Origin of the sequence: Streptodolium elevatio (assembly GCF_040649515.1) — a bacterium.
Lineage (GTDB): Bacteria > Actinomycetota > Actinomycetes > Streptomycetales > Streptomycetaceae > Yinghuangia > Yinghuangia elevatio.
In genome coordinates, this window is sequence record NZ_JBEZFP010000010.1 from 57,672 (window position 1) to 115,342 (window position 57,671).

General features: G+C 71.1%; 43 protein-coding genes and 1 pseudogene (1 of these 44 only partly in view). 27 read left to right on the forward strand and 17 right to left on the reverse strand.

All coding sequences use genetic code 11. From position 1 onward, the window contains the following. The 3 genes from AB0C36_RS06015 to AB0C36_RS06025 form a co-directional block, all read right to left on the reverse strand. Window positions 1-600: the 5' portion of an enoyl-CoA hydratase/isomerase family protein gene (locus AB0C36_RS06015; RefSeq protein WP_358349985.1), read on the reverse strand. Its footprint begins 168 nt before the window's first position; only the first 600 of its 768 coding nucleotides appear in the window; it begins with the start codon at window positions 598-600; its stop codon lies beyond the left edge, outside the window. A 323-nt stretch (window positions 601-923) separates the two neighbouring features. After that, window positions 924-2,198 carry a L,D-transpeptidase gene (locus tag AB0C36_RS06020; protein ID WP_358349875.1) on the reverse strand — a complete coding sequence of 425 codons (1,275 nt, stop codon included), beginning with the start codon at window positions 2,196-2,198 and terminating at the stop codon, window positions 924-926. Window positions 2,199-2,341: 143 nt separating this feature from the next. Continuing rightward, window positions 2,342-2,800 carry an NAD(P)H-binding protein gene (locus tag AB0C36_RS06025; RefSeq protein WP_358349878.1) on the reverse strand — a complete coding sequence of 153 codons (459 nt, stop codon included), beginning with the start codon at window positions 2,798-2,800 and terminating at the stop codon, window positions 2,342-2,344. Between the two features lie 435 nt (window positions 2,801-3,235). Between AB0C36_RS06025 and AB0C36_RS06030 the strand changes: the two genes are divergently transcribed. From AB0C36_RS06030 to AB0C36_RS06040, 3 genes are all read left to right on the forward strand, one after another. Beyond that, entirely contained in the window at window positions 3,236-3,598 is a 363-nt protein-coding gene (locus AB0C36_RS06030) for a hypothetical protein (RefSeq protein WP_358349881.1), read from the forward strand. A 394-nt stretch (window positions 3,599-3,992) separates the two neighbouring features. Further along, a complete protein-coding gene (gene glgX, locus AB0C36_RS06035; RefSeq protein WP_435838993.1) occupies window positions 3,993-6,143 on the forward strand; it encodes a glycogen debranching protein GlgX in 2,151 nt (716 codons plus the stop codon). Between the two features lie 209 nt (window positions 6,144-6,352). Beyond that, complete coding sequence (locus tag AB0C36_RS06040; protein WP_358349886.1) at window positions 6,353-7,132, forward strand: tyrosine-protein phosphatase; 780 nt, start codon at window positions 6,353-6,355, stop codon at window positions 7,130-7,132. 63 nt (window positions 7,133-7,195) lie between these two features. Here AB0C36_RS06040 and AB0C36_RS06045 read toward each other — a convergent pair whose 3' ends face one another. Together AB0C36_RS06045 and AB0C36_RS06050 are read right to left on the reverse strand one after the other, a co-directional pair. After that, window positions 7,196-8,197 carry a hypothetical protein gene (locus AB0C36_RS06045; protein ID WP_358349889.1) on the reverse strand — a complete coding sequence of 334 codons (1,002 nt, stop codon included), beginning with the start codon at window positions 8,195-8,197 and terminating at the stop codon, window positions 7,196-7,198. A gap of 52 nt (window positions 8,198-8,249) precedes the next feature. Further along, window positions 8,250-8,663, reverse strand: coding sequence for an ATP-binding protein (locus AB0C36_RS06050; RefSeq protein WP_358349891.1), 414 nt, complete (start codon window positions 8,661-8,663; stop codon window positions 8,250-8,252). Window positions 8,664-8,717: 54 nt separating this feature from the next. Here AB0C36_RS06050 and AB0C36_RS06055 point away from each other — a divergent pair, with 54 nt between their 5' ends. The 5 genes from AB0C36_RS06055 (at window position 8,718) to AB0C36_RS06075 (ending at window position 13,551) form a co-directional block, all read left to right on the forward strand. Then, complete coding sequence (locus AB0C36_RS06055; RefSeq protein WP_358349894.1) at window positions 8,718-9,641, forward strand: helix-turn-helix domain-containing protein; 924 nt, start codon at window positions 8,718-8,720, stop codon at window positions 9,639-9,641. Continuing rightward, window positions 9,641-9,865: a DUF397 domain-containing protein gene (locus tag AB0C36_RS06060; protein WP_358349895.1), complete on the forward strand. Its 225-nt coding sequence runs from the start codon at window positions 9,641-9,643 to the stop codon at window positions 9,863-9,865. The genes AB0C36_RS06055 and AB0C36_RS06060 overlap by 1 nt, the downstream gene beginning before the upstream one ends. 33 nt (window positions 9,866-9,898) lie before the next feature. Continuing rightward, window positions 9,899-10,360 (forward strand): hypothetical protein, encoded by a 462-nt coding sequence (locus AB0C36_RS06065; protein WP_358349898.1) that lies wholly within the window; start codon window positions 9,899-9,901, stop codon window positions 10,358-10,360. Between the two features lie 146 nt (window positions 10,361-10,506). Continuing rightward, window positions 10,507-12,126 (forward strand): hypothetical protein, encoded by a 1,620-nt coding sequence (locus tag AB0C36_RS06070; protein ID WP_358349901.1) that lies wholly within the window; start codon window positions 10,507-10,509, stop codon window positions 12,124-12,126. A 144-nt stretch (window positions 12,127-12,270) separates the two neighbouring features. Further along, a complete protein-coding gene (locus tag AB0C36_RS06075) occupies window positions 12,271-13,551 on the forward strand; it encodes a S8 family serine peptidase (protein WP_358349904.1) in 1,281 nt (426 codons plus the stop codon). Between the two features lie 433 nt (window positions 13,552-13,984). On the opposite strand, the gene AB0C36_RS06080 is transcribed toward AB0C36_RS06075, so the two are convergent. After that, on the reverse strand, window positions 13,985-14,971 hold the full coding sequence (locus tag AB0C36_RS06080) for an alpha/beta hydrolase family protein (RefSeq protein WP_358349907.1): 987 nt from the start codon (window positions 14,969-14,971) through the stop codon (window positions 13,985-13,987). Between the two features lie 60 nt (window positions 14,972-15,031). On the opposite strand from AB0C36_RS06080, the gene AB0C36_RS06085 reads away from it, so the two are divergent. Together AB0C36_RS06085 and AB0C36_RS06090 are read left to right on the forward strand one after the other, a co-directional pair. After that, a complete protein-coding gene (locus AB0C36_RS06085) occupies window positions 15,032-15,619 on the forward strand; it encodes a helix-turn-helix domain-containing protein (protein WP_358349910.1) in 588 nt (195 codons plus the stop codon). 206 nt (window positions 15,620-15,825) lie between these two features. After that, complete coding sequence (locus AB0C36_RS06090) at window positions 15,826-16,716, forward strand: LysR family transcriptional regulator (protein ID WP_358349912.1); 891 nt, start codon at window positions 15,826-15,828, stop codon at window positions 16,714-16,716. Between the two features lie 168 nt (window positions 16,717-16,884). Here AB0C36_RS06090 and AB0C36_RS06095 read toward each other — a convergent pair whose 3' ends face one another. Further along, entirely contained in the window at window positions 16,885-17,010 is a 126-nt protein-coding gene (locus tag AB0C36_RS06095) for a hypothetical protein (RefSeq protein WP_358349914.1), read from the reverse strand. Between the two features lie 178 nt (window positions 17,011-17,188). Here AB0C36_RS06095 and AB0C36_RS06100 point away from each other — a divergent pair, with 178 nt between their 5' ends. The 8 genes from AB0C36_RS06100 to AB0C36_RS06135 all read left to right on the forward strand — a co-directional run bounded on the left by AB0C36_RS06100 (window position 17,189) and on the right by AB0C36_RS06135 (window position 31,499). After that, window positions 17,189-20,344 (forward strand): ABC transporter substrate-binding protein, encoded by a 3,156-nt coding sequence (locus AB0C36_RS06100; protein WP_358349916.1) that lies wholly within the window; start codon window positions 17,189-17,191, stop codon window positions 20,342-20,344. A 628-nt stretch (window positions 20,345-20,972) separates the two neighbouring features. Then, on the forward strand, window positions 20,973-22,520 hold the full coding sequence (locus AB0C36_RS06105) for a M28 family metallopeptidase (RefSeq protein WP_358349919.1): 1,548 nt from the start codon (window positions 20,973-20,975) through the stop codon (window positions 22,518-22,520). Window positions 22,521-22,822: 302 nt separating this feature from the next. Further along, on the forward strand, window positions 22,823-23,302 hold the full coding sequence (locus AB0C36_RS06110; RefSeq protein WP_358349922.1) for a hypothetical protein: 480 nt from the start codon (window positions 22,823-22,825) through the stop codon (window positions 23,300-23,302). Between the two features lie 138 nt (window positions 23,303-23,440). Further along, entirely contained in the window at window positions 23,441-25,024 is a 1,584-nt protein-coding gene (locus tag AB0C36_RS06115) for an alpha/beta hydrolase (RefSeq protein ID WP_358349925.1), read from the forward strand. After that, entirely contained in the window at window positions 25,025-25,786 is a 762-nt protein-coding gene (locus AB0C36_RS06120) for a hypothetical protein (protein WP_358349927.1), read from the forward strand. 102 nt (window positions 25,787-25,888) lie between these two features. After that, entirely contained in the window at window positions 25,889-27,853 is a 1,965-nt protein-coding gene (locus tag AB0C36_RS06125; RefSeq protein ID WP_358349930.1) for a VWA domain-containing protein, read from the forward strand. 202 nt (window positions 27,854-28,055) lie between these two features. Further along, window positions 28,056-29,456 carry a hypothetical protein gene (locus tag AB0C36_RS06130; RefSeq protein WP_358349933.1) on the forward strand — a complete coding sequence of 467 codons (1,401 nt, stop codon included), beginning with the start codon at window positions 28,056-28,058 and terminating at the stop codon, window positions 29,454-29,456. Window positions 29,457-29,573: 117 nt separating this feature from the next. Beyond that, window positions 29,574-31,499, forward strand: coding sequence for a VWA domain-containing protein (locus AB0C36_RS06135; protein ID WP_358349936.1), 1,926 nt, complete (start codon window positions 29,574-29,576; stop codon window positions 31,497-31,499). 1,583 nt (window positions 31,500-33,082) lie between these two features. Here the strand turns inward: AB0C36_RS06135 and glgP are convergent. Further along, window positions 33,083-35,707, reverse strand: coding sequence for an alpha-glucan family phosphorylase (glgP, locus tag AB0C36_RS06140; RefSeq protein ID WP_358349939.1), 2,625 nt, complete (start codon window positions 35,705-35,707; stop codon window positions 33,083-33,085). Window positions 35,708-36,125: 418 nt separating this feature from the next. On the opposite strand from glgP, the gene AB0C36_RS06145 reads away from it, so the two are divergent. The 5 genes from AB0C36_RS06145 (at window position 36,126) to AB0C36_RS06165 (ending at window position 44,859) form a co-directional block, all read left to right on the forward strand. Then, on the forward strand, window positions 36,126-38,111 hold the full coding sequence (locus tag AB0C36_RS06145; RefSeq protein WP_358349942.1) for an alpha-1,4-glucan--maltose-1-phosphate maltosyltransferase: 1,986 nt from the start codon (window positions 36,126-36,128) through the stop codon (window positions 38,109-38,111). Beyond that, complete coding sequence (treS, locus tag AB0C36_RS06150) at window positions 38,108-39,802, forward strand: maltose alpha-D-glucosyltransferase (protein ID WP_358349943.1); 1,695 nt, start codon at window positions 38,108-38,110, stop codon at window positions 39,800-39,802. Before AB0C36_RS06145 ends, treS begins: the two co-directional genes overlap by 4 nt. Then, the gene (locus tag AB0C36_RS06155; RefSeq protein WP_358349946.1) at window positions 39,799-41,304 is read left to right on the forward strand and encodes a maltokinase N-terminal cap-like domain-containing protein; all 1,506 of its coding nucleotides are present in this window, start codon (window positions 39,799-39,801) and stop codon (window positions 41,302-41,304) included. The genes treS and AB0C36_RS06155 overlap by 4 nt, the downstream gene beginning before the upstream one ends. A gap of 41 nt (window positions 41,305-41,345) precedes the next feature. After that, window positions 41,346-43,562, forward strand: a complete 2,217-nt coding sequence (glgB, locus tag AB0C36_RS06160; protein ID WP_435838990.1) for a 1,4-alpha-glucan branching protein GlgB — start codon at window positions 41,346-41,348, stop codon at window positions 43,560-43,562. A gap of 127 nt (window positions 43,563-43,689) precedes the next feature. Continuing rightward, window positions 43,690-44,859 (forward strand): alpha/beta hydrolase, encoded by a 1,170-nt coding sequence (locus tag AB0C36_RS06165; protein ID WP_358349948.1) that lies wholly within the window; start codon window positions 43,690-43,692, stop codon window positions 44,857-44,859. Between the two features lie 138 nt (window positions 44,860-44,997). Here AB0C36_RS06165 and AB0C36_RS06170 read toward each other — a convergent pair whose 3' ends face one another. Beyond that, entirely contained in the window at window positions 44,998-46,662 is a 1,665-nt protein-coding gene (locus AB0C36_RS06170; protein ID WP_358349951.1) for an SDR family oxidoreductase, read from the reverse strand. A 172-nt stretch (window positions 46,663-46,834) separates the two neighbouring features. After that, window positions 46,835-47,485 carry a DUF4383 domain-containing protein gene (locus AB0C36_RS06175; RefSeq protein ID WP_358349953.1) on the reverse strand — a complete coding sequence of 217 codons (651 nt, stop codon included), beginning with the start codon at window positions 47,483-47,485 and terminating at the stop codon, window positions 46,835-46,837. Between the two features lie 151 nt (window positions 47,486-47,636). Here AB0C36_RS06175 and AB0C36_RS06180 point away from each other — a divergent pair, with 151 nt between their 5' ends. Continuing rightward, window positions 47,637-48,647, forward strand: a complete 1,011-nt coding sequence (locus tag AB0C36_RS06180) for a MerR family transcriptional regulator (RefSeq protein WP_358349956.1) — start codon at window positions 47,637-47,639, stop codon at window positions 48,645-48,647. Between the two features lie 99 nt (window positions 48,648-48,746). On the opposite strand, the gene AB0C36_RS06185 is transcribed toward AB0C36_RS06180, so the two are convergent. From AB0C36_RS06185 to AB0C36_RS06195, 3 genes are all read right to left on the reverse strand, one after another. Next, complete coding sequence (locus AB0C36_RS06185; protein WP_358349958.1) at window positions 48,747-50,729, reverse strand: DUF6114 domain-containing protein; 1,983 nt, start codon at window positions 50,727-50,729, stop codon at window positions 48,747-48,749. A gap of 108 nt (window positions 50,730-50,837) precedes the next feature. Further along, window positions 50,838-51,464 (reverse strand): DUF6230 family protein, encoded by a 627-nt coding sequence (locus tag AB0C36_RS06190; RefSeq protein ID WP_358349962.1) that lies wholly within the window; start codon window positions 51,462-51,464, stop codon window positions 50,838-50,840. 784 nt (window positions 51,465-52,248) lie between these two features. Continuing rightward, window positions 52,249-53,235 (reverse strand): tetratricopeptide repeat protein, encoded by a 987-nt coding sequence (locus AB0C36_RS06195; RefSeq protein WP_358349965.1) that lies wholly within the window; start codon window positions 53,233-53,235, stop codon window positions 52,249-52,251. 430 nt (window positions 53,236-53,665) lie between these two features. Between AB0C36_RS06195 and AB0C36_RS43195 the strand changes: the two are divergent. Both AB0C36_RS43195 and AB0C36_RS06200 read left to right on the forward strand, forming a co-directional pair. Further along, window positions 53,666-53,722, forward strand: a pseudogene (locus AB0C36_RS43195) (hypothetical protein); the annotation flags it as partial. Between the two features lie 3 nt (window positions 53,723-53,725). After that, a complete protein-coding gene (locus tag AB0C36_RS06200; RefSeq protein WP_435838991.1) occupies window positions 53,726-54,193 on the forward strand; it encodes a TetR-like C-terminal domain-containing protein in 468 nt (155 codons plus the stop codon). A gap of 70 nt (window positions 54,194-54,263) precedes the next feature. Here AB0C36_RS06200 and AB0C36_RS06205 read toward each other — a convergent pair whose 3' ends face one another. From AB0C36_RS06205 to AB0C36_RS06215, 3 genes are all read right to left on the reverse strand, one after another. Further along, window positions 54,264-54,581 (reverse strand): DUF3817 domain-containing protein, encoded by a 318-nt coding sequence (locus AB0C36_RS06205; protein WP_358349968.1) that lies wholly within the window; start codon window positions 54,579-54,581, stop codon window positions 54,264-54,266. Window positions 54,582-54,635: 54 nt separating this feature from the next. Beyond that, window positions 54,636-54,965 (reverse strand): DUF3817 domain-containing protein, encoded by a 330-nt coding sequence (locus tag AB0C36_RS06210; RefSeq protein ID WP_358349970.1) that lies wholly within the window; start codon window positions 54,963-54,965, stop codon window positions 54,636-54,638. A 74-nt stretch (window positions 54,966-55,039) separates the two neighbouring features. Further along, complete coding sequence (locus AB0C36_RS06215) at window positions 55,040-55,666, reverse strand: MarR family transcriptional regulator (RefSeq protein ID WP_358349973.1); 627 nt, start codon at window positions 55,664-55,666, stop codon at window positions 55,040-55,042. Between the two features lie 141 nt (window positions 55,667-55,807). On the opposite strand from AB0C36_RS06215, the gene AB0C36_RS06220 reads away from it, so the two are divergent. Next, complete coding sequence (locus AB0C36_RS06220; RefSeq protein ID WP_358349976.1) at window positions 55,808-56,362, forward strand: MarR family winged helix-turn-helix transcriptional regulator; 555 nt, start codon at window positions 55,808-55,810, stop codon at window positions 56,360-56,362. A gap of 259 nt (window positions 56,363-56,621) precedes the next feature. Here AB0C36_RS06220 and meaB read toward each other — a convergent pair whose 3' ends face one another. Beyond that, complete coding sequence (gene meaB, locus AB0C36_RS06225; RefSeq protein WP_358349993.1) at window positions 56,622-57,608, reverse strand: methylmalonyl Co-A mutase-associated GTPase MeaB; 987 nt, start codon at window positions 57,606-57,608, stop codon at window positions 56,622-56,624. Between the last annotated feature and the right edge of the window lie 63 nt (window positions 57,609-57,671).

The window sequence follows — 57,671 nt, forward strand, 5'->3', positions numbered from 1 at the left end:
GAGCGCGTACGCCGGGCCGTTGGCGAACTGCGCCGCCCACGCGAGCGCCGCCTCGTAGACCTCGGCTGGCGCCACGACGCGGTCGACGAGGCCGATCTCCAGGGCCTCCTGCGCGTCGACGAAACGGCCGGAGTAGATCAGGTCCTTGGCCTTCGCGGGCCCGACCAGGCGGGGCAGGCGCTGCGAGCCGCCGGCGCCGGGGATGATGCCGAGCAGGATCTCCGGCTGGCCGAGCTTCGCGTTGTCCGCGCACACGCGGAAGTCCGCGCAGAGCGCGAGTTCGCAGCCGCCGCCGAGGGCGTACCCGGTGATCGCGGCGATGACCGGCTTGGGGATCCGCGCGACGGCGGTGAAGGCGGACTGGAGGGCGGCGCCGCGGTCGACCATGTCGGTGTACGTCATGGCCTCCATCTCCTTGATGTCCGCCCCCGCGGCGAAGACCTTCTCGCCGCCGTACACGACGACAACGCGTACGTCGGCCCGTTCGGAGGCCTCCTGGGCGACCGCCCGGAGTTCCTCCTGGAGCTGTACGTTCAGCGCGTTCATCGGCGGCCTGGCCAGCCGGATCGTTCCGATTCCGTCGGCCACTTCAAGGTTCACGAACTCGCCCACGTTTACTCCTTCTCTGCGCGGCTCAGCACGGCTCAGCACGGTTGCGGCCAGCGTTTGTTGCCTGCCCGCAGCCGACAATACGGCCACGCGCGCGGAAGGGTGGGGCGGGGCCGTGCCGCCACGGCGTGCCAGCTGTGCCTGCCGTGGCCGGCGTGCCTGACAGACGTGCCGGTCGCGCCGGGGCCGGCGTCGCGCCCGAAAAGCCGCCGGGATCCGCGGATCCTCCCGAGCGGGGTGGATCTGCGGATCCCGGCGTTGCCTTGCATCAGCCCGTCGGCCTGTCGATCCGTGGGCCCGTCAGGCCGTGCCCGTCAGAGCGCGGAGCCCTGGGTCCAGGCCTCCCAGGTGAGGTTCCAGGCGCCGTAGCCGTTGTCCGGGGACACGACACGTTCCTTCGCGTTCACGACGTCGACGATGTCGCCCGGCATGGCCGCGTTGTCGTAGAACCACTTGGCGTTGTCGGGGGTCATGCTGATGCACCCGTGGCTGACGTTCTGCGAGCCGAACGTCGACGGCGGCGACCAGTAGTTGCCGTGTACGAAGGTGCCGGACGTGGTGATCCGGACCGCCGACGGCACGTCGTCGATGTCGTACTCGGAGCCGAGGCCGACCGTCTGGGAGTTCATCCGGGTCTTGACGTACTTCTCCATCACGACCATCTTGCCGCCCCACGTGGCGTACGCGGGGATCTCACCGGTGGTGACCGGGATGGTCTTGACCAGCGCGTCGTTCTTGTAGACCTTCATCGTCTTGGTGTTGACGTCGACGACGCTGACGGTCTTGGTGTCGCTGATCTTGAAGCCGAAGCTCTTGAACTGCTCGAACATGGCGCCGTTCCCGGCGTCTATTCCGCGCAGGTTCAGGTCGACCTTCACCGACGTGCCGGTCGCCCAGTAGTCCTTCGGGCGGTAGTCGACGCGCTGGTTGCCGAACCAGTGCCACGAGCCCTCGACGGCCGGGGACGCGGTGACCTTCAGCGCCGCCTCGACCTTCGCGCGGTCCTTGACCGGCTTGTTGAACTTGATCGATATCGGCTGCCCGACGCCGACGGTGGTGCCGTCGTCCGGGAAGAAGCTCGCGGTGATCTTGTTGTCGTTGCTCAGCGTGGTGAACGTCGTCGTCGACGTCGTCGGCTGGTCTTCCTTGTTCTTGGCGACCGCGGTGACGGTGTACTTCGACCCGAACGTGAACGGGACCTTGGGCTTCCACGTCTTGCCGTCGGCGTCCAGGGCGCCGTCGACCTGCTCGTTGCGGGCGTTGATCACCTTGACGCTGTCGAGCTTGTCCTCGGGGCCGACCTCGACCACGACCATGCTGCCGACCTCGACGCCCGTGGCCAGGTCGGCGGGGGTGACCGTGACACGGGCGGGGTCGGCCTTGGCCGGGGCGTTGGTGCCGCCGGTCGTACCGCCGTTGCCGGACGAACCGCCCGAGGCGGCTGAGCCGCCGGACGAACCTCCGCTTCCGTCCGACTTCTTGCCGCCGCCTCCGCTGCACGCGGTCAGAACCAGCATGGCACCGAGGAGCAGCGCCACGAGGTGGCGCCAGTTTGGTCGACCTGGGGGCGGCTTCGGTGCTCGGGACATGTACTGGCTTCCCTTCACGTACGGGTGGATCCGGGGGGAGAAACGGCCCGTCGCGCTTGCACGCGTTGAGCCATTCGTCGTTTAGACGTCATGCACACACCTTCGGTTGCCTCCCGGGGGTATACGTAACCGAATCGGAACGATCACCGACGGCGGTCCGCTTCGATCAACGCGCTGACCAGCGCGGGGTCGACGGCATCGGTGGCGCCGCCACAACTTCGGGTGATCCGGCCCGGCAGAAGGACCACGTCATAGCCTCCCCTGTCAGGCGATATCCGCTCATCCTCAACAACCGTGACAATCCTGGTCAGCCCGGTGTCTTCCGCCGCCTCCAGCAGCCAGTCCCAGGTGTCGAGCGGACCGCCGGATCCCTCCGGGCCCGTGTCGAGGTGCACGACCGTGTGGGCGCCTTCGAGCACCGCGCCCAGGCGCAACGGGTCCGACAGGTCGCCCACCGAGACGCGCACCCCCGCCGCCCGCAGCGCCGGCGCGTACGCCCGGTCGCGTACGACCGCCCGCAGGTCGGGCACGCCGAGCTCCACGAGCGCGAGGACGAGCGCCCCGCCCAACGGGCGGTCGGCTCCGATCACGACGACGGGCATGCGGCAACGGTACCTGCCGGGGCAATCGTGAAGGTTTGGTGCGTATTGCAGCGCAGGCTCGCCGCGCACGCCCTGCGCGCCTGTTGTGCGCCGTACAAATCGAGTTGAAGCACGATTGCGCGCTCCGCCAAACGTGACAGACGCTCATGACTTGTCTACAAAGTCACTGGATGCCGCAGAACGGGTTAATTTGCCACGGGAATCGGGCGCGGGGCGTATCCCCGGGCGGGGGCTCTCGTTGGGGGATGGGGCTTCCAGATCACTCGCACGAGCGAACACCGCCTCAGCGGTTGGATTTTCGGTCACCTGTTGCGACAAGTTGGTCACACGACGTCGCCATGCCGGGACGGGGCCGGCCGGCCTCTCCGGCGACACGAACCCAACTCCCGGGCCCCGCCCACCAAGCGGGACCCCGCTGTCTCACGGAGGACTCTCATGAAGCGCATCCTCGGCACCCTCGCCGTCGCCCCGCTCGCGGCCGGCCTGCTCATCCTCGGTGCCGGTGCCGCCGTGGCCGACAACGGCGCGGACGCCGACAACGGGTCCACCTCGACCGCATCCACCACGACCACCTCGACGTCGACCACGTCCAACTCCGGCAGCGGCAACGTCAGCGGCGGCGTGGACGGCAACTACAACGCCACGCAGCAGAGCGCCAACGGCTCCGGCGCCACCAACCAGAACAACACGGCCGGAGTGAAGGACAACGGCGGCGTCGTCGTCATCGAGCAGGGCAACAACAGCAACGGCCAGTCGCAGCAGGGCACCTGGGGCGGGTTCTTCCCGTTCTGGTTCTAGGCCCGGACCCGAGACGGGCCTGATCGCCTAAGGAGTCCCACCGCGCAGTCGCTGCGCTTTGCTCACGTCGGCCCGGTGGTGTCCACGACGCCACCGGGCCACCCCTTGGTGCCGTACGAGACCGTCCGGACCGGGTGTTCGCTCGCTTTCCCGGCATCAATCTCGCAATCCGCCTTTAGTCCCATCCGTCACCGAGCCTTTGGCCTGTGCTCCGAAGGGGAACACCCTGCGTAGCGACCACGGGCGGCACGACGGCGGGGAGGGCGAAGCCATGGCACGCAAGGGGGAGGCCACGACACGTCGGCTCGGGCTGTTCCGGCCCAAGCCCGCGTACCCCGCCGCCGGCCCGCCGGCCGAAAGTACCGCGGGTGCGCGGGCGTATCCGAACGGCCGGATGGACCCGCCGTGGCCCGGCCGCAGACTCCCGCTCGGCGCCCGGCACGACGGCGCGGGCACCAACTTCGCCCTGTGGGCGGGCGGCGCCGAGGCCGTCGACCTGTGCCTGTTCGACGAGGCGGCGGACGGCACCCTGCGCGAGACCCGCCTGCCGCTCACCGACCAGACCTTCCACGTCTGGCACGGCTACCTCCCCGGCATCGGCCCCGGCCAGCGGTACGGCTTCCGCGTGCACGGCCCCTGGGAGCCCTGGCGCGGCGCCCGCTGGAACCCCGCCAAGCTGCTGCTCGACCCGTACGCCCGGGCGATCGACGGCCTGTTCGTCCTCGACGACGCCGTCTTCGGGCACGTGCGCGGCGGCGCCGACGACGTGCTGGACAGCCGGGACTCCGCCCCTTTCGTGCCCAAGTCCGTGGTCGTCCACGACGACTTCGACTGGTCCGACGACCGCCGCCCCAAGATCCCCTGGGCCGAGACGGTCATCTACGAACTGCACGTCAAAGGCTTCACCGCGCGGCACCCGGGCATCCCCGACGAGCTCCGGGGCACGTACGCCGGCCTCGCCCACCCCGCCGCGATCGACCACCTCGTACGCCTCGGCGTCACCGCCGTCGAACTGCTGCCCGTGCACCACTTCGTCTCCGAGGAACACCTGCTGCGCGCCCGCGGCGGCAACTACTGGGGCTACAACTCGATCGGCTACTTCGCCCCGCACGCCGGCTACTCGTCGGCGGGTGGGCGCGGCGGCCAGGTCCACGAGTTCCGTCGCATGGTGCACGCGCTGCACGAGGCGGGCATCGAGGTGATCCTCGACGTCGTCTACAACCACACCGGGGAGGGCGGGCCGGGCGGGCCGACCCTGTGCTTCCGCGGCATCGACAACGCGGGGTACTACCGCCTGCGCGACGGCGGCCGCGGCTACACCGACTACACGGGCTGCGGGAACACGCTCAACGTGCAGCAGCCGCACGTCCTCCAGCTCATCACGGACTCGCTGCGCTACTGGGTGACGGAGATGGGCGTCGACGGGTTCCGCTTCGACCTCGCCGCCGCACTGGCCCGCTCGATGCACGACGTGGACAAACTCTCGTCGTTCCTGACGGTCATCGGCCAGGACCCGGTCCTGTCGCGCGTGAAGCTCATCGCCGAGCCCTGGGACGTGGGGGAAGGCGGGTACCAGGTCGGCGAGTTCCCTCCGCTGTGGACGGAGTGGAACGACAAGTACCGGGACACCGTGCGCGACTTCTGGCGGGGTGCGCGGCCCGACGTGCGGGATCTCGCGTACCGGCTGTCCGGGTCGTCCGACCTCTACCAGGACGACGGGAGGCACCCGTACGCGTCGATCAACTACGTCACCGCCCACGACGGCTTCACGCTGCGCGACCTGGTGTCGTACGAACGCAAGCACAACGAGGCCAACGGCGAGGACAACCGCGACGGCACCAACGACAACCGTTCGTGGAACTGCGGCTACGAGGGAGAAACGCCCGACACCGCGGTCAACTTGCTGCGGCGTCGGCAACTGCGCAACATGATGACCACGCTGCTGCTGTCGACCGGCGTCCCGATGCTCGTCGCGGGCGACGAGTTCGGGCGCACGCAGCGCGGCAACAACAACGCCTACTGCCAGGACAACGAGCTGAGTTGGCTGGACTGGTCGGCACTGGACGACCCGCAGTGGCGCCCGCTGCTGGACCTCACGTCGCGCCTGATCAGACTGCGCCGCGCGCACCCGGTGCTGTGCCGCCGGGCGTTCTTCTCCGGCCGCCCGTCCTTTCCCGACGGCCTGCGCGACCTCGCCTGGTTCACCCCGACCGGCCGCGAGATGACCGAACGCGACTGGTTCTCGCCGACCGCGACTCTCGGGATGTACCTGTCCGGGCTCGACATCCGCCAGCGCGGCCCGCGCGGCGAGCGCATCGTCGACGACAGTTTCCTGGTCATCCTGCACGCCTCGTCGCAGCCCATGCGCTTCATGCTGCCGGGCGAGCCGTGGGCGCACTCGTACGAGATCGTCCTCGACACCGCGCTCGACACCGACCCCATGGCCCGCTTCAACGAGCCGGTGCCCGGCGACACCGCCATCACCCTCACCGGCCGCTCGGCCATGCTGCTGCGCGTCGAGCACGCGGTATGGGCCCCGACCTGACGCGCTACGCGCCGGGGCAGCGGGTGCGCGGGCGGACCATCCGCTTCCCTGCTCGGCCGCGGCCCGTCGGGCGGAACACGGGCGTGCGTACGCCGCCGTAGGGCCCGTGAGGCATGCCCCGAAGAGGGATGTCACCCTGGTAGGGCAACGCGCCCCGCACACGTGCCCGAACCACGTGCGCGCCCCCGCACGAACGGAGCCCGACGCCGATGACCGCGCCCACGCCGATCCTGACCACCGCCCCGAACTTCCGGGACGCGGGAGGCCACGCGACCGCCGACGGGCGCAAGGTGCGTACCGGGCTCGTGTTCCGCTCCGACGGGCTGGCCGCGTTGGACGCCGCCGACACGGAGGCGTTCCTACGCCTGGGCATCGGGCTGGTGTGCGACCTGCGCTCCGAGCACGAGCGCGACCGCGAGCCGGACCTGCTGCCGGCGGGCGTCGAGCTGCTGATCGCCGACGTCATGGGGCACGGCAACAACGAGCTGTTCGGCGACGTCTTCGCGGACCCGAAGCGGGCCGGCGAGATCATGGGCGGCAACGCCGGGGTCGAGCTGATGAGCGAGGTCTACCGGCGGTTCGTGACCACGGACCTCGCGCGGGCCGCGTACCGCAAGGTGTTCACCCGGATGGCGGAGACCGACAACGCCGTCGTCTACCACTGCTCGCAGGGCAAGGACCGCACCGGCTGGACCTCGGCCGTGCTGCTGACCCTGCTGGGCGTGCCGCGCGAGACCATCTACGAGGACTACCTCGACAGCGCGAACCACCTGCGCGCCAAGAACGCCGAGATCCTGCGGGGCATCGCCGAGCGCGGCTTCGACCCGGAGCACCTGCGCTCGATGTTCGCGGTGCGGCGCGAGTACCTCGACACCGCCTTCGACACCGCCGAGCGCGAGTACGGCTCGGTCGAGGCGTACGTCCGCGAAGGCATGGGCATCCCCGTCACCCACATCGAGGCCCTGCGCACCCGCCTCCTGGAAGCCTGACCCGACGCCCTACATGTCGGGCGGACACGCTCCCGGCGTGCGTCCCGGTGCATCTTCGTACGCCTACTCGGTTCCGCGTACCCACAGACCCAAGTGCGCGGGCGGACGTTGCCGGGCCGCGCGCAGGGTGTCCCGCACCAACAGCACCACGCCCGGCCCGTCGTCGCGGATCTGCCGGGGCAACACCGACACCACCGTCAGACCGGCCGCGCGCATGGCACGTGCGCGCTCGGCTGTGTTGGCCTGCTGGGCGTCGCAACCGTGGTACGCGACGGAGTCCACCTCCACCACGACGCCTTCGTCCTCCCAGAGCGCGTCCGGCGAGCACAGGAACCGCCCGTCGGCGCGGTACACCCGCGGGTTCCACAGCGGCTCGGGCAATCCGGCCGCACGGACCAGCACGCGCAGTTCCGCCTCCGGCAACGACCCCACGCCCGAAGCGACTTCGTCGACGATCGCGCGCATCCGAACCGCCGCCGGGCCCCTCCCGTACGCCGCCTCACGCCGCAACTCCCCGACCCCGCAAAGCCGGTGCTGCACGGCGGCCAGCACCGTGGCCCGCGCCCGCGCATCGTCCGCGAGCCGCCGGCACGCGTCCGCCACCGCCCGCGCGTACGGCGCCGTCGGCGGGAGCCGAACGGGCAACGGCTCGGGCAGGCGCTTCGTCCGCTCGTACACCAGCCGCCCCGACGACCGCACCCCACACTCGCGCGACACCAGTACGTGCACCTGCGCCGCGTACCGGATGTTCGACACTCCCGCCAACTCCAGTGCCGTCAACCCCGTCACCACGGCCCGCCCGCCCGCGTGCAACACCGCCGCCATGGCCACCTGCCACCGACTCGGCGCCCCCTCCCCCAGCAGCACGACCGCGGGCGTCACCCGCACCCACTCCCCCGCGCGCACCTTGCGCAACCGCTCCGCGTCCCGTACGCCACCCCGCCGCAACTGCCGCACAGTTGCCACCCCGCCCTGCCGCCGCACCACCTCCTCCAACCACAACGGCCCGTCCCCAGGCAGCGCCAACCCCAACGGCAACGCCAGCCCGAACGGATCACTCCCCATCCCCAAAACCTAGACACCCCCGCGCCCCGGACCCCTCCGACACCACGGGCGATCACCCGTGAGGTGGGGAGTTCAGTTCGGCCCAGGCGCATTTGCCGTGGGCGGTGGGGGTGTGGCCGTGGTGGGTGGCGAGGGCGGCTACGAGGGCCAGGCCGCGGCCGGATTCGGCGAGGGGGTGGGGGGCGGCCGCGTGATGCCCGGGGAGGCGGGGGTCGGGGTCGAAGACCTCGATGCGGAGGCCGTGTTCGGTGGGGTGGACGCGGACGGTCACCCAGGAGTCGTGCGGGCAGTGCCGCAGGACGTTGCCGAGGAGTTCGGTGAGGCACAGCGCCGCGGCGTCGGACAGGTCTTCGAGGGACCAGAGTTCGAGGTGGCTGCGGAGGATCCGGCGGAGTGCGGGTACGGCGGCGGGGGTGAGTTCGGCGCGATGGAGGAACGTGCGGCGCCGCGTCAGGGTGCGGGACATGTGATCCTCTGTCAGTTACGGAAGGTGGTTGACGCGGCACGGAGAGTGCGGTCAGTGTTGCTGTTGACGGTGCTCGGCAATGACGCAGCACGCAACGACCGTCGGGATGTTGCTGGAGGATTCGTGCGCACGACGAAGACAGCTCGTTTCAGGCTCAAGCGTCTCGGCTCGGAGTTGCAGCGCCACCGCAAGGACGCGGGGCTCACCTTGCGCGACGTGGCGGACCGGATCGGCTATGCGAGTTCCAAGGTGAGCCGCCAGGAGACGGGTCAGGCGGGGATCAAGCCCGGGGAGCTCGAGAAGCTGCTGGGCTTGTACGGTGTCGCGCCGGAGTCGCGCGAGGATCTGCGTGCGCTGCTGGGCGAGGACCAGATCCGCGAGTGGTGGGTGCGCTACGAAGACGTTCTGACACCCAGCCAGTTCGCCTTCCTGGCCATGGAGAATGCGGCGAGCTCGATTCTGAACTACGAGCTCACAGCCGTTCCCGGACTGCTTCAGACCCGGGACTACGCACGGGCGATCAACGCCGCAAGCGTGCGGCCCCTGAGCGCCGAGCAGATGGAGGCAACGGTCGAGGTACGCCTGCGACGGCAACGTCGTCTCATCGATGCCCCCAAACTCAATCTGCACGTGCTCCTGTGGGAGGGGGCGCTCTGCGTCGAGACGGGTGGGCGAGACGTGATGCGCGACCAGTTGCAACACCTTGCGAGCATGTGCGCCGCCCCGAACGTCACGCTGCAAATCGTGCCCTTCGCGGCAGGACGTAGCGGTGCGCTCGTCTCGACATTCCAGATCATGCGCTTCCCGAACGAGCGCGATCACGATCAACTGTTCATCGAGTCCATCAAGGGCACGCTTGCGACAGGATTCGACCGGGAAGTTACCCAGTGCGCCGATCTGTTCAGCCATGCGAGCAGAGCGGCGCTCGATCCCGGCGCATCGCTGGGACTGCTGACCGATCGCGCGAAGGGTCTTTGATGGTGTGGATCAAGTCCAGTCACTCAAGCAACGCCGACAACGCGTGTGTCGAGGTGGCTCGTGCGGACGGCCATGGCGTCCTCACTCGTGACTCGAAGCGACCGGACGGGCCGCGGTTGTGCTTCAACTCCCGGGTCTGGGCGGACTTTCTCGGCGGTCAGGCCAATCGAGAGGGTTTCGTTCCGCACACCGAACCGGCGTTTGGCTACACTCCTCACATCTGAATCAGATGGCGCTTCCACGGGGGAGGGCTCCGGATGATCAATGACGACCTGGGCGGACCAGGGTTCAACGGCTGGGCGGGGTTGAGTTCCGGCCAGATGCAGGTCAGCCTCGAACAGCTCGACGCGTTCGAGAAGCGCGTCCGCGGCGTACTCGACCAGTTGATGCAGGGGCCTGTCGGCGGCAAGCCGGCCGGTGATCCGCCGACGCCCGGCGGGTTCGGCACCGGGTTCGCGGAGTCCGACTTCGTGCAGCACACCATGAGCAGGGTCGTCCTCCAACTGGAGGGCCTTGCCGGTCAGTTGCGTGCACAGATCGAGGTCATGGCGCTGTCGCTGAAGATGGCGGGCAGCAAGACCGCCGAAGCCGACAGCTCCAATCGGGCGGAAATGGCCCGTGCGCTGGCCCTGAGCCGACAGCCGCAGATTCCGCCGACCGTTGGCAATTCGGCCGCGGTCGTTGTGAACGGCGCACGGGAAATCCGCGGAATCGACTGAAAGCACGTGCGCTGTAAGCGCAGTTGCCTGAGGCACGGCAGGACATACGGTTCTGCGGTGCGTCAGGGCATCAGTACGTGCAGTACATGCAACGCATGCAGCACGATGCGACACGGCAGTACAAACCGGGGGCAGGTGAGGCCGGCATGGGCATTGTGACCGACGCTCCGAGCGGCCAGACGAACTTCATGGGATACACGCACGAACAGCTGTTGCAGATGTTCGGCACGGCGTCGCCGACGCATGCCTTCGAGGCGAGCGTGAGACTCGGCACGGCCAGTCAGATGCTGACCCAGGCCGCGGAGGAGCTCGCGTCCGGCATCCACAACCTCGACTGGGACGGCGAGTCCGCCCGGCGATTCCGCGAATGGGCGGACCAACTCGTGGTGACGACACACCACTTGGCCAACTACTCGGGGGATGTCGGCAGCACACTTCTGGACGTCGCGGTGGGCATCGGCTCCACAAAGCTCCCGCCGGTCCCCACCTCCGACGTCGAACTCGTCGACAGCATCACGGCCAACCCGGCGGCTCTGTCCGTGGTCGCCACCGTCAGCCCCACAGAAGCGGGCAAGCTGGCCGTCGACGTGGACCGCGCGAAGGCGAACATCGAGAACCAGCGCATCGAGGCGGCCGCGCAGATGCGGAAGCTGGCGATGGGGTACGAGTCGGCCGCCGCCCGCATGACGGCCCTGGCCCCGCCGACTTTCCCCGATGCGCCGAACCTGTACGGCGTCGAGAACGTCGCGTGGAACCAGATCGACGGCCCCGGCAACGGCCCTTCGCGCCCCAATGGCGGCGCTCCGCCGCCCACTGCCCACGGGACGGACGGAACCGGCTCCGGCGGTTCGACCGGGCCGGGGAGCACAGTCACCGTCCCCCGGACGGAAGTCCCCACGCAGGTCCCGCCGATCGCCGGTACGCAGGATCCGGGCACCGTCCCCGGCAGCCCCCTGCCTCCCGCGGACGTCGACCTCGCGGGTACGGCGACTCTGACGCCTCCCGCCACCACGACCCCGACCGCGCCTTCTCCTCCGGTGCCGGGCGGCGGCACAGGCGGCACCGGCAGCACCGCGTTCACACCGCCGATCGTCGGCTCGCCGGGCCTCGTGTCCGGCCGCCCGGGCAAGGCGCCCGGCGGGCCCACCGGACCCGGCTCCGGCCCGCTCTCCACCCCCCGGCCCGGCACCGGAACCGCCGGTCGCACCCCGGGGCTGCCCGGCGGGACCCCGAACCGGCCGCTGTCCACCGGCCCCACGGGGACGTTCGGGGGTAAGCCGGTGCCGAGCGGGGCCCCGGGAACCCGAATTCCCGGGACACCAACCGCAGTTGCGAACGGCGGGACCTCCGGTGCCCGGCCGTACGGCCGCCCGGGCACTCCCGCGATCACCGGCGGTCAGAGCGTTCCAGGCTCAACAAGCGCCGCCTCCCCGCGCGGTGGCCCGCGCAGCGGACCGGTGCACGGCGGCGTGCCCGCACACCCGACGGCAGGGCAGCGGGGGCCGGCCGGCGGGACCGGCACGGGCGCAATCGGCAACAGGCCCTTCTCGCCCGGTGGTTCCGGACTGCGCAACCCGGCCGGCGGACGGCCGCCGATCACCGGGGCCGACGACGGCCACACGGGTCGCGGTCCCACGGGCGGGGCCGGACGTACCGCCGTCCCTTCGGACGAGCGCCGTCGACGTGGCGGTCGGGCCGAGTACCTCCAAGACGACGAGGACACCGCCGCCGCGGAGAGGCCGCCCGTCCCGCCCGTTGTGGGCTGACCGTCCGCAGGGTGATGCCCGGCGAGTGTCCATCGCCGCCAACTCGGGGTGCACGGCACCCACTTCGCACCCCGAAAGGACCGCAAGCCGATGCCCGGTCCCGCCTCCCCCACACGGCGGCTGCTCACCTGCACGGTAGTTGTGATGACGACGTACGCGGGCCTCGCGCTCGTCGCACCACCGGTCGCCCGCGCGGACTCGGTCCGGGCACAGCAGTGGTACCTGGACTCGTGGCGGATGGACGAGGCCTGGCGGATCGCGCGCGGTGCGGGCATCACGGTCGCGGTGGTCGACAGCGGGGTCGACGCGTCGCACACCGACCTGGCGGGCCAGGTGACCGATTCACCGCTCGGCCCCGGCGATGCCAGCGGACACGGCACCCAGATGGCCTCCCTCATCGTGGGCACCGGTGCGGCCGGCGGCGGCCAAGGCGTCCACGGCGTCGCCCCCGAGGCCAAGGTGATGTCCTTCCGGATCCCCGGCATGACCGGCTCGGGGGTGTTCGAGACGGACGAGGCCGCGCGGGCGATCCGGGCGGCCGCCGACTCACCGGCGCAGATCGTCAACATCTCCAGCGGCGGCATCGGTCGGAACCCGGCGCAGACGGACGCGGTCGCCTACGCCCTGAGCCGCGGCAAGTTGGTCGTGGCCAGCGGCGGCAACGTCCCGGCCAACGGTCCCGGCGTCGTCTACCCCGCCGCGCTGCCCGGTGTGCTCGCCGTCAGCGCCGTGGGTACGGACGGCAGGATCTGGAGCGACGGCAACTACGGCCACTGGATCTCGCTCGCGGCCCCGGGTGTCGGCATCCCCGCGGCGTGCACGGCACCCACCAAGTACTGCATGGGAACGGGCTCTTCCAGCGCCGCCGCGTTGGTCTCCGCAGTCGCCGCGCTCGTGTGGTCGGCGCACCCGGACTGGACCGCGAACCAGGTGATCCGGCGGCTCATCGGCAACACGTCGACCGCGCCGAACGAGCAAATCCCCAACGACCATGTCGGGTTCGGGATCGTGAGTCCCCGCCGCGCGCTTCAGTCGGACGCTCCGCCGGGGCCCGCCGACGTCAGTCCGCTGCTCGGCGTACGCGGCGATCCGCCGCCTCCACCGCCCGGCACCGCCGCCCCATCCGCCACACCCTCCGACAGTGCCTCCGCGACTTCGTCGGCCGCTGCGACAGTCGATGCGGCCGCGAAGTCCGCTGCGCCGACGGGAACTTCGACCGCCGAGGACACCGCTCCCGCAGGGCCGACCGCCGCGGATCCGCCCACGACGCGGCCTGAGGCCGAAGCGCCACCCCCAGGCGACCGTGCCGGCTTGGGCACGATTCTGGGCGTCGTGGGTGCGGTGGTCGGCGGCCTGCTGGCCGTGCTCTCGCTCGCGTACGCCCTCTTGCGCGCTCACCGACGGCGCGCGGAGTTACTCGGCTGAACCGGTGACTTGGCCAGAAGTCCCTGAAGCTTTGTCTGGCCGATGTGTCCGACATCCACTGGCACCTCGGCCACTTCGGCAAGTCCTTGTAGAGGGCAAGGGGACGCGGGGCCGCAAGAAGGAGCGCCTGGTGCCGTTGATCAGCGGGGCGCGGGAGCTGCTGGAGGGGCGGGTCCAGGGACCACGGTGGAAGTTCGACGACGAAGTCAACCGTCCCGGTGCCCGCTTTTCCGGTCCGAACGTCGTGAGCCCGAGGACGAACAGGCGGGTCGACGACGGCGCCTCCCGCACGGCCGATACTCGGTCGACCAGGCTCACCACGTCTTCTGCCTGTGGGTCTCGGCCCTGGTGGTCGCCTTGATGCGACATCGGCGGCAACGCTGGTGGACGACGGACGCTGACGTCGTCCCCCGGTGTTGCCGGGGCCGGGCCCTCATGCCTTGCAGTGGCTCAGCCAGTCGGCGATGTCGGCGATGACGGTGGGGTCGACATGCTGCGGGTATGCGTATTCGGCCGGGGTGGACGGTCCGGCGCCGGGAAAGAACAGGTGGTTGTCGGCGTCGTAGACACGGATGTCGGCTTCCGGGCGGTTGGCCAGGCCCGCCCGCCATCGGGCCAGATCATCGGCGACGGTGACCTGGTAGTCGCGTCCTCCTTGGAGGATGAGCATCGGCTTGCCGAGTCCGGCCGCGATCGCGACTGGATCGTAGTCGCGCAGTTCGAGCCAGTACGGCGCGGGCAGGCCGAACGGCAGATCCGCTGCGGGGGTCGAGGGCGTCAGCTGCGCGCTGTCGACGAGCGCGGCCTGCCGCTGGAAGGTTGCGATGGTCGTGGGCGGGACCTGGTCGGGGACCACCGTGGCGAGGTAGCTGATGACGCGGACGGCAGCGTGGTGCATCGGCTGCGTGTCACCGGCCATGATCACCAGGCCCGCGACCGTCGGTGCTGCGGTGGCGACGGCCGGTGCGATCTTGCCGCCCATGCTGTGGCCGAGGACGAAGACCCGCTCGGGGTCCACCGACCGGTGGCGGCGGAGCAGGCCGACCGCGTCAACGGCGTACGGCATGTATTCCTGGGTCATGGTCAGGTCCGATGCCGTGGCGACCTCGCGGTGGGCGTACGTCGCCTTGTCGAAGCGCAACACCGTCGTCCCGCGGCTGGCGAGCCCCCAGGCCAGGTCCTTGAGCGGCTTGTTCGGCCCGCAGGTCTCGTCGCGGTCGAACGGCCCGCCGCCGCCGAGCAGCACCACGCCGGGGCCGGGAATCTGCCCCCGGGGGACGCTCACCGTGCCTGGCACGGCGACCGGGCCCGTGCCGACCGTTACCTCGTGCTCGCTGAAGCGGCCGGGCTCGGCATAGGGCGGTGGCACCCAGGTGAGGACCGAGCCGGTCGTGGACTCTGTCGCGGCGTGGTCAGGCATCCCTCATCACAACCCTTCGCAATGAATGCGAAAGGTAGCATGGCATGAGATCATTACGGGATGGACGCCTTCGAACTCCTGGCACACCCGGTGCGGTTGCGAGTGATCCACGCGATGCGCGGCGGAAGGGAGCTGACGACCGCCGAGTTGTGCGCCCGTATTCAAGACGTCTCGAAGGCCACGGTCTACCGGCACATCGACCTGCTCGCAGCCGGTGGGGTCCTGGAAGTCGCTCGCGAGCAACGCGTGCGCGGCGCGGTCGAGCGCCGCTACCGGCTGTGCCGCGACCGTGCGGGAATCGATACGGACACGGTCAAATCACTCTCCCTCGACGACCATCGCCGTGCCTTCGTCACCGCACTGGCGGCCCTCGCCGCCGAATTCACCGCGTATCTCGACCGTGACACGGCCGACCCGGTAGCCGACCTGGTCGGCTACCGGCAGCACGCCGTCTGGCTCAGCCCCGGGGAACTGCACGGGATGATCGGCGGGATGCGGGAGGCGATCGCCCCCCACCTGGCCAACGAGCCGTCACCTGACCGCACGCAGTACCTGATCAGCCCGATCCTCTTCCCCGTCGAAGCACCGCCGACCGACACCGGCGCCGATCACACGACCCCGGCTGCTCCGAGCCCGGATGCCCGATAGCTGTGCAGAGCCCATGGTTCACCTCCACCCGGTTCGCCCCGAGAGGCCAGTGTGTTCCGCCAGGAGTGACCGCGTTCCGCCGGTTCACCGGGCAGACGGGCGGCAGGGGCTGGACCCGTGTTGCCCGAAAGATCTAGTGTTTTTAGGGATATCAGCCGAAATCGGCAAGGGCGAGAGCGAACAGCGCGTTCCGAACGGGGAGCTTGGTGGAGCGGTACGAGATCGAGACCTTCCTCACGCTGGCCGATGAGCTGCATTTCGCGCGAACCGCCGAACGGTTGGGGGTCTCTCCCGGCCGGGTCAGTCAGACGATCAAGGCGCTTGAGCGGCGGATCGGGGGCTCGTTGTTCGAGCGCAGCAGCCGCCGCGTTGCTCTCACTGATGTCGGCCGTCAGTTCCGTGACGATCTGCTGCCCGCGCATGAGCAGATTCGGCGTGCTGTCGCCGACGCGAGGGCAGCTTGCGGGGATATCAGCGATGTGGTGCGGGTCGGCTTCACCACTCGGTGGGCCGGTGAACTCCTTCTGCACGCCGCAGATGAGTTCCGCCTCCGTCATCCGCGCTGCTCCGTCGAGCCCCACGACGTCGCCTACCACCTCGCCATAGCGGCGCTGCGTGAGCGGCAGACCGATGTGATGATCGCGGTGCCACCCCTCGACCAGTCCGGCCTCACGGTGGGTCCGGTCCTGTCCTATGAACGCCTGGCGCTGGTGGTGTCCGCCACTCACCCTCTGGCGCGGCAGGAGACGGCGTCCTGGGAGGATCTTGCTGAACTCCCGCTGGTGACCGCAGCCGGGATGCCTCGGGTCTGGGGTCACGAACTCTTTCCGACCCGGACGCCCCAGGGGCTAACCGTCGAGCAGGGCCCGACCGCAGGCGGTTGGCAGGGAGTGCTCTTGCTTGTTGCGGCGGGCAGGGGCGCCACCGTGGCTCCCCTCAGGTCGGAGCCGGACAACGTCCGCTCCGACCTCGTTTACATACCGATCGATGACGCCGATCCGGTCGAATACGCGCTGATGTGGCGGGGCGACGACTGCTCGGCCGGGTTGAAGGCCTTCGTCCAGACCCTTCTCGACTTCGCCCCAACAGCGACCTGACCGGTGTTCCTGCCGTTGCCGCCTGGTTGGTTCGCCTGCATGGAGGGGGGCGTCAATGTCGCCCGGCGGTCGCGAGCAGACCGGCCGACGCAACCAGGGTCACCAGCAGTGACAGCAGCGCCGCCGGATGCGCAAAGCCCTCGGCGGCGCCCTCGATCACGCCGTACGTCAGCCCGCCGACGCCAGGACCGCCGTCACCTGGCCGATTCCGTCCAGCCGGGCCGATCTGACGACCTGGTCCGACGGGTGCTTCGTCAGCGGGGCGACGACGTACTCCTTCGGCCCGCTCCGCACGGTCGCCGAACAATAGGGAGAATCTGCGGCAAAGAGACAACGGACGGCAACACCGGCATTGACGGCCCCGGGAGTCGGCGACCGCACGGGCGCACCGGACCGCGGCGGGGGAAGTCCCGCTGACCTGCGCACCGGACCTGCGGTAGCGTCGACTCCCGGGCTTGGAGGGGGCGGACTCGTGATCCAGGCATTGCGCCCGGGCGACCCTGCGGACGTCGGCGGATACCGCGTGGTGGCCCGCCTCGGTGCGGGCGGCATGGGCGAGGTCTTCCTCGGCCGCTCGGCGAGCGGGCGGCTCGTCGCGATCAAGGTGGTACGCGCGGAGCTGTCGGTGGACCCCGACTTCCGCGCCCGCTTCCGGCGCGAGGTCTACGCGTCCCGCCGGGTGAGCGCCTTCCACACCGCGGCCGTCGTGGCCGCGGACGCCGCCGCCACCCCCGCCTGGATGGTCACCGAGTACATCCCCGGTCCGTCGCTGGAGGAGGCCGTACGCGGCCACGGCGCCTTCCCGGTGCACGCGCTGCGGGTGCTGGGCGCCGGGCTCGCCGAGGCGCTGGAGGCGATCCACGCCTGCGACCTGATCCACCGCGACCTGAAGCCGTCCAACATCCTCATCGCCGAGGACGGCCCGCGCGTCATCGACTTCGGCATCGCGCGCGCCCTGGAGGGCGCGACCGTGACGCAGACCGGCTACATGGTCGGCTCGGTCGGCTTCCTGTCCCCCGAGCAGTTGCAGTCCGAGCGCATCACGCCCGCGGCGGACGTCTTCGCCCTCGGCGCGGTGCTGTGCTCGGCGGCCGGGCTGGCGCCGTTCGGCGGCGGCTCGGCACAGGCGATGCTCTACCGCGTCGTGCACACCGAGCCGGACCTGACCGGGCTGCCGCCGGAGCTACGAGGGATCGTGGCGGACTGCCTCGCCAAGGACCCCGCCCGGCGGCCGCAGCCGACCGAGCTCGTACGCATGCTCACGAGCGACACGACCGAGGACTGGCTGCCGGACGGCGTCCTCGCGTCTATCTCGGAACGCCGCGAGCACGCCCAGCAGTTGTCGCGGCAGGCGGCGGCCGGTGCGCCGGCCGCGGGGGCGGCGGCGGGTGCGGCGGCGGCCGGTGCGGGGTCGGCCCCGCCGGCGTTCTCGGTGAGCCCCGGACGCCCCGCCCACCCGGGCCCGGCCAAGCAGCCGCCCGCCCCGGAACACGGCACGGGCCACGGTCCGGGTCATGATCAGGGTCACGATCCGAACGACGATCCGACCACCGGCTCGAACTCCGCCGTGGACCCCGCCCCGGGGCACGGGTCGGACTCGGGTGCGCGATCCGGCGTCGGGTCGGGCGTCGGTTCCGGCCTTGGGTCCGGCGCGGGGTCGGGTCCCCACTCGGGATTCGGTTCGGGCTTCGGTACGACCTACGGTTCCGTGCCGGCCTCGACGGCCTACGACGGCTCCGTACCGCCGCCGCCACCGGGTACGCCGTCGACGCCGCCCGGCGCTTATCCGCAGCCGTCCCACCTGAACGCGCCACCGCCGCCGACCGGACCGCCGCAGTCCCCGCACTCGCCGCCGTACGGCAGCACCCCGCACAGCAGTTCGCCGCACAGCAGCCCGTCCCATAGCAGTACGCCGCACGGCACCCCGCCGCCGCACAGCGGGTGGCAATCCCCGTACGGGCCGCCCTCGTTGCCCTTCCCGCACCAGCCCGCCGCACCCCCGCGCACTTCGCGTCTGGACCGCATGCCCGGCGGCCGCCGCACCTGGCTGGCCGTGGTCGTCGTCACCACGATGGCGGTGCTCGCCGGGATCGGCATCGGCACGGCGCAGCTCATCGGCGGCGGCAGCCCGAGCGCCAAGTCCTCGGACCGGCCGACCGACCTGAACTCCCCGGCGCAGAACCCGCAGGGCGGCGGCCCGCGGGGCGGCACGGCGACCGTGTCGATCAACGCCGACTCGAAGACCCTCGACCCGGTCGGCACGACGTACGAGGCGTACGCCGACGGCCAGCGCATGTCCGCGCTCTACGACCCGCTCGTGGTCTTCCGGCAGAGCACCGGCAAGGTGGAGCCGCACCTCGCGAAGTCACTGACCTCGACGCCCGACGGCTTCACCTGGAGCCTCGAACTGCGCCCGGACGTCAAGTTCACCGACGGCACGCCCCTGGACGCCGAGGCGGTCAAGTTCAACTGGGACCGCCACGCCCAGACCCCGGACTCGATGCACTCCAACGCGATACGCGGCGCGGCGATGCGCGTGGTGAGCACGACGCGCCTGGACATCACGCTGCCGGTGCCGGACCTGACGTACGACCACCTCGTCGCCGACGAACTCGCGTACGTCGGCTCCCCGACCGCGATCCGCGCCGACCCCGCGGGGTTCGGGAAGAAGCCGGTGGGCGCCGGCCCGTTCATGCTGCAGAGCTGGACGCCGGGCGACAAGCAGGTGTTCGTGCGCAACCCCGACTACTGGCAGGGCCCGGACCGGCCGCTGCTCGATTCGCTGGTCTTCCAGGTCGACACCCAGCAGCCGATGGCACCGGTGATAGACGGTCGCGCGGACGTGAACTTCCAGAGCGCCAACCACGATCTCCAGCAGGCGCGTTCGGCGGACCTGGAGCTGGTTCCCTCGGTCAACGCGGGCGGCGTCATGATGGGCTTCAACTCCGGCGTCGCGCCGTTCGACAACCCGAAGGCCCGGCAGGCGGTGTCCCTGGCCCTGGATCCGGACGCGATCGCGAAGGAAGCGGGCACCGGGGCCAAGGCGGCGGACAGCATCGTGCCGTCCGACTCCCCGCTGAGCGCGGTGGCCCCCGAGCACCGGCCGGACGCCGCGAAGGCGCAGGCGCTGTTCGACGAACTGGCCGCGGCGGGCAAGCCCGTCTCGTTCAAGGTCACCGCGGGCCAGGGCGAGCAGGCCACGCTGGACGCGGTCAAGAAGCAGCTCGCGGGATTCCGGAACGTGACGATGACGTACGAACTCGCCGACGCGGCCCGGTTCGGCGAGATCCTGCGCGGACGCCAGTTCCAGGCGGTGTGGGGCTACGAGTCCGGCTCGGACCTGGACACGTGGCTGTTCGCGATCACGCGCGGCGGGTACAGCGGGAACTACCTCGCGTACCGCAACGACACCGTCGACACGGCGTGGACGACGATCCGGGGAGCGCGCACGCCGGAGGCGAAGGCGGCGGCCTACCGCACCTTGCTCACCGAACTCGCCGAGGACCCGCCCTGGTGGCTGTACGCCGAGATCTCCGTCTACGCCGTGCAGCGCGAGGGCAGCCTGACCGGCCTCGACGGTGCCTACGCGGACGGCGTCCTGCGGTGGGACCGGGTGGGCAAAAAGTAGACTCGCTCACCCACAGGGGGGACGGGAACGGGGAAGGGTGGGGCACGCGGTGGGACAGCACGGTTCCGGCAAGGGCGCGCGCGGCGGGAGAGAGCAGGGCGGAAGAGAGCACGGCCCACCCGGCGGCCCGCAGGGCGACGCGGACGCGGCAGCGAACTCCGGGGCGAACTCCGAGGCGAACCCTGCGGTGAACGTTGGCGCGAACTCCGGGACGGGCCACGGGACGGGCTCTGGCGCGGACTCCGGAGAGAATGCCGTGGAGAACGCGGAAACAGGAGACGAGGGCTCCGCGGCACCTGCGCCCGAGGAAAACTGGGACAGTTGGCGATTGCGTCTCACGGACTACGGCATAGGGATACTGATCGCTCTGATCCTCACTCCCGTGCTGGGTTTCGCCGTACTCATGGCCGTGTCCGGCGACTTTCGGGATTACGTGCTGAAGTAACACGCGCCCCGCGCGGTGCGACCGTCCTCGTGAATGTTTGTAAATTCCGCCGGTCGCATCTGGTCTGTTGGGTGCTACCGGGGGTACGTTCCGCGGAACGTCCCGCGCGCCGCGCACCACCTCCCCGCCATCCCTGGGAGAGATGCGTGCCGTCGCGCCCGGTTTGCCCTGGAAAGGACCTGTATGACGCAGCGTCATCTCGGCCGGGCTCTCACCGCCGGTCTGGCGGGCATCGCGCTCGTGAGCCTCGCCGTCACCCCGGCCGAGGCGCACCCGCACAACGACGCGAAACTCGGCGAGAAGATCGCCAAGAAGGTCACGGCCGACAATGTCGCCAAGCACCTCAAGGCGTTCCAGAAGATCGCGGACCGCAATGGCAACACGCGGGTCGCCGGTGCGAGCGGCCACGAGAAGTCGGCGGACTACGTCGCCGAGAAGCTGTACCGCGCCGGGTATTTGATCACCGAGCAGGACTTCGAGTTCACGTACACCGAAACCCTGGCGGAAAGCCTCAAGGTCGTTTCGCCCACGCCGGCGGACGTGCCCGTCATAGTCATGTCCTACTCGCCGTCGACCCCGGTCGGCGGCATCACCGCGCAGGTCGCGGCGGTCCCGACCGGCGCCGACGCGACGCCCGGCTGCGAGGCGGAGGACTACGCGACCGGCTCGTACGCCGGGAAGATCTCCCTCGTCCAGCGCGGCGGCTGCACGTTCGCGCAGAAGCAGCAGGTCGCGGCGGGCGCGGGTGCGGTCGGCGCGATCATCTACAACAACACCGCGGGCGCCCTCAACGGCACGCTCGGCGACCCGACCGCTGGCATCGTGCCCACCGGCGGCGTGACGCAGGCCGACGGCCAGGCGCTGGCCGCGCAGGTGGCGGCCGGACCCGTCACCGTCACGCTCGAACTGCGCGAACTGCGCGAGCAGCGCACCACGACGAACGTCATCGCCGAGTCCAAGTGGGGCGACGAGGACAACATCGTGATGGCCGGCGCGCACCTGGACTCCGTGTCCGAGGGCCCGGGCATCAACGACAACGGCTCCGGCAGCGCGGGCCTCCTGGAGACCGCGATCCAGCTCGCCAAGTTCGAGGACCGCCCGGCCAACAAGGTGCGCTTCGCGTTCTGGTCGGCCGAGGAGTTCGGTCTGCTCGGCTCCGAGTACTACGTGTCGCAGCTGACGCCCGAGCAGCAGCGCAAGTTCGCGCTGTACCTCAACTTCGACATGATCGGCTCGCCGAACTACGCCGAGTTCGTGTACGACGGCGACAACTCGGACGGCGTGGGCTCCCCCGCCGGCCCGACCGGCTCCGCCGAGATCGAGGCGTTCATCAACGGCTACCTCGACAAGAAGGGTTCGGCCCACGAGGGCACGGACTTCGACGGACGCTCCGACTACGGGCCGTTCATCGCGGTGGGCATCCCGTCCGGCGGCACCTTCACCGGCGCCGAGGGCATCAAGACGCCCGAGCAGGCCGCGAAGTACGGCGGCACGGCGGGCGTCGCGTTCGACCCGTGCTACCACGCGGCGTGCGACACCACGGCCAACATCAGCAACAAGGCGCTCGACCTCAACTCCGACGTGATCGCCTACGCGATGGGGACGTTCGCCAACAGCACGCGCGCGGTCAACGGCAACTCCGACGGCAACCCGGGCTTCCCGCCCGAGGCGCGTTCGTCGGCGGCCGGCGCCGTCGACGCGGCGTACCGGCCGGGGTACGTCGCCTCCTGACGACGCACCGGCTCCCGACCCGTGGCCCCTCCGCCCCTCGCGGAGGGGCCACGGCCGTTGCGCCGCCCGCGCCCGGCCTCGGCTCCCGCACCGGCACCGGCACCTGGACGGGCACCGGTGCGGGTGCCGGTGCCGGTGGTGGCCGAGTCTCCGGGCCGAGGGAACCTCCGCCGCATCGGCCGCACTTCCACCCTTCGTGACCGGAAGCCGACGTTCCCGGCTTCATCCCTGTCACCTGGGGCGATCCGTCAGTAAAGTGACGCCCGGTATCGCCGTCGGGGACATGAGTCGGGGGACTTGTCATGGCCGATCAACCACCGCCCGGGCGCGCTCCCGAGCCCACCGGGCCGCCCGCGCCGGAGCCGACCGGCGTGGCACCGACGGGCGCCGCGCCGACGCGCCCGGGGACGCCCGGCACGCCCGCGACCCCGTCCCCCGCTCCCGGCGTGAACCCGTACCCGACGGATCCTCGGTACCTGCCAGGCATCGATCCCGCCCGGGCCGGCAAATACACCGTCCAGTCCGGGCTGTTGCTCCCGGCCGCGTCCCGCGCCGACGGCTGTGCGGACAGCCTGCTGGCGCTGAGCGCGGGACTCGCACAGGGCGCCCCCGCGGGCATGGCCGGATTCCGGACGGCGACTCAGGCGGGGTCCCTGGCCGACTCCTGGTCCCGCGAACTGGCGCTGGTCTCCGAGGCCGCACGGCAGTGCGCCACGAAGATCCGTACGACGACGAACGCGTACTTGGAAGCCGAGGCACGCAATGCCGGCAATCTGCGCTGAGGCAACTGATCCGGCAGGCACGACAGGCACAGCGGGTACGACCGGCACGACAGGCACAGCGGGTACGACCGGCACGACAGGCGCAGCAGGCACGACACGCACACGTCACGGTGGGGTGACACGCGGGGGGATACGCGGATGGTCACATACGACGCTCTTAAGGACGCACGGTTCGACTCGCTCCGGTCGCACGCCGACACGTGGGGCCGGACCATGAACCAACTCGACATCGTGGTACGCGATTTCGAACTCGGCGTCTGCGGCGCGACGGAGCATGCCGGGTGGAAGGGCGACGCCGCGGGCCTCGCCAACCCCGAACTCGAGGACGCCCTGCGGCGGATCCGCATCGCCGCCCTCGAGGCCCGCGCCGTCGCCGCCGAACTCGACTTCGCCGTCGAGGCGTTGAGCGACTGCCAGTACCGCCTGTTCGCCGAGGTGCACGCCGCGTTGACGAGCGGGGTGACGATCACGGGCAACGGCGCGGGCGGATTCACCGTCACCGAGACCCGGCCGCCCACCGCCCTGCGCGACGATCTGGAACTGTCCTCCGTACAGGCGATGCTCGACGGGTACGCCCAGCGCGTCCAGGGCATCCTCGACGACGCCGCCGCGGCCGACACGCTCCATGCCGCCCTGCTCGCCAAGCTCGCCGCCGGGGAGGTGGCACGCGGCGACGACGCCGCGCTCAAGCACGCGAAGCAGGACCTCGAGAGCGTCTTCGGCAGCATGTCGCCGCAGCAGACCGGGGCCTGGTGGGCCCAGATGACCGAGGCGGAGCGGCAGGCGTTCCTCGTCGACTACCCGTACGAGGTGGGCGCGATGGACGGCGTACCGGCGACCGTGCGCAACCAGGCGAACCAGGCCGCGCTGAACTCCCGCCTCGCCGACCTGGGGCCGCTCGTCACCGGGGGCACGGCCACCGCGGCCGAGCGCAAGGAGTGGGAGAACCTCCAGAAGATCAACCAGGTGATGGCGGGCAACGTCGAACGCCGTCCCGAAGAGCAGCTGATGCTGCTGAAGTTCGGCACCCGGACGCGGGACGGAGAGGTGGTCATCTCCGTGGGCAACCCCGACACCGCGAAGAACACCGCGATCACCGTGCCGGGCGTCAACACCACGGTCGCCGGCAAACTCACCGAGCAGGTGGAGCGGGCCACCAACCTCCAGCGTGTCGCCGACCGGGTCACGCCGGGCGTGCCGGGCGACGCCGCGGTCATCGTGTGGCTCGACTACGACTCCCCCGAACTCTCGCTCACGGCCGGTTCGTTGTCCTCGGGCGCCGGCCCCGGCCGGGCGCAGGAGGGAGCCGGACGGCTGGACCGCTTCGTGGACGGCACCCGGGTCACCGGGCCCAAGGACCAGCACCTGACCGTGGGCGGGCACAGCTACGGCACGTCCGTCGTCGCGTACGCGGCCCGCGACGGCGACGGACTCGACGCCGACGAACTCGTGTTCGTGGGCAGTCCCGGCGTGCAGGTCGACCACGCCGCCGACCTCAACTTCGACCCGAACCGGGTCTGGGTGGGGATCGCCCCGGACGACTGGGAGGCGCCCGCGTCCAGCTTCCTGCACGGCACGCTGCCCACCGACGACGATTTCGGCGCGCACCGCTTCGCCGCGAACGACGGCGGCCATTTCAGCTACTGGGACATGCGCTCGGAGTACGAGGGCGACACGAGCATCCAGAGCCAGGCCGACATCATGATGGGCAGGACCCCGTAAGTGACCGTGCCGCCGTTCGGAGTCCCGACCGTCACCCTCGCCCGCACCCGCGAAGACGGCTACCAGCTCCTGCGGATGTTCGTACTGGCGTCCGGCGCCGAGGAGTCGGACGGCGCGCTCGACATCTTGCCGGGGCCGTGCGGGGGCGAGATGGACCCCCGGGAGCGTGCCGAGGGCTACTACCGCGTGCTCGTGCTGGGCGGCTTCCGGGCCCTCGGCGACGACCAGCACGGCGCCTTCGCCGGCATGCACGACTTCGTGCGGCGCAACCGGTTCCGGGTCCGCCGCTACCGGAACCCCGAGGCGGCCGCGTACCGTCCGGACGCGGTCGGCCAGTGGGAGCTGAAGGGGGTCGTGGACGACCGGGACGGCTTCGCGTTCTCCGTCTTCACCGTGCGGCCGCAGACGCATGTCGCGGTCTGGATCACCAGCTCCTGCCGCCGCACTCCCGACCGCGACGAGCCCGAGGGGCCGTTCACCCTGCCGTCGCTGGTCCCGCACGTACCGTCGAACGCGCCCGTCTGGGCGCCGCGTCCGTGGGATGCGGCCCGGCTCGGGGACGCCGCCGCGTCGTCTGTGCTGCCGGTGCTGCCGGTGCCCCCGGCGCCGCCTGGGTCGCCTCGGCTACCTGGCTTGCCTGGACCGCCCGGGCGGCCCGGGCCGCCTGGGCCACCCGGGCAACCGGACGCACGGCGCGCCGCGCCGACCCTGCGAGCGCCCGATGCCGGCACGATCGAGCGGATCCGCGACCTCCTCGGCTGAGCGACGGGAACCCGTCAAGGGATACGCGAGGGTCCCTGACCGGCCGCAAGCGCGCCGATGATCCATACGCTCGGGGTCCGCCACGACGAAGGAAGCGGGTCCATGACCGTCCGAACCCGACGTACGCGTGCCTCGGTGCTCGTGCTCCCGGCTCTCATGCTCGGGGGCTTTCTGTCCGCCGGTGCCGCCCAGGCCGCGCCCGCCGCACCGTCCACACCTGCCGCGCCGGTCGCGGCCTCGGCCGCGGAGGCCGGGCCGCCGCCGAAGATGGAACTGGTGCTGGACCTGTCCGGTTCGATGAAGGAGAACGACGCGGGCGGTCAGACCCGCCTCGCGGCCGCCAAGCAGGCGGTGGGCCGCATCATCGACACGGCACCTGCCGACGCCGCCCTCGGACTGCGCGTCTACGGCGCCACCTACGCGGGCGAGAACAAACCCGAAGGTTGCGCGGACACCCAGCAGTTGTTCCCGGTCAAGACCATGGACGCCGCCGCGCGTACCGCCGCGAAGCAGCGCGTGGCCGGGATGAACGCGGTCGGCTTCACGCCCATCGGGGTGTCCCTGCGCGAAGCGGCCAAGGACGTCGGCACCGACGGCAAGCGCCGCATCGTGCTGGTCTCCGACGGCGAGGACACCTGCGCACCCCCGCCGCCCTGCGACGTGGCCCGCGAACTCAAGGCCCAGGGCATCGACCTGGCCGTCGACGTCGTCGGCTTCAAGACCAGCGGCGCCGCCCGCGACCAACTCAAGTGCATCGCGCAGGTGTCCGGGGGCGAATACGCGGACGCGGCCGACGCCGACGCGCTCACCGCCAACCTGAGCACCCTGTTCCGCCGTGCCTGGACGACGTACAACGCCACCGGGATTCCGGTGCAGGCCTCGACCACCAACTGCGCCGAGGCACCGCTGATCGGCCCCGGGCAGTACCTCGACGCCGTCACCACGGGCGGCAAGCAGTACTACCGCGTCAAGAAGACACCCGACCAGATCCTCCAGGTGAGCGCCACGGTCGCGCTGACGCCGTCGATCCAGCACTCGAACATCGAGATCGACGCCGGGCCCATGACCCCGACGGGCGACCCGCGCGGGTGGATGCGCGCCTTCAGCCAGAGCACCGGATGGGCGAACGTGCTGTCCGTCGGCGGCCGGACCGAGGCTCCCAAGCCCGGCTCCACCCCCGACTCGGTGCCCGGTGACGAGGGCTGCGTGATGATCGAGAACCATGTGACCGACCCGACCGAGAAGCGCTTCCCGCTCGAACTCCAGATCGGCCTCGCGGACGCCGACCTCGCCAAGAGCGCCGGCAAGTCCGTGGCCGCGCCGACCCCCAAGACCGGTGCGGACGCGACCGGCGGCTTCTCGTTCAACAGCGCCACCCCGATCGGTGCCGGTACGCACAAGCAGAGCATCGCCGTCGGCGAGTGGCCGATCTGGCGCGTCGACCTCAAGGCCGGTCAGCGCCTGACCGTCAAGGCCGGGGCGCAGATCCCCGCGGACCTGCCGTACTCGCCCAACTCCGGCCTCGGCGTCCTGCTGTTCAACCCGCAGCGCGACAGCGTGGGCTGCTCCACCAGCCGGGGCGCGATCGAGCTGATCGGCTCACGCACCGGCCGCGTCGAAAAGGTGTGCGACACCTGGGAGATCGCCAAGCCGAACGACACGAGCGTCCAGAACGCCGGGTTCAGCGAGCCGGGCACGTACTACATCGCGCTGGGCCTCGGCTCGCTGCCCGAAGAGGCGCTGGGCGCGGTGATCCCGGTCGACCTGACCGTGGCCGTCGACGGCACGCCGCGCACCGAGCCCCGGCTCGTCTTCGACTTCGGCGGTACGCCGGCGTCGACCGGGACCGGGAACGGTGCCGCGGCCACCGGCGGTGACGGCAGCGCGGCGGGCGCGGCCCGGCCCGGCCAGACACCGGGGGCGAACGGCGCCGAACTGGCCGGCGAGCCGACGTCGGCGGCGCGGGACGACAAGTCCACCGCGGAGGAACTCGCGCTGCCCGTCGGTATCGCGGCCGCCGTACTGCTGCTCGCGGGCGTCGGCTACTACGGTCTGCGACGGCGCTGATCGATGGTCGTGCCTGTCGTGCGGGCCGTGCCTGTCGTGCGTGAAGCGCTTCACGCACGGCACGCACGGCAGGACCGGCACGACCGGCAGGTCACGAGGGATACGCGAGGGTCCCTAGTGCTGTCTGCCGCGCCGCATGATCCCTACGATCGTGGCTCCGCGGAGTTTGCGGCATGGGAGCGACGACAAGGAGCCGGAGTCCATGACCATCCGAACACGACGCTCGCGCGCCGCCGTGCTCGCAATACCCGTGCTCATGCTCGTCGGAATCCTGCCCGCGTCCTCCGCATCGGCCGAACCGGAGGACTACCGGGGCAAGAGCTACCAGACCTCGGGAACACCCGTGAAAGGCTCGACGGTCGACTGCAAGGACGCGCCGGTCGTGACGCCCGGCCAGTACGTGGACAGCCTGCCCGGTGAGAAGGATCTCTACTACCGCGTGAAGAAGGCCCCCGGCCAGCTCCTCCAGGTCAGCACGACGGTCGTGCTGGCACACCGCTTCACCCGAAGCTCCAGCATCGAGGTGTTCGCCGGACCGATGCCGGCCGACACCAAGCCGGAGGGCTGGCTGCGCTCGTTCGCCACGGTGGTCGGCTGGGCGAACGTCCTTTCCACCGGTGCCCGGAGCGAAGTCCAGGACCCGAACGACGACCCCCGTCCGCTGCCGCCCGACGACATGGGCTGCATCAGGATCAACAACCGCATCAGCGCCAAGGACGACCCGGCGTTCCCCGTCGAACTGCTGATCGGCCTCGCCGACGGCGACCCCGCGAAGGCGGCCGTACCGCAGGCGCCGCAGCAGGTGCGTACCGGGGCCGACGCGGTGGGCGGCTCCTCGTTCCAGAACGCGACGCCGATCGCCCCCGGCACGTACCGGCAGAACCTCACGGTCGGCGAGTTCCCGATGTGGCGCGTCGACGTGCGGCCGGGACAGCGCCTGTCGATCAAGGGCGGTGTCGAGACGCCAGGGGACTTCCCGTACGCCACCACGATGGCGTTCACCGTCGCGACGTTCAACGAGATGCGGAAGGAGACGATCTGCGCCACCGACTCCTCCGGCCGCATCCAGCTCTTCGACCGCCTGAAAGGCCGCTTCGAAGTGTCGTGCGGGCCCTGGGAGATCGCCGACCCCGAGGAGATCCGGAGCAACAACTTCGAGTACGCCACCCCCGGGACCTACTACATCCAGCTCGCCGTCGCCGAGCCCGCCGAGAGCGCCGTCGGGCGCGTCGTCCCCATCGACATGGTCGTCGGCGTCGAGGGTACGCCGCGCGCCGAACCCGCCCCGGTCTTCGACTTCGGCGGCGCTTCGGTGCCGCCCGGGAGCGGTGCGGCGCAGTCGGCGAACGGGACCGGCAACGCGCCGACGACGGGCGGGACCGGCGGGTCCGGCGCCCCCGGCAACGGGTCGCAGCAGCCGGGCACCCAGGGCGGGAAAGGCACGGAAGGCGCGTCGGGCACGGCCGAGTTGCCGGGCGAGTCGACGTCCGCAGACGGCGGCTCGGACGACTCCTCGGCGCGGAAGCTGGCACTGCCGATCGGCATCGTCATGGGCGTCGCGCTGCTCGGCGGCGTCGGCTACTACGGCCTGCGGCGCCGCTGAACTCACCGGCTCACCGGGCCGCCACATCGAACGAACACGTGAACGGACGCGTGAACCGACGCGCCGGAACACCACCGCGACGCGGGCACCGAGAACCACGACGAAGGAAATGGAGCCATGAACACCAGAAACCGTCGCATGCGGGCCACGGCGCTCGCCGTACCGGCCCTCGTGCTCGGCGGGCTCCTGCCCTCCGCCACCAGTGCCCACGCGGCGCCGGCCGAGGGCGAACCCCCGCCGAAGATCGAACTGGTGCTGGACCTGTCCGGTTCGATGAAGGAGAACGACGCGGGCGGCCAAACCCGCCTCGCCGCCGCCAAGCAGGCGGTGGGCCGCATCATCGACACCGCGCCGGAGAGCGCGCAGTTGGGCCTGCGGGTGTACGGGGCCACGTACAGCGGTCAGGACAAGGGCCCGGGCTGCGCGGACACCCAGCAGCTCTTTCCGGTCAAGACCATGGACGCCGCCGCGCGCACCGACGCGAAGCAGCGCGTCGCCGCCATGAACGCCGTGGGCTTCACGCCCATCGGCGTCGCGTTGCGCGAGGCGGCCAAGGACGTGGGTACGAACGGCAAGCGCCGCATCGTGCTGGTCTCCGACGGCGAGGACACCTGCGCACCCCCGCCGCCCTGCGACGTGGCCCGCGAACTCAAGGCCCAGGGCATAGACCTGGCCGTCGACGCGGTCGGCTTCAAGACCAGCGGCGCCGCCCGCGACCAACTCAAGTGCATCGCCCAGGTGAGCGGCGGGTCGTACGCCGACGCGGACAACGCCGACGCGCTCACCACGAACCTGAGCACGCTCTTCCGCAAGGCGTGGACGACGTACCAGGCGACCGGCACGCCCATCAAGGGCTCGATCGAGGGCTGCGCCGACGCGCCGATGATCACACCGGGGCAATACCTGGACAACCTCACCGGCGGGCGCGATGTGTACTACCAGGTCAAGAAGCGTCCGGACCAGCTCCTCCAGGTCTCCGCGACGGCCGTCGCGGAGGAGGGCTACGGGCGCGGCGCCGGTCTGACGGTGCAGGCCGGGACCGTCGGCAGCGGGGACCCGGACGACTGGCTGCGGCAGTACGAGCAGTCGGTGGGCTGGGCGAACGTGATCACCGCGGGCGCGCGCAGCAAGCCGGACGACAAGGGCACGCCGCCGCCGAACGACATCGGCTGCATCATGATCGAGAACAAGGTCACCGATGCGGGCGACATGCCGATGCCCCTCGAACTGCTGGTCGGTATCGCGGAGACGAAGAGCGGCGGGGCCACGGCGAAGGACGTCCCGGTGAAGACCGGGCCCGACGCGGTGGGCGGCTTCTCGTTCAACAGCGCGACGCCGATCGGGCCGGGCACGTACAAGCAGAGCATCGCGGTCGGCGAGGCGCCGTTCTGGCGCGTGGACCTGAAGGCCGGGCAGCAGCTCACGGTCAAGGCGGGCGTCGACATCCCGCACGACTTCCCCAACAGCATCACGGCGGGGTGGAGCGTGAAGATCTTCAACGCCACCCGCAACCCGACGACGTGCGACCCCAAGGACTCCAGCGTCGTCAAGCTGATCCAGCGCGAGAAGGGCCGCTTCGAGCGGACGTGCGGGCCTTGGCAGATCGCCCGTCCGGAGGACGCCGGCAGCTTCGACCCGAACGGGTACGCCGTGCCCGGCACCTACTACATCCAACTCCAGGTCGCCGAGCCCCCGGAGGAGGGTATGGGCCTGGTCGTGCCGATCGACCTGAGTATCGAGGTCGGCGGTACGCCGCGTCCCGGCACCGACCCAATCTTCGCGTTCGACGGCGAGACCGCGGCCGCCGCGGCGACCGGCGGCAGCCAGGGCCAGGCCGCGACCGGCGGCCAGGCGACCGGGAACTCCGGCCAGAACGGCAAGGAGCAGACCGGCAAGGGCGGCGAGAGCGTCGACCTGCCCGGCAAGTCCGCGTCGGCCGAGGACGACGACTCGACGGCGAGCAAGATCGCGCTGCCGGTCGGCATCGTCCTGGGCGTCGCCCTGCTCGGCGGCGTCGGCTACTACGGCCTACGACGACGATGAGCCGGTAGCGCCGGGTCGTGTCGGTGCCTGCGGCAGGAAGTGCATGCCGGTCCAGCGGTCGCCGATGCCACCGACGTTGCCGACGCGACGCCGTACGGGAGACACGAGCGTCGCCACGCGTGGATCACGATGCAAGCGTCACCACGCGTGGGTCACCACGCACGGGTCACCACGCTCCCAACCCGCCCCCTCCTCCCGCCCCTTCCATATCTCGGGAACGTCCGCCGCCACCCCAAGGTGCCGGGCTCGCCCCCCGGCCACCCGAAACAACGTAGCGTCGGCACACTCGAACACACGTAACACCGCGGGGCGGTGCGACCGGACCCAACTCCGGCCGCACCGCCCCGGTGCGTTCACGGTGCGTTCCCGCTCTTGCGGTACGTTTCCGGGGCTCCGATCCGACGACCCCGATCCAGCAACTCCCGAGCCGGTGACCCCGATCCCGAGGCCCGTTCCCAAGACCGAACCTGTGCCGCCGTTCCTGCGACCCCGTTCCGGGATCCCGAACCGGTGCCCCCGTTCCCAGGCCCCCGCTCCAGGTCTCGAACCGGTGACCCCGGTCCCGCAGTCCTGTTCCCGGGATCGCGATCCGGTGCCGCCGTTCCCGCGGCCCCGTTCCCGGGGCCGAGTTCCCGGGCTCCGTTCCCAGGACCCGTTCCTGCGACCCCGTTCCGGGATCCCGAACCGGTGCCCCCGTTCCCAGGCCCCCGCTCCGGGTCTCGAACCGGTGACCCCGGTCCCGCAGTTCTGTTCCCAGGATCCAGAACCGGTGGCCCCGATCCGCAGTCCCGTTCCCAGGATCCCGAACCCGCGACCCCGGTCCAGGGACCCCGTCCAGGGACCCCGTCCGGGGACCCCGTCCGGGGACCCCGTTCCCGCGATCCCGTTCCGGGATCCCCCGTTCCCGCAGTCCCGTTCCAGGTCCCGAACCGGTGACCCCGGTCCCGCAGTCCTGTTCCCAGGATCCAGAACCGGTGGCCCCGATCCCGCAGTCCTGTTCCCAGGATCCCGAACCCGCGACCCCGGTCCAGGGACCGTCCAGGGACCCCGTTCCCGCGATCCCGTTCCGGGATCCCCCGTTCCCGCAGTCCCGTTCCAGGTCCCGAACCGGTGACCCCGTTCCCGCACTCCCGTTGCCAGGACCCGATCCGGTGCCGCCGTTCCCGCGGCCCCGCTTCCGGGGCCGAGTTCCCGGGCCCGTTCCGCGGCCCGTTCCCGGGCTCCGTTGCCAGGACCCGTTCCCGCGACCCCGTTCCGGATCCCGACCCGGTGACCCCGATCCCGCGGCCCCGGTCCCGCAGTCCTGTGCCCGGGATCCCGAACCGGTGACCCCGTTCCCGCGGTCCGGTTCAGGACCCCATCCCTGCAACCCCGGTCGCGCAGTCCTGTTCCCAGGATCCAGAACCGGGGACCCCAATCCCGCGATCCCGTTCTCAGGATCCCGAACCCGCGACCCCGATCCAGGGACCCCGATCCACGGACCCCGATCCCGTGATCCCGGCCCCGCGATGTGTTCACGCGGTGCGTTCACCGCGGGTTCCCACCACACCTGATCGCCCGGACTGCGGCCGAGGATCACTCGTTCAGCGCAACGGCAGTCCGTCGGCGACGCCTTCGCCGTCCGCCGGGACGGCGATGAGTCCGAGTTCCGCCGGAGTGGCCAGCAGCGCGTGGGCGGGCATCACCCGAACGGTGTAGCCGAACGGACCCGTTCGGTCCAAGGCGAGCGACCCCTCGTAGAACCAGCGGCCGTGCTCGTCGCGGCGTACCGGCTTGAGCGGGGCCACCGCCCCGTCCACGATCGCGTCGGCGCCGTCGACCCGGCCGTGCACGACCTGCACCTCGACATCCGAGGGGCGCAGGTCGCCCAGGCTCACGAACACCCGCAGGTCGAGCGTGTTGCCGACCTCGGGGGCGTCTCCTATCCCGCCGGACTCGACGTGGTCCACGCGGACCTGCGGCCACGCACCGCGGACCTCGGCCTTCCAGGCCGCCAGGGTCTTCGCCCCGACCAGTTCGTCGGCCGCCATGGAGCGGGCGCCGAGCGCGGCCGGCGCGTACAGGCTGTCGACGTAGTCCTTGACCATGCGCGACGCGAGGACCTTCGGGCCCAGCGACACCAGGGTGTGACGGACCATTTCGAGCCACCGGCTCGGCAGTCCGTCCGGCCCCCGGTCGTAGAACCGGGCCGCCACGTTGTGCTCGACCAGGTCGTAGAGGGCGTTGGCCTCCAGGTCGTCGCGGCGGTCCGGGTCCTCGACGCCGTCGGCGGTGGGGATGGCCCAGCCGTTCGAGCCGTCGTACCACTCGTCCCACCAGCCGTCGAGGATCGACAGGTTGAGGCACCCGTTGAGCGCGGCCTTCATGCCCGACGTGCCGCACGCCTCCAGCGGGCGCAGCGGGTTGTTGAGCCAGACGTCGCAACCCGGGTAGAGGTGCTGCGCCATGGCGATGTCGTAGTCGGGCAGGAAGACGATGCGGTGGCGCACGTCCTCCTGGTCGGAGAACTTCACCAGTTCCTGGACGAGCCGCTTGCCGCCCTCGTCGGCCGGGTGCGCCTTGCCCGCGACGACGATCTGGATCGGGCGGGTGGGGTGCAGCAGCAAGCCGCGCAGGCGCTCCTTGTCGCGCAGCATGAGGGTGAGGCGCTTGTACGACGGCACGCGCCGGGCGAACCCGATGGTCAGCACGTCGGGGTCCAACGCGTGCTCGGTCCAGCCGAGTTCCGCGTCGCCGGCGCCGCGCAGGCGCCACGAGTCGCGCAGCCGTACGCGGGCCTCGGTGACCAGCTTCGCCCGCAGCGTGCGCCGCAGGTCCCACACGGCCTGGGCCGGGATCTGCTCGATCGCGGTCCAGCCGTGCGCCTCCTCGGTCAGCTCCGGGCCGATCTCGCGGGCCGCCAGCTCCAGGACGTCGCGGTCCACCCAGGTGGGGGCGTGCACACCGTTGGTGATCGACCCGATGGGCACCTCGGCGGGGTCGAATCCCGGCCACAGTCCCGCGAACATGCCCTGGCTGACGTGCCCGTGCAGTTCGCTGACGCCGTTGGCGCGCTGGGCCAGGCGCAGGCCCATGACGGCCATGTTGAACACGCCCGGCTCGCCGCCCGGGAACGTCTCGGCGCCCAGCGCGAGCACCCGCTCGACGGGTACGCCGGGGGCTTCGTTGTCGCCGCCGAAGTGCCGGGCGATCAGCTCGCGGTCGAAGCGGTCGATGCCCGCCGGCACCGGGGTGTGGGTGGTGAACACCGTCCCGGCGCGGACCGCTTCGAGGGCGGCGTCGAAGTCGAGGCCGCTGCTTTCGTGGTACTCGCGGATGCGCTCGACGCCCAGGAACCCGGCGTGGCCCTCGTTGGTGTGGAAGACCTCGGGCTGGGGGTGGCCGGTGAGCGCGCAGAACTCGCGGACGGCGCGGACGCCGCCGATGCCGAGCAGCATTTCCTGGTGCAGGCGGTGCTCGCTGGTGCCGCCGTACAGCCGGTCGGTCACCTCGCGCTCGAAGGGCTCGTTCTCCTCGATGTCGGAGTCGAGCAGCAGCAGCGGGACGCGTCCGACCTGCGCCTTCCAGATGCGGGCGTGCAGTTCGCGGCCGCCGGGCAGGCCGATGAGGATGCGGGCCGGCGTACCGTCCGGGTGCCGGACCAGCGTGAGCGGGAGTTCGTTGGGGTCGAGCAGCGGGTAGCGCTCCTGCTGCCAGCCGTCGCGCGACAGCGACTGCCGGAAGTAGCCGTGCCGGTAGAGCAGGCCGACGCCGATGATCGGGACGCCGAGGTCGCTCGCGGCCTTGAGGTGGTCCCCGGCCAGGATGCCGAGGCCGCCGGAGTACTGCGGCAGGGCCGCGGTGATGCCGAACTCGGGGGAGAAATAGGCGATCGCGGCGGGGGCGCCGTCGGGGGTGCTGCCCGGCTCGGGCAGCGACTGGTACCAGCGGGCACCGGTCAGGTAGTCGTTGAGATCCCCCGCCGCGACCGTCAGTCGGGCCAGGAATCTGCGGTCCTCGGCGAGCGCGGCGAGCTTGTCGGTCGGCACCGCGCCGAGCAGGCGGACGGGATCCTGGCCGACTGCGGCCCAGGTCTCCGGGTCGATGGACTCGAACAGGTCACGGGTTTCCGCGTGCCAGGACCAGCGGAGGTTCATCGCCAGCTGGCCGAGGGGCTCCAGTGGAGCGGGCAGAACCGTGCGCACGGTGAAACGGCGGATTGCTCTCACAGCCACCAGACCCTAGCCGGAACCCGGCATGACTTGCGACAGTGGATGCGTGGTGTTTGCAGGGATGGCAAGATCTTGCAGCAAGTGCCGACAACTGAACCAGCCGCAGGCCCAGCGGACGGTATCCATGCGGTAATTGCGCCATTTGGACCGTGCCCCGCCTGCCGTCGTGATCGTTGAACGAGCGCGTCCCTCGCCCACCTCTTCGCGGGTGAGATCACGTGTCGCAATCGCCGTTACCGGGCAGTCGAGCAGGAGCGTGGGCATGGGCAGTGCGGCCAGGAAGCGTCCGGGTGCGCCGGTCCGATCCCCTCGGAAGACGACCGCGGCCGCACCCGCGAAGAAGCCGGGCGCGACCCGAGCCGCCGCTGCCACGGCCCACGCACCCGCCGTTCCCCACGCAGCAGGACCGGAGCCGATGATCGGTCGCATCCCCATCCTCGACGTCCAGCCCCTCGTCGACTGCGGCACGCGCCCCGTGCGCTGTGTCGCGGGCGAGTCCTTCGAGATCACCGCGACGGTGTTCCGCGAAGGACACGACGCCCTCGGCGTGAACCTCGTGCTCCGCGATCGCCGCGGACGCCAGGGCCCGTACCTGCCGATGACGCAGGGCGCGCCCGGCACCGACAGATGGCACGCGGAGATCACTCCGCCGTCGGAGGGCATGTGGTCGTACGCGGTCGAGGCGTGGAGCGATCCGATCGGCACCTGGCGGCACGCCGCCGAGATCAAGGTGCCGGCCGGGATGGACGTCGAGCTCATGCTCGAGGAGGGCGCGCTGCTGCTGGAGCGCGCCGCCGAGGGCGTGCCCAAGCGCGCTGGCCGGGCGCCGGTGCTGGACGCGGTCGACGTGCTCCGCGACACCGGGAAGGAGCCGGAGGTACGCCTCGCCGCGGCCCTGGCCCCCTCGGTGACCGCCGCGCTGGCCGCCCACCCGCTGCGCGAACTGGTGACCTCCAGCCCCCGGTTCCCGCTCCAGGTCGAGCGGCAGCGCGCGCTGTTCGGCTCGTGGTACGAGTTCTTCCCGCGCTCGGAGGGCGCCGAGGTCGACCCCGCGGGCGTCCTGCCGCCCCGCTCCGGGACTTTCCGCACCGCGATGGAGCGCCTGCCCGCGATCGCCGCGATGGGCTTCGACGTCGTGTACCTGCCGCCGATTCACCCGATCGGCACGGCGTACCGCAAGGGGCCCAACAACACGCTGGAGGCCGGGCCGCACGACCCCGGGTCGCCGTGGGCGATCGGCTCGCCGGAGGGCGGCCACGACGCCGTGCACCCCGACCTGGGCACCATCGAGGACTTCGACGCGTTCGTGGCGCGGGCCCGCGAACTGCGTCTGGAGGTCGCGCTCGACTTCGCGCTCCAGGTCTCGCCGGACCACCCGTGGGTCGAGAAGCACCCCGAGTGGTTCACCCGAAGGGCTGACGGATCGATCGCCTATGCGGAGAACCCGCCGAAGAAGTACCAGGACATCTACCCGGTCAACTTCGACGAGGACTTCCAGGGCATCGTGCGCGAGACGCTGCGGGTGCTGCGCTTCTGGATGAAGCACGGCGTGCGGATCTTCCGCGTCGACAACCCGCACACCAAGCCGGTGGTCTTCTGGGAGAAGGTCATCGCCGAGGTCAACGGGCGCGACCCCGACGTGATCTTCCTGGCCGAGGCGTTCACCCGGCCGGCGATGATGCACACGCTGGCGAAGATCGGGTTCCAGCAGTCCTACACGTACTTCACCTGGCGTACCGGCAAGGACGAGCTCCAGGAGTACCTGACCGAGCTGTCCGGCGACGCTGCGGCGTACATGCGCCCCAACTTCTTCGTCAACACGCCGGACATCCTGCACGCGTCACTCCAGTACGGCGGGCCGGCGGCCTTCAAGATCCGGGCCGCGCTGGCCGCCACGCTGTCCCCGACCTGGGGCGTGTACGCGGGGTTCGAACTGTTCGAGCACGTCGCGGTGGCGCCGGGGAGCGAGGAGTACCTCGACTCCGAGAAGTACCAGTACCGCCCGCGGGACTGGGCGGCGGCGGAGCGCGAGGGGCGGTCGCTGTCGCCGTACCTGACGATTCTTAACCGGGTGCGCCGACACCATCCGTCGCTGCAACATCTGCGAAACCTCAGATTCCATCACACCGACAACGATGCGGTGATGGCCTTCTCCAAGCGCACCCGAACGGGTGCCGCGGACGATCTCGTGGTGGTCGTGGTGAACCTCGACCCCCACGCGATCCACGAGGCCACCGTGTCCTTGGACATGCCTTCCCTCGGCATGGACTGGCAGGACACGTTCCCGGTGCACGACGAGTTCACCGGGGCGAGTTACCGCTGGGGTCAGCACAACTATGTGCGCCTCGACCCGGCACTCGAACCCGCGCATCTCTTCTCGGTCCGGAGGAACAACCCGTGATCGTCAATGAACCCATCTCCGACACTTTTGACGACACACCCCGCAGCCGCCGCGACCCGCTGTGGTTCAAGCGCGCGGTCTTCTACGAGGTCCTGGTCCGCTCGTTCCAGGACAGCAACGGCGACGGCTGCGGCGACCTGAAGGGTCTGACGGCCAAGCTCGACTACCTGCAATGGCTGGGTGTCGACTGCCTGTGGCTGCCGCCGTTCTTCGCGTCGCCGCTGCGCGACGGCGGCTACGACGTCGCCGACTACACGGCGGTGCTGCCGGAGTTCGGGGACCTGGCCGACTTCGTCGAGTTCGTCGACGCGGCGCACAAGCGCGGCATGCGGGTCGTCATCGACTTCGTCATGAACCACACCAGCGACCAGCACATGTGGTTCCAGGAGTCGCGCAACAACCCCGACGGGCCGTACGGCGACTACTACGTCTGGGCCGACGACGACAAGCAGTACGGCGACGCCCGCATCATCTTCGTGGACACCGAGACGTCCAACTGGACGTACGACCCGGTCCGCAAGCAGTACTTCTGGCACCGCTTCTTCAGCCACCAGCCGGACCTGAACTACGAGAACCCGCGCGTCCAGGAGGAAATGCTCGCGGGCCTGCGGTTCTGGCTCGACCTGGGCATCGACGGCTTCCGGCTCGACGCGGTCCCGTACCTCTTCGCCGAAGAGGGCACGAACTGCGAGAACCTGCCGGCCACCCACGAGTTCCTCAAGCGGGTGCGCAAGGAGATCGACGACAAGTACCCCGACACGGTGCTGCTCGCCGAGGCCAACCAGTGGCCCGAGGACGTCGTCGACTACTTCGGCGACGGCGACGAGTGCCACATGGCGTTCCACTTCCCCGTCATGCCGCGCATTTTCATGGCCGTGCGCCGCGAATCGCGCTACCCGGTCTCGGAGATCCTGGCCGGCACGCCGTCGATCCCGCTCAACTGCCAGTGGGGCATCTTCCTGCGCAACCACGACGAGCTGACACTCGAGATGGTGACGGACGAAGAGCGCGACTACATGTACGCGGAGTACGCCAAGGACCCGCGCATGCGCGCCAACGTCGGCATCCGCCGCCGCCTCGCGCCGCTCCTGGACAACGACCGCAACCAGATCGAGCTGTTCACCGCGCTGCTGCTGTCGCTACCGGGCTCGCCCGTCCTGTACTACGGCGACGAGATCGGCATGGGCGACAACATCTGGCTCGGCGACCGCGACGGCGTGCGTACGCCCATGCAGTGGACGCCCGACCGCAACGCCGGGTTCTCGGCGTGCGATCCGGGCCGCCTCTACCTGCCGACCATCATGGACCCGGTCTACGGCTACCAGGTCACCAACGTCGAGGCCCAGATGAGCAGCGCGTCCTCGCTGCTGCACTGGACCCGCCGGATGATCGAGGTCCGCAAGCAGAACCCGGCCTTCGGGCTGGGCGTCTACAACGAACTGTCCTCTTCCAACCCGTCGGTTCTCGCGTTCCTGCGCGAGTACGAGGACGACATCGTGCTGTGCGTCCACAACTTCTCCCGGTTCGCCCAGCCGACCGAGCTCGACCTGCGCCAGTTCGAGACATACCAGCCCGTCGAGCTGCTCGGCGGGGTGACTTTCCCGGCAATCGGCGAACTTCCGTATCTCTTGACGCTGGCGGGGCACGGTTTCTACTGGTTCCGACTCACCCGGGGAGCGCGAACGCTGTGACAGAGTCCACCCGACCCCATGACCTGCGCGGTATTCCGGTGGATGCCGTCTGCGGACAGCTGCTGCCCTGGCTGCCGCGGCAGAGATGGTTCGCCGGCAAGGGCCGGACGATCCGAGGGGTCCGGGTGGTCTCCGCGGTCGAGGTGGTCCGGGGCGATCCGGCGATGTTCCACGTCGTGCTCGCCGTCGAGCACGAGGCCGCCGCCGGGCACCCGGCCGCCGTCGACCACTACCAACTCCTCCTCGGCGTGCGCCGGTGGCGCATCGACCGGCTCGACTACGCGACGATCGGCCGGGTGCGCGGGGGCACGCACGACGGCACGGTGCTCTACGACGCCGCCCACGACAGCGAGTTGTCGCGGTGGCTGCTGGAACGGTTCGCCGACGCGACGGTCGACCGGCCCGCCGCGGCCGGGCCGCTGGTCTTCCACCGGTACGCCGACCGCCCGCCGCGCACCCGGCTCGCCGGTCTGGTGGTCGGCGCCGAGCAGTCCAACACCTCGATCGTCTTCGGCGACGACGTCATCATGAAGCTGTTCCGCAGGCTCACCCCCGGGGTCAACCCGGACCTGGAGCTCTGCCTCGCCCTCGCGGACGCCGGCTCCCGGCGCATCCCGCAGCCGGTCGCCTGGTTCGAGTCCGAGTTCGGCGGCGAGACCACGACCCTCGGCCTGCTCCAGGAGTACCTGCGCACCGGCACCGACGGCTGGGAACTGGCCAAGACCTCGGTCCGCGACCTGTACGCCGACCAGGACCTGCACGGCATCGGCTCGGCGGACGCGCTGCGCGCCCACGAGGTCGGCGGCGACTTCGCCGGGGAGTCCTTCCGGCTCGGCGTGGCCACCGCCGAGGTGCACGCGGACCTGGCCCGTACGCTGCCCACCGAGACCGCCGGCGAGGAGCAGCTCGCGGCCCTCGCCGAGCAGATGAGCCGCCGCCTGGACGCCGCGACGGAGGTCGTGGCCGACCTCGCGCCGTTCGCGGACCGGCTGCGCGACGCGTACCGCGACCTGGCGCGCCTGGGCCGCGAGGACCACCCGGTGCCGCTGCAGCGCATCCACGGCGACTTCCACCTCGGCCAGGTCATGCGCACCGCCACCCGGTGGGTGCTCATCGACTTCGAGGGCGAGCCGGCCCAGCCGCTGGTCGAACGGCGGGCGCTGCACTCGCCGCTGCGCGACGTCGCGGCGATGCTGCGCTCCTTCGACTACGCCGCGCGCCACCTGCTCGCCGAGCGCCGCGCGGGCGGCGCCGGGAGCCCCGCGCCGCACCTGGTGCGCCGGGCCGAGGAGTGGGCGATGCGCAACCGCGACGCCTTCTGCGCCGGGTACGCCAAAGCCGGTGCGGTCGACCCGCGCGCCGAACCGGTGCTGCTGCGCGCCTTCGAGACCGACAAGGCGGTCTACGAGGTCGTGTACGAGTCCGGAAACCGCCCCACGTGGCTCCCTGTCCCGATGTCCGCGATCCGTCGTCTTGCCGACCGGGCGCCCCAGCCGCACTGAGCCGTGCGGGACGTTCCCGCCCACCCCTGGAGGTCAACAACGTGACGCCCACTCACCTGGTGGACCCCGTGGAATCCGTCCTCACCGACGTCGTGCCCGCCGCGGTGCCGCCGCCGGTCGATCCGGCCGAGCTGCGGCGCGTGCTGGACGCCGCGCACCACGACCCGCACTCCGTCCTGGGCCCCCATCCGGGGGCGGGCGGGGTCGACGGCGTCGTGCTGCGGGTGCTGCGCCCGTGGGCCGAGCGCGTGGTCGTCGTCGCGGAGGAGCGGCGGTACGAACTGACGCACGAGGCCGACGGCCTGTTCTCCGGCGTGCTGCCGGGCGAGAAGGTGCCGGACTACCGGCTGGAGGTGACGTACGAGGGCACCGTGCTGGTGACCGACGACCCGTACCGCTTCCTGCCCACGCTCGGCGAGTTCGACCTGCATCTGATCAGCGAGGGCCGGCACGAGAAGCTGTGGACGGTGCTCGGCGCGCACGTGCAGGCGTACGAGACCCGGGGCGAGACGATCACCGGCACGTCCTTCGCGGTGTGGGCGCCCAACGCGCAGGGCGTGCGCCTGGTCGGTGACTTCAACTACTGGGACGGCACCGCGCACCCGATGCGGTCGCTCGGATCGTCGGGCGTGTGGGAGCTGTTCGTGCCCGACGTGGGCGACGGCGCGAAGTACAAGTACGAGATCATGGGCCGCGACGGGCATCTGCGGCAGAAGGCCGACCCGATGGCGTTCGCGACCGAGGTCCCGCCGCAGACGGCCTCGGTGGTGAACACCTCGTGGTACGCCTGGGGCGACGAGGAGTGGATGGCGGCCCGGGCCGGGCGCGAGCACCACGCGCTGCCGATGAGCGTGTACGAGGTGCACCTCGGGTCGTGGCGACCGGGCCTGTCGTACCGCGAGGTTGCCGAGCAACTCCCGGCCTACGTGAAGGACATGGGCTTCACACACGTGGAGTTCCTGCCGGTGGCGGAGCACCCGTTCGGCGGCTCGTGGGGCTACCAGGTCACCTCCTACTACGCCCCCACGTCCCGTTTCGGCTCCCCCGACGACTTCCGGCACCTGGTGGACGCGCTGCACCGGGCCGGGATCGGCGTCATCGTCGACTGGGTGCCCGCGCACTTCCCCAAGGACGACTGGGCCCTCGCGCGCTTCGACGGCACGCCGCTGTACGAGCACCCGGATCCGCGGCGCGGCGAACACCCGGACTGGGGAACGCTCGTCTTCGACTACGGCCGCCACGAGGTGCGCAACTTCCTCGTCGCGAACGCGGTGTTCTGGTGCGAGGAGTTCCACATCGACGGCCTGCGCGTCGACGCGGTCGCCTCGATGCTGTACCTCGACTACTCGCGCGAGGGCGGCGACTGGGCGCCCAACGCCGAGGGCGGGCGCGAGAACTGGGACGCCGTGGCCTTCCTCCAGGAGATGAACGCGACGGTGTACCGGCGGGCGCCGGGCATCGTCACGATCGCCGAGGAGTCCACCGCGTGGGACGGCGTGACGCGCGCGACGTCGCACGGCGGCCTGGGATTCGGCCTGAAATGGAACATGGGGTGGATGCACGACTCGCTGGAGTACATCCAGAAGGAGCCGATCCACCGCCAGTACCACCACAACGACATCACCTTCTCGCTGATGTACGCGTGGAGCGAGAACTACGTGCTGCCGATCAGCCACGACGAGGTCGTGCACGGCAAGAAGTCGCTGCTGCACAAGATGCCGGGCGACCGGTGGCAGCAGATGGCCAACACGCGGGCGTACCTGGGCTTCATGTGGTCCCATCCCGGCAAGCAACTGCTCTACATGGGAACCGAGTTCGCGCAGGACGCCGAGTGGTCGGAGGCGCACGGGCTGGACTGGTGGCTGCTCGACCACGCGGAACACCAGGGCGTGCAGCGCCTGGTCCGGGACCTCAACGGGATCTACCGCGACTCGCCGGCGCTGTGGGCGCGCGACACCACGCCGGACGGCTTCACGTGGATCGACGGCGGGAACGCGGCGGACAACGTGCTGTCCTTCATCCGGCACGGCGCGAACGGCGAACTCCTGGTCGCGGTCTGCAACTTCTCGCCGCTGGTACGGCAGGACTTCGGCGTGCGCCTGCCCTCGGCGGGCGTGTGGACCGAAGTGCTCAACACCGACGCCGACGTCTACGGCGGCGGCAACGTCCGCAACGAGGGCGAGATCCGGACCGACGAGTCCGGCTGGGCGAACCTCACGCTGCCGCCACTCGCCACCATTTGGTTGAACCCTCGGTAACAGCTGCCGCCTTTTCGGTTTTCCGTCGGTTTTCTCCAATACGCCAGTGCCCGGCCACCGCGACGGTGGCCGGGCACACGTCGTTCCGAGGCCGAGAAGTGCGGCCGTGAAGTTCCGAAGGGAATCCATGCGCACGCGATCAACCGTCCCGAGCCGCCGCGTACTTCCCCGCAGGCTGGCGACCGCCGCGGCGGCGGTCGCGCTGGCCGCCGCGGGGCTCGCATGGCCGTCCCCCGCGGCCGCGGCCCCGACGCCGCCGACCCTGCCCGCACCGGTCTCGCACGGCATCACGGCAGGCCAACTGGTACCGGTGGCCGGCTCCGCGCCGCTGTACGACGTCACGTTGACCACGGACGCGATCTACAAGCGCGTCGACCCGGCGCAGCCCACCGTCACGCCGCTGCGCCCGTCGATCAAGGTCCGCATCCTGCTGCCGACCAACTACCAGACGAACCCGGCTACTCCGTACAAGACGCTGTACCTGCTGCACGGCGGCAACGGCGACTTCGACGACTGGTCCACGCAGGGCGACATCGCCTCGATCACCGCGGCGGCGGGCTTCAACCAGATCGTGGTGATGCCGGAGGGCGGCAACGCGGGCTGGTACAGCAACTGGGTGACCGGGACCAACGGCAACATCGCGCCGCAGTGGGAGACCTTCCACATGCAGCAGCTGGTGCCGTGGATCGACGCGAACTTCAACACGACCGGGACCAAGGCCGGGCGGTACATCGCGGGCCTGTCCATGGGCGGCTACGGGGCGCTGCGGTACGCGGGCCGCTACAACAACCTGTTCTCCGCGGCGGCGGGCTTCTCCCCCGGCACCAACATCGAGATGCCGTGGGCGCAGTCGCTCATCCACGGCTCGGTGGTGCAGGTGCCGCTCGCGCCCACCGCGCCGGGTGCGTTCATCGGCCCGTACAGCGCGAGTACGCCGAACCTGGCCCAGTACCAGTACCCGCTGGGCTGGCTGTGGGGCCCGCACCAGGTGTTCGGCCCGACCGAGCAATGGGACGCGCAGAACCCGGTGAAGCTGGCGACGGCCGAGAAGTACAACCCGTACACCAAGCTGGCCCTGTACTCCGGAACCGACCAGGGTGACGGCGCGATCCACGGCTCTGTCGTGGACATGCACAACAACCTCAAGGCCAAGGGCGTGTACCCGCGCGTGTGCACCGGATCCGGCGACCACACCTGGCCGTTCTGGAAGAACGACCTCGCCGACTTCCTGCGGTACGTGCAGGGCCAGACACCCGCCACCTGCACGACGAACCCGGGCTGGACCCTCAAGCCCTGAGCCGGTCCGACCCACCCGTACAAAACCGGCGCCGCCACCCGGCGGGCCCGGACCGAGGGATGCGGTCCGGGCCCGCCGCCGTGACTTGTGGTCCGTGCCCGTCCCGGCGTCGACCGCAAACACGTGATCGTGGGGTGGTCAGGCGGTTCGTGAGCCGCTCTGCGCCGGCTGGGGCGCCGACTTCTGGCAGGCCGCGGTGATGTTGCGGGCCATGCCGCCGAATACCGCGGCGTGGAACGGGGCGACGCTCCACCAATAGAGGTGACCGCTCAGGCCGTGCGGGTGGAACAGGGCGCGCTGGTGGTAGCGCGTCGAGCCGTCCTCGCCGGTGTCGACGGCGAGTTCGAGCCAGGCCAGGCCGGGCAGCCGCATCTCGGCGCGCAGGCGCAGGAGTTCGCCGGGCTGGATCTCCTCGACGCGCCAGAAGTCGAGCGAGTCCCCGACCCGGAGGTGCGCGGCGTCGCGGCGGCCGCGGCGCAGGCCGACGCCGCCCACGAGGCGGTCCAGCCAGCCGCGTACCGCCCAGGCGAGCGGGAAGGAGTACCAGCCGTTCTCGCCGCCGATGCCTTCGATCACGCGCCACAGTTCGGCGGGTGACGCGTCGACGTCGCGTTCGCGCACGTCGGTGTAGAGGCTGCCGCCCGCCCAGTCCGGGTCGGTGGGCAGGGGGTCGCTGGGTGCGCCGGGGACGCCGGCCGACGACCAGCGGGTGGCCACGTCGGCCTCCCGTACGCGGCGCAGCGCCAGTTCGAGGGAGTCGAGGAAGCCGATCGGGCCGCCGGGGAGGTCGGGCACGTAGCGTTCGATGTCCGTTTCCCGGCAGACCACTTCGTGACGGAGCGACTCGGTGAGCGGGCGGGCCAGCGCGCCGGGGACGGGCGTCACGAGGCCGACCCAGTGGCTGGAAAGCCTCGGAGTCAGCACGGGGACGGACAGGATCAGCCGGTCGGGCAGGCCGGCGACCTTCGCGTAGCCGTGCATCATCTGGCGGTACGTCAGGACGTCCGGGCCGCCGATGTCGAACGTGCGGTTCACGTCCTCGGGCAGCCCCGCGGCGCCGACCAGGCAGCGCAACACGTCGCGTACCGCGACCGGTTGGATCCGGGTGTCGACCCAGCGCGGCGTCACCATGACCGGCAGCCGCTCGGTGAGGTAGCGCAGCATCTCGAAGGACGCCGACCCGGAGCCGATCACCACGGCGGCGCGCAGCACCGCGGTCGGCACGCCGGACGCGAGCAGAATGCGGCCGACCTCGGTGCGCGAGCGCAGGTGGGGCGAGAGTTCGCGTTCAGGGACGCCTTCCGGGGTCAGGCCGCCGAGGTAGACGATGCGGCGTACGCCCGCGGCCTTGGCCTCGCGCGCGAACAGCCGGGCCGCCTCGCGATCGGCCCTCTCGAAGTCCCGGCCGCCGCCGAGGCCGTGCACGAGGTAGTAGGCGACGTCGACCCCGTCGAAGGCTCCGGACAGCGACGCCGCGTCGGTCACGTCCCCCTTGCGGATGTCGACGCGGCTGGCCCAGGGATGGTCGCGGAGCTTGTCGGGGGTGCGGGCGAGGCAGCGTACGGCGTAGCCGGTGGCGAGCAGTTCGGGGACCAGCCGTCCGCCGATGTACCCGGTGGCGCCGGTGACCAGGCAGACGGGCGCGGCGCCCGAGAGGGACGGGGCCGTGCGGGACGGCTCCGTACCTGGCTGCGCCGCGCCGGATCGTGCCGTACGGCCTTCCGAGGTTTGGGCCGTGCGGGACGCGCGCTCGGATCCGGGTTTCTCCGCGGTCGGCGCCGGGGCGGTGTCGGGGTCGTGCATGGCGTACTCCGGCGGGTTCCCGCGGTTCCGGCCGCCGACCGGTCCCAAATCGAGGGGCCGGGGCGCGGGCGCGGACGCGGACTGGGGCGTGGTCGCGGGCGGGGTCGGGGGACGACGGGCGGCAGGGTCGGCCGGGCGCGGGGCCGCCTGTCGGTGCAGCGTGGGTGCGACGTCATCCAGCGCCCGTGTCCGGTTCCCTCAGGGTGCCACGCCGGGCGCGCTCGGCGGGGGACGCGGACCATTCGGCGGTTCCCGGTGTCCGGGGCGCTCCCGTGCCGTGCGGAGGCTCGTGCGTCGTGGCGGCGAGTCGGGCGCGGGCCGCCACCCGCGCCCGCTCGCGGGCTTCCTCCTCTCGTGCGGCGACGTCGGGATGCCGGGCACGCCAGTAGGGATTGTCGTGGGGCAGGCCCCCGCTGACTCGGCCGTACAGCCCAAAGGTGAGCACCATCAGGCCGACCAGGAAGCTGAAGATCACATTGGGCATGCGGAACGCCAAAATGTTGGCGTCCTTGCCGAGCAGGGCAAGGTTGACGAAGCCGCTGAGCACGAAGAGCGTGCCGACCACGATGTTCACGGTCGAGGCGGCGTTGCCGCCGACGACCGCCCCGGCGACGAGCACCAGGCCCACCACCACGGAGATCGTGCTGAGCGCGCCGTTGGTGCCCAGGCCCGCGATCTTGTCGCCGTTCGTGTCGAAGAACGACAACTGGTCGGCGAAACCGAGGGCGCCGAAGACGAGCAGCACCAAGCCGGTGAAGCCCGCACCGAACCGGTACACCTGACCGAGCCGATGGTCAACGGGCATTTCCTCGGAAAGCTTCATGGGACCCTCCTGCACAAGGCATGGTGTCCGGAACGGCATCCCCTGCATCTCAGGGTCCTCCGAGCTACGGTGGATGCAAGTTGCATCGATCGTGCATCGGTTCCGCGGCCGTCCCCGCCCCCCGGCGCACCGCATCCGATTGGCGTAGGACATGTCCGAACTCCCCCGCGACGGGGCTCCGGCCGACGCGTCCGACCCCGAGGGCGACGCCTCGGACCCGGCCTCGTTCACCGCGGGCGCCGTCGCGCGCCGCCTCGGCGTCGCCGTCACGACACTGCGGAGCTGGGACCGCCGGTACGGCGTGGGCGCGAGCCGTGTCAGCTCCGGCGGCCACCGCCGCTACACCCCGGCGGACCTGGCCCGGCTGGAACGCATGTGCGCGCTGGTCGCCGAGGGCATGCCGCTCGCCGACGCGGCACGGATCGCCGCCCGTACGACGGCCTCGGCGCCGCGCGGCGACACCAGCGACACCAGTGACACCGGCGACACACCGCGGCGCGGCGGCGGCGAGACCCTGCCGGTCCGAGGCGCGGGCCGGGCCGGGCAGGGCCTCGCGCGTGCCGCGATGCGACTGGACGCGGACACCGTACGGGCGCTGCTGGAACGGAACTTCGCGACGAAGGGCATCGTCGACGGCTGGGAGGAGCTGGCTCGGCCGGTGCTCTTCGGCATGGGGCGCAAATGGGAGCGAGGCACGGACGCCGTCGCGGTGGACAAGTACGTGGAGGTCGAACACCTGCTGTCCCAGTGCGTGTCGGCCGCGCTGCACCGCGTACGCGCGCCTTCCGCGGCCGATCCGCGCCCGACGCCGCACGGCCGCGGGGCGCTGCTGGCGTGCGCGGAGTCCGAGCTGCACACGCTGCCGTTGGAGGCGTTGTCCGCGGCGCTGGCCGAACGGAGCGTCCCCGTACGCATGTTCGGCGCCGCCCTCCCCGACGCCGCCCTCCTGCGCGCGGTCCGCCGCACCACCCCCGCCGCGGTCGTCCTGTGGTCGCAGACCCCCGAGACAGCCGCCCCGCACACCCTCGCCGCGCTCCGCCGGGCCCCCGGCGTCACGGTCTACGCCGCCGGCCCCGGCTGGGCCAATTCCCCGCGTCCGCCGGGGATTTCCGTCCTGCAGTCGCTCCCCGAGGCGGTCACCCTGCTGACCCGCACCTGCTGAGTATGCCGCCACGGGAACGGCGAATCGGCGGCCCCGTGTGCGGGGCCGCCGATCCTTGGGGGGTGGCGGGTCTTGGGAGCGGGTCTTGGGGTCGTCGGGTCAGGACGCTTTCTCGGAGCGCATGGTGAGGTCGGGGATCACCAACGTCGCACCCGTCTGGCCGGCTTGCCGGACGGTGACGTCGGTGAAAAACGCGACCGGCACGTTGAGCGGGGGCGGACTGGTCGGCGTGAACTCGATGGGGATCAGGCCGAACAGGTTGCCCTTGAGGCTCTCCGTGTAGAAGGTCACCGTGCCGTCCTTCATGTACGACTTGACGTTGTCGACCGAGAACACGTGGATGCGGTTGCCCTTGCCGTCCACCGGCGACGTCATGTCGAGGTTCCAGATGTCGACGCCGCCGCTGACCTCGAACTTGAGGACCGGCTTGGTCTTCCCGGAGCCCGTCCGGACGTCGACGACGCCCTTGTAGTCCATGCCGGCCATGGCGAGGAGGCTGGTCTTGAGGATCCACGGCTCGTCGGGGAGCACCGGCTCCCCCGGAGCCGCGGGGGCCGCGTCGAGCGGGACCTGCTCGGGGCAGGGGTACGGCGCCTTGCTGCCGGTGGGCGCGGGGGCCGTCGTGGCAGTAGGTGTGGGCGTGGCAGTGGCCGGTGCCGTTGCCGTTGCCGTCGACGGCTTCGCACTGGTGGTCGGAGCCGTCTTGGACTCGGTCGTCGCGGGCGCCGCCTTGGGTGTCGCGGGCGCGCTCGCGGGGGCCGTGGCCGCCGTCGGCGGGACCTGCGCCACGGGCGGCGAGGCCGGGGCGCTCGGCGGCGGTGCGGGATCGGCCGCGGCCGCCGGGGGCGCCGCCACGGGTGGCGGCGTGGACGCTCCCGGGGGTCGGAGGAACGGCGGTACGAGTTGCCGCAACGGGTCGAGCAGCGGGTCCAGGAGCGGGCCCAGCAGACCACCCGGCTGCTGCGTCGTCGCGGCCGGAGCGGGGGTGTTCGGCGCCGGAGGCGCCACGGGTGCCGCGGGCGGTACGGCACCCGCGGTGGTCGGCGCCGCCGCGGGCGCCTTGGCGGCGGTCCCGGGTGCGGGCGAAACGGCCGCCGGGGGCGTCGACTTGGCGGTCGGCGAGGGAGTGGCCGGCGAGCCGGTGGGCGGCGCCGCCTTCGCGGTGGGCGTACCCGACGTCGGCGAAGGCGCGCCCGTCGCCGAAGCCGAAGCCGATGCCGATGCCGTGGCTGTAGCCGTGGCCGTGCTCGGGGCGGACGGGCTCGCGCTCACGCACGGTCCGTCCGCGAACGGGTTGGGCGGCAGCGGCTCGCTCGGCCCGGCCATGGGGAGGAGCGCCGCGACGAGCGCCACGGCCGGAAACCCGGCGATGGCACCGAACTTCGCGACGCCGCCCAAAGTCCGGGCGGAGGCGTCCAGTGCGTCGGGAGAGTGGGGGTCGGGAGAGTGGGCGTCAGGAGTGCTGCCGGGCCGGCTGGTCGCCGACCCGGCCGACGGTTCCCCCAGGCCTGCACCACCTGGTGCCGCCGCATCGTCAGGCGCGGCGAACGCGCCGGGGTCCTCCCGCGGTTCCTCGGCTTCCGACGGACCGGCGCCGGTGGCCCCGTCGGCGTCTTCCGCCGGGACCTCGCCCTCGTCCTCGTCGTACGACCACGCCAGCGCCAGCGAGCCGCCGATCGTGACCGAGAGCAGACCCATGAAGAATCCGCCGAGGTTCGAGGTGACGAACGATATGAACCCGCAGACCAGCGCGGTCACACCCGCGTAGATCCGGAACTGCGGCTGGAACCACACCATCAGGCCCATCAGGATGAGCACGCAGCCGATGACCGCCGCCGCGGCCCCCGCCATCGTGCTCATCGCCACGCTCACGTCGCCGACCTGCAGCGTGGCGTACGGGAAGTAGAGGATCGGCAGAGCACCGAGCAGGATGAAGAACCCGGCCCAGAAGGGGCGCCCGCGGCGCCATTCGGCGATGCGCCGCCGCTCCTGCTTGAACGGGCCCCGCAGCCGCTTCTCGCGGCCCGATTGCGGCCGCTCCGCCTCGGACTTCCCGGGCTCGTGTGGCTTGCTAGTACTCACGAAGGGCTCCAGAGGGGACGCCTGGTACGAACAGTCGTCGCGGGGACGACGGAGGGCACGCGGTGGGCCCGGCCCGCATGGACCGGACCCGCCGCGGCCTGAACTCGACTAGAAGCACTCTTTGTTGTCGAAGTTGACGCCGATGTCGAGGTCGGGCAGCCGGAACGTCGCCGCGCTCACCGCGTAGACGGTCTGGCGGGCGTTCACCACCGTGACCTTGTCGACCTGCTGGGCGAACCCGCCCGACGGACGCGGGCCCATGTCCGGGCCGCGCAGGGATCCGTCGGCGTTCTTCGTCTGCGCCGCGTCGACACCGATGTCCACGCCCTCGAAGGTGGCGTTGCCGGTCATCTGCGCCAGGTCGGCGATCATGTCGTCCGCGCTCGCGCTGCCGGACTTGATGACCATCACCACGGCGTCCTTGCCGCCGATCGAGAACGGCAGCGGCACGCGGACAGACTGGCAGAGCTTGTCGAACGTCGCGCTCTTGAAGCCGGACAGAATGATCGGCTTGGAGTTCGGCCCGACCTTCTGTGTGAGCCCGCCGTACTGGACGACGTCCTCGGCGACCATCTTGTCCGCGCTGACCTTGAACGCGGTGCCCGAGATCGCGAACGACATCGGGACCGCGCCGTTCGCGGCGGCGGCGGTGAGGCCGGAGATGATCACCACGCCGGGGACAAGTGCCACACCGAAACGCTTCCAACGCGTGCGGCCGGCCTTGGACTTGGCCATGGTCCTCCTCAGGGACAGGTTCCGCGCATGCGCTGCCGGGGGTGGCGTGTCTGGGCGCATGCCGGACGCAAAGGACGACAACTGAGGGCCCGCGAGGGGCCCGGCGGTCGCACCTGTCCGGGAGGACGGGCACGGACCTGGATGGGGATTTGAGGCCCACCGCGTTGGCCGCGTGACCCCCGGCCGGCTGTCGGGGCGCGCGCAAATGGACCGAGCGGGCCGATCGTCGCCGACTGTGGGCTGCGGCACAAGAGTCTTGTTACCGACAAGTAGCGGCATGGCGCGGCTTCTCGCCACGCATTACCTTGACAGGTGTTACCTGGAGTAATACCGAGGGGAAATGGCCGGGGTATATTGCCCGATTTGCTGCGGTTCTCGGCGAGGTCCGGCACACCCACGGCAACCGCTCGCGACGTCAGTCAAAGCTTTGTAAAGAACCAGGTGGACGGGCTCGGAACCGGAGGAAAACAAAAGCCCCGCCGCCCTCCGGAATCCACGCGGAGGGCGGCGGGACCTTGCCTCGGTCGACGCGACCGGGTGACGACAAACCGCCCCTCGGGCCGGGCGGCGAAGCGCTGTGTCGGCGGATCAGGCGCGTGTACCGGGGTCGGGCCAGGAGCCTGACTCGGCACCGCACTTGAGTGATCGTCAGAACAGGGACTTCGGAACGGGCCTCGGAACGGGCCTCGGAACCGACTTCGGGGCGGATGTCCGAACGCGCGTCGAAACGCGCGTCGGAGCGCACGTCAGCGCGGGCCCGCCCGGACCGGCGTCGGACGGGGCGTCAGAACAGCACGCTGGTGAGCGCCGCGCGGGCCTTCACCACGCGCGGGTCGTCGAGCCCGATGACGTCGAACAGGCCGAGCAGGTGCACCCGCGCCTTGTTGCGGTCGTCCCCCGCGGTCCGGCGTACCGTCTCGACCAGGCGCCCGAATGCGTCCTCGACGTTGCCGCCGGACAGGTCCACGTCGGCCGCCAGCGTCTGCGCGTCGACGTCGGTCGGGCGCTCCGCGGCGTTGCGGCGCACCTCGTCGACGTCCACGTCCTTGGTACGCAGGATCAGCTCCACCTGCGCCAGCGCGAGCTTCGCCTCGGTGTGCGCCGGGTAGTCCGAGATCACGTTGCGGTACGCCTGCGCCGCACCCGCGAAGTCCCCCGCGTCCAGCGCCGACTCCGCCGCGGCCAGCAGCGGGTCGCCCGCGGGCTCGGCGTCCTCGTCCGCCTCGCCCTGCGGTGCCGCGGCACCCGGCGCGCCGGGCAGGCCGGTGAGGCCGAACCGCTGCTCGCCGACCGCGACGAGCTGGTCGAGGATCTGCCGGAGCTGCTCCTCCTGCGGAGCGGCCCGGTCGAACATCGGGGCGAGCTGCCCCGCGATGACCGCGACGGCCGCCGGCAGGCCCTGCACCTGGGCCTGCACGACCAGCTCCTGGGCGAGCTGCGGAGTCGCGTCGATGTCCAGGCGGGCGAGCACGAAGCGGCCCGCGAACTCCGCGGCGAGCCGGTCGAAGACCTCGCCGAGCTCGACACTGTGCGGCGAACGCTGCGAGGAGAACTCCAGCACCACCGGAGCCTGCTGGGACAGCGCGAGAACCGAGTCGAAGTTCTCCTCGGTGAGATCGACGACGAATCCCCCTGCGGCGTCGGCCGCGCCGTCCGCGCCGGCCTGCGGCGCGCTCGCCGCCCGGGCCGCCCGCTGCGCGGCGGCCTCGGACGCCGCCTTGACCGCGCCGAGGTCGACGACCCCGCGCATCGACATGTTTCGTGGCTGCATGCGCCTATCTTCCCCCGAGCGACACCCGCGCGGTGCACGGGTCGGCCCCGTCCACCCCGCGGATGTACCGTCCTGGGCCGCTCGGGCACCGCCCCGCGGGCGTGCGGGGCCGTACGAGAAGGGGCGCGGGACCTTCGTACCGACGTCGGGCGCTCGAATCCCCATCCAGGCACCGTTATTCGCTACGACCCGTAGCGTAACGGGAAAACGCCGGGCGACCGCAAGAGGGTTCCCTGTGAAATCAAGCCCCTTGGCCGTGTGAGTTGAGTCACCGCCAGGTTGCCGGACGGGACATTAGGGTCGTGCCGAACCCATCCGCCTCGATCCTGCCGAGGTCCCGCTGAGCGAGAACGAAAACGCCGCGGCGTCCCGCAAGGGCCGCCCCCGGAGTTCGACGGCGGACGACGCGATCCTCGGCGCGACCCGGGCCCTGCTCGCGGAACGCGGCTGGGCCACCCTCACGGTCGGGGACGTCGCGGTACGCGCGGGCGTGGCCAAGACCACGCTCTACCGCCGCTGGGCGTCCAAGAACGAACTGGTGACCGCCGCCGTCGCCGACATGCTCGGCACCCTGGAGCTGCCCGAGGACGGCGACCTGCGGTCCGATCTCGACTCCGTGGTCCGGCAGTTCGCCCAACTGCTGGCGCGTCCCGAGATGTCGAGCGCGCTCATGGGGCTGATCGCCGACTCGACCCGGGACCCGGAACTGCGCCGCCGGGTGCGCGAGGCCATCGTCGAACCGCAGAAGCGGCTCGTCGTCGAGGGCCGCGCGCGGGCGCGGGCCCGCGGCGAGGTCGGCGTGGCCGACGCGATCGACGTGGACCTGGTCTTCGACGTGATCGCCGGCACGGTCGTGCACCACATGCTGGTCAGCGCGGAACCCGCGGCCGAGGAATGGGTCGGCCGCTTCGTCGCGTTCGTGACCGCGGGCCTGGTCGGCTGCGCGCCCGGGGGTTGAGAATCCCTCCCCCGGCCGGGGGGTCGAGCACCCCTCCCCCGGTCGTGCCGCGCAGCCGAATCCGGGTCGTTCAGGCGGCCGACGGGGCCACGGGGGCGGTGAAGATACGGTCCTTCATCTTCGCCTCGAAGACGAACGGGCCGAACGGCAGCACCGAGGCGAGGAAGGCCAGCCCGGTGGTCTTGCCGTCCCAGCCGAACTTGGTGCGCATGTCGAGCATGAGCAGGACGTACGCCACGAACAGCAGGCCGTGGATGATGCCGAGCGGCATGACGAGGTTGATGTCCGAGACGCGGCTGAGCACGGACCCGAGCAGCAGCAGCGCCAGGAACGACACGCCTTCGCAGCGGGAGACCAGCAGGAACCGGGATACGGGGTTGGACAGCATCAGTTCACTTTCCGGAACGACAAAACCAGCGGGGCGGGGGGCAAGGAGCGCGGGTCAGGCGGCCTGGAGCGGCTCGCCGATCCGCCCGCTCTCCTGGACGGCCCGGGCGACCTTGCGTTCCGCGACGAACGACGCGAACGGCAGCGTGCCGGCCAGCATGACCAGCAGGATCCGCTCGATCCGCCACTTCATCTTCCAGCCGAGGTCGAAGGCCGTGACGAGGTAGATCATGTAGAGCACGCCGTGGGCCTGGCTGACGTAGAAGGTGATGTCCTCACCCTTGTCGAAGCCGTACTTGAACACCATGCACAGGCACAGCAGCAGCAGCCAGCACCCGGTGATGTACGCCATCACGCGGAAACGGGTCAGGACAGCAGGCTTCACGGCGACACACCCTCATTCGCTTCGCCGCCCGGCACAGGGGCGGCATCCGCAGCATTCACTAGCGCGCAAGCAGACTACGTCGCGCCCTGGGCGGTCTCCGAATCGGCCCCCCGCCCGACGACCTCGCGGACGCTCTCGTCGGGGTCCGCGGTGATGCCGTCCGGCGAATCCGGCACGACGTCGGCGGCCGGTTCCGACTCCTTGAAGTCACCGGCGTCGACGCGCAGCGGGAGCAGCATGCGGAAGATGTCCGCGCAGGCGTCGGCGTCGTAGACGCCGAGGCCGAAGTCCCGGGCGACCAGGTCCGCGGTGGCGCGTTCGACGACGTCGCGGCCTTTGTCGGTGATGGTGGCGAGCGTCCCGCGGCCGTCGCGCGGGTTCGGGCGGCGGGCGACCAGTTCCGCCTTCTCCAGGCGGTCGATGGTGTTCGTCACACTTGTCGGGTGCACCATCAGTCGCTCGCCGATCTTGGAGAGCGGGAGCGCGCCGCTGCGGCTGAAGGTGAGCAGCACCAGGGCCTCGTAGCGGGCGAAGGTCAGGCCGTACGGCTTGAGCACCGTGTCGGCCTCGGCGAGGAGGATCTGCTGGGCCCGCATGATCGAGGTGATCGCGGCCATCGGCGGACACGCGCCCCAGCGTTCCTCCCACGACTGGGCGGCGCGGGCGATGGGATCGAAGGGGAGGTTCAGCGGCTTGGGCACTGCGGCAGCGTAGCCTCCGCGGCTACCCGCAAGTACGGTGCGACCACGTGCTGAACACCCGCGGGGTTCGGCGGCCGTCGGTGGTATGACACGCAAAGGATATTTATTGAATGTTCAACAGAACGCGGTACCATGGTCGACATGACCACTGAGGAGCCTCGCTGGCTGAGCGATGAGGAACAGCAGATGTGGCGGGCCTCCCTGGGCGTGCTCAATCTGCTCCCCGTCTTCCTGGAGCGCGACCTCCAGCAGAAGCACGGGCTGACCCTGCACGACTACGAGATTCTCGTGCGCCTGTCCGAGGCGCCCGAGCGCCGCATAAGGATGACGGAGCTCGCGGGCCTGAGCCATCAGTCCAAGAGCCGCCTCTCGCACCAGATGACCCGCATGGAGAACGCGGGGCTGGTCGTACGCGAGAGCTGCGACTCGGACCGGCGCGGGCAGTGGGCGGTGCTCACCGAGGCGGGCTGGGACCGGCTCGTCAAGGCGGCCCCGGACCACGTCGAGAGCGTGCGGCGGCATTACGTCGACCTGCTCACCGACGAGCAGAAGCGAGTGCTCGGGGCGGCGTTCGAGACGGTGATGCTGCACCTGCACGCGGACGGCGGCACGGCCGCCTGCCCGTCGCTGTCGGGCATCAGCGCGTCGGCGAAGAAGACAACGGGGGCGTCGGCGGCAGCAGCGAAGGACGCGTGACGAGCGCCGAGGACGCCGTGAGCCCGCAGGCCGTACGTGCGGTGCCGCCAGAGGAGCCCTTGGGGCCCTGAAGAGCCCTGAGGCGCCAGAGGAGGCGCTGTAGGCCCTCCTCGGCGTTCTGCGGCTGGTGGGCCCCGCCGTGAGCCCCGCCGCGCCCGAGTCGGCGACTGGAACCCGGCGGCACTCGGCAGCCGGGTCGAGGGGGCTGGGGGCATCGGCGCGGGAGGGTTCCAGCAGCCGGCTTGCGCTGTACGGCAGTTCAGGGCGCGGTGTCGGCTCCCGGGTCGCGCAGCAGGCCCGCGATGAGTTCGTCGGCTGCCGCGTACGGGTCCAGCGATCCGTCGGCCACCCGCCCCGCCAGCGCGTCCGCCCGCCGGCCGCCCGTGGGGCCCGCCATGCGGTCGCGCAGCGCGGCGAGGGCGATGGCCTCGACCTCGGCCCGCACCCGGCGCTGCCGCCGGACGTCCAGCGTGCCGTTGGCCGCCATCCACGCCCGGTGCTTTTCCAGCGCCTCGACGACTTCGTCCAGGCCCTCGCCGCGCGACGCGACGGTCTTGAGGATCGGCGGACGCCACGAGTCGGGATCGCGCGAAGGCCCCAGCGAGAGCATGTGGTTCAGCTCGCGAGCGGTGGTCTGCGCGCCGTCGCGGTCGGCCTTGTTGACCACGTAGACGTCGCCGATCTCCAGGATCCCCGCCTTCGCCGCCTGGATCCCGTCGCCCATCCCGGGGGCGAGCAGGACCACCGTGGTGTCGGCGGCCGACGCCACCTCGACCTCCGATTGCCCCACGCCCACGGTCTCGACGATGACGACGTCGCACCCGGCCGCGTCGAGCACGCGCAGCGCCTGCGGCGTCGCCCAGGCGAGGCCGCCGAGATGGCCCCGGGAGGCCATCGAGCGGATGAAGACGTCGGGGTCGGTCGCGTGGTCCTGCATGCGGATCCGGTCACCGAGCAGCGCACCGCCGGAGAACGGCGACGACGGGTCCACCGCGAGCACGCCGACGCGCTTGCCGAGCACGCGGTACGCCGACACGAGCGCCGACGTCGAGGTGGACTTGCCGACGCCGGGCGGGCCGGTGAGGCCCACGACGTACGCCTGCCCGGTGTGCGGCGCCAGCGCCGCCATCACCTCGCGCAGCAGCGGGGACGCGTCCTCGACGAGCGAGATGAGCCGCGCCACCGCCCGGGGTTGCCCCGCGAGGGCCTGCGCGACAAGCTCCGCGACGTCCGTACGCCGGGCCACCGAGACTCCTTCGGCCGAGATCGAGCGGATCGGTCCGCCTTCCCGACCGACCCAGTACCCGCG

Excerpts from the sequence above, each read along its gene's own strand:
- glgX (WP_435838993.1), top strand. The coding sequence starts at position 3,993 with ATGGACCCGCCGTGGCCCGGCCGCAGACTCCCGCTCGGCGCCCGGCAC.
- AB0C36_RS06180 (WP_358349956.1), top strand. The coding sequence starts at position 47,637 with ATGTCCGAACTCCCCCGCGACGGGGCTCCGGCCGACGCGTCCGACCCC.
- AB0C36_RS06030 (WP_358349881.1), top strand. The coding sequence starts at position 3,236 with ATGAAGCGCATCCTCGGCACCCTCGCCGTCGCCCCGCTCGCGGCCGGC.
- AB0C36_RS06110 (WP_358349922.1), top strand. The coding sequence starts at position 22,823 with ATGGCCGATCAACCACCGCCCGGGCGCGCTCCCGAGCCCACCGGGCCG.
- AB0C36_RS06075 (WP_358349904.1), top strand. The coding sequence starts at position 12,271 with ATGACGACGTACGCGGGCCTCGCGCTCGTCGCACCACCGGTCGCCCGC.
- AB0C36_RS06175 (WP_358349953.1), bottom strand. The coding sequence starts at position 47,485 with ATGAAGCTTTCCGAGGAAATGCCCGTTGACCATCGGCTCGGTCAGGTG.
- AB0C36_RS06135 (WP_358349936.1), top strand. The coding sequence starts at position 29,574 with ATGAACACCAGAAACCGTCGCATGCGGGCCACGGCGCTCGCCGTACCG.
- AB0C36_RS06170 (WP_358349951.1), bottom strand. The coding sequence starts at position 46,662 with ATGCACGACCCCGACACCGCCCCGGCGCCGACCGCGGAGAAACCCGGA.
- AB0C36_RS06130 (WP_358349933.1), top strand. The coding sequence starts at position 28,056 with ATGACCATCCGAACACGACGCTCGCGCGCCGCCGTGCTCGCAATACCC.
- AB0C36_RS06205 (WP_358349968.1), bottom strand. The coding sequence starts at position 54,581 with ATGCTGTCCAACCCCGTATCCCGGTTCCTGCTGGTCTCCCGCTGCGAA.
- AB0C36_RS06045 (WP_358349889.1), bottom strand. The coding sequence starts at position 8,197 with ATGGGGAGTGATCCGTTCGGGCTGGCGTTGCCGTTGGGGTTGGCGCTG.
- AB0C36_RS06105 (WP_358349919.1), top strand. The coding sequence starts at position 20,973 with ATGACGCAGCGTCATCTCGGCCGGGCTCTCACCGCCGGTCTGGCGGGC.
- AB0C36_RS06115 (WP_358349925.1), top strand. The coding sequence starts at position 23,441 with ATGGTCACATACGACGCTCTTAAGGACGCACGGTTCGACTCGCTCCGG.
- AB0C36_RS06165 (WP_358349948.1), top strand. The coding sequence starts at position 43,690 with ATGCGCACGCGATCAACCGTCCCGAGCCGCCGCGTACTTCCCCGCAGG.
- AB0C36_RS06070 (WP_358349901.1), top strand. The coding sequence starts at position 10,507 with ATGGGCATTGTGACCGACGCTCCGAGCGGCCAGACGAACTTCATGGGA.
- AB0C36_RS06080 (WP_358349907.1), bottom strand. The coding sequence starts at position 14,971 with ATGCCTGACCACGCCGCGACAGAGTCCACGACCGGCTCGGTCCTCACC.
- AB0C36_RS06145 (WP_358349942.1), top strand. The coding sequence starts at position 36,126 with ATGATCGGTCGCATCCCCATCCTCGACGTCCAGCCCCTCGTCGACTGC.
- AB0C36_RS06050 (WP_358349891.1), bottom strand. The coding sequence starts at position 8,663 with ATGTCCCGCACCCTGACGCGGCGCCGCACGTTCCTCCATCGCGCCGAA.
- AB0C36_RS06125 (WP_358349930.1), top strand. The coding sequence starts at position 25,889 with ATGACCGTCCGAACCCGACGTACGCGTGCCTCGGTGCTCGTGCTCCCG.
- AB0C36_RS06195 (WP_358349965.1), bottom strand. The coding sequence starts at position 53,235 with ATGCAGCCACGAAACATGTCGATGCGCGGGGTCGTCGACCTCGGCGCG.
- AB0C36_RS06065 (WP_358349898.1), top strand. The coding sequence starts at position 9,899 with ATGATCAATGACGACCTGGGCGGACCAGGGTTCAACGGCTGGGCGGGG.
- AB0C36_RS06085 (WP_358349910.1), top strand. The coding sequence starts at position 15,032 with ATGGACGCCTTCGAACTCCTGGCACACCCGGTGCGGTTGCGAGTGATC.
- AB0C36_RS06220 (WP_358349976.1), top strand. The coding sequence starts at position 55,808 with ATGACCACTGAGGAGCCTCGCTGGCTGAGCGATGAGGAACAGCAGATG.
- AB0C36_RS06025 (WP_358349878.1), bottom strand. The coding sequence starts at position 2,800 with ATGCCCGTCGTCGTGATCGGAGCCGACCGCCCGTTGGGCGGGGCGCTC.
- AB0C36_RS06190 (WP_358349962.1), bottom strand. The coding sequence starts at position 51,464 with ATGGCCAAGTCCAAGGCCGGCCGCACGCGTTGGAAGCGTTTCGGTGTG.
- AB0C36_RS06060 (WP_358349895.1), top strand. The coding sequence starts at position 9,641 with ATGGTGTGGATCAAGTCCAGTCACTCAAGCAACGCCGACAACGCGTGT.
- AB0C36_RS06040 (WP_358349886.1), top strand. The coding sequence starts at position 6,353 with ATGACCGCGCCCACGCCGATCCTGACCACCGCCCCGAACTTCCGGGAC.
- AB0C36_RS06020 (WP_358349875.1), bottom strand. The coding sequence starts at position 2,198 with ATGTCCCGAGCACCGAAGCCGCCCCCAGGTCGACCAAACTGGCGCCAC.